This window comes from Rhodovulum tesquicola (genome assembly GCF_024128855.1).
In the GTDB taxonomy this organism is placed as follows: domain Bacteria; phylum Pseudomonadota; class Alphaproteobacteria; order Rhodobacterales; family Rhodobacteraceae; genus Rhodovulum; species Rhodovulum tesquicola.
The window spans coordinates 1-56,200 of sequence record NZ_JAMYDV010000016.1 but is presented as its reverse complement, the minus strand read 5'-3'; the positions used below and the strand labels follow the sequence as shown (position 1 = coordinate 56,200).

The 56,200-nt window shown below is 67.3% G+C and carries 51 protein-coding genes, 1 tRNA gene and 1 pseudogene (1 of these 53 cut by a window edge); 19 read left to right on the top strand and 34 right to left on the bottom strand.

The genetic code is table 11. The annotated features are described in order from the left end of the window. Both NHN26_RS13225 and NHN26_RS13220 read right to left on the bottom strand, forming a co-directional pair. Positions 1 to 387, bottom strand: partial view of a copper chaperone PCu(A)C gene (locus tag NHN26_RS13225; protein ID WP_253089874.1) — the 5' portion only. It extends 129 nt beyond the left edge of the window; 387 of the gene's 516 nt are visible here — the first part of the coding sequence; it begins with the start codon at positions 385 to 387; its stop codon lies off the left edge, out of view. 26 nt (positions 388 to 413) lie between these two features. Beyond that, positions 414 to 1,148, bottom strand: coding sequence for an SDR family oxidoreductase (locus NHN26_RS13220; RefSeq protein WP_253089873.1), 735 nt, complete (start codon positions 1,146 to 1,148; stop codon positions 414 to 416). 140 nt (positions 1,149 to 1,288) lie between these two features. On the opposite strand from NHN26_RS13220, the gene NHN26_RS13215 reads away from it, so the two are divergent. Next, complete coding sequence (locus tag NHN26_RS13215; RefSeq protein WP_253089872.1) at positions 1,289 to 3,112, top strand: M3 family oligoendopeptidase; 1,824 nt, start codon at positions 1,289 to 1,291, stop codon at positions 3,110 to 3,112. Between the two features lie 86 nt (positions 3,113 to 3,198). Here NHN26_RS13215 and NHN26_RS17530 read toward each other — a convergent pair whose 3' ends face one another. The 8 genes and pseudogenes from NHN26_RS17530 to NHN26_RS13175 form a co-directional block, all read right to left on the bottom strand. Further along, positions 3,199 to 3,654 (bottom strand): DUF4389 domain-containing protein, encoded by a 456-nt coding sequence (locus NHN26_RS17530; RefSeq protein ID WP_290442971.1) that lies wholly within the window; start codon positions 3,652 to 3,654, stop codon positions 3,199 to 3,201. Between the two features lie 41 nt (positions 3,655 to 3,695). After that, on the bottom strand, positions 3,696 to 4,130 hold the full coding sequence (locus NHN26_RS13205; RefSeq protein ID WP_253089870.1) for a baeRF12 domain-containing protein: 435 nt from the start codon (positions 4,128 to 4,130) through the stop codon (positions 3,696 to 3,698). Between the two features lie 79 nt (positions 4,131 to 4,209). After that, positions 4,210 to 5,064, bottom strand: a pseudogene (locus tag NHN26_RS13200) (ABC transporter permease); the annotation flags it as partial. Positions 5,065 to 5,074: 10 nt separating this feature from the next. Then, positions 5,075 to 6,745 (bottom strand): ABC transporter permease, encoded by a 1,671-nt coding sequence (locus tag NHN26_RS13195; RefSeq protein WP_253089868.1) that lies wholly within the window; start codon positions 6,743 to 6,745, stop codon positions 5,075 to 5,077. Between the two features lie 72 nt (positions 6,746 to 6,817). Further along, a complete protein-coding gene (locus NHN26_RS13190) occupies positions 6,818 to 7,942 on the bottom strand; it encodes an extracellular solute-binding protein (RefSeq protein WP_253089867.1) in 1,125 nt (374 codons plus the stop codon). A 74-nt stretch (positions 7,943 to 8,016) separates the two neighbouring features. Then, entirely contained in the window at positions 8,017 to 9,120 is a 1,104-nt protein-coding gene (locus NHN26_RS13185; RefSeq protein ID WP_253089866.1) for an ABC transporter ATP-binding protein, read from the bottom strand. Between the two features lie 457 nt (positions 9,121 to 9,577). Next, positions 9,578 to 9,664 (bottom strand) — tRNA-Leu (locus tag NHN26_RS13180). Between the two features lie 125 nt (positions 9,665 to 9,789). Next, a complete protein-coding gene (locus NHN26_RS13175; protein ID WP_253089865.1) occupies positions 9,790 to 11,151 on the bottom strand; it encodes a peptidoglycan-binding domain-containing protein in 1,362 nt (453 codons plus the stop codon). Between the two features lie 118 nt (positions 11,152 to 11,269). On the opposite strand from NHN26_RS13175, the gene lipB reads away from it, so the two are divergent. After that, complete coding sequence (gene lipB, locus NHN26_RS13170) at positions 11,270 to 11,953, top strand: lipoyl(octanoyl) transferase LipB (RefSeq protein ID WP_253089864.1); 684 nt, start codon at positions 11,270 to 11,272, stop codon at positions 11,951 to 11,953. Here lipB and NHN26_RS13165 read toward each other — a convergent pair. Then, a complete protein-coding gene (locus NHN26_RS13165) occupies positions 11,940 to 12,269 on the bottom strand; it encodes a hypothetical protein (RefSeq protein WP_253089863.1) in 330 nt (109 codons plus the stop codon). The two genes, lipB and NHN26_RS13165, sit on opposite strands and share 14 nt — an antisense overlap. Before the next feature lie 161 nt (positions 12,270 to 12,430). Then, entirely contained in the window at positions 12,431 to 12,889 is a 459-nt protein-coding gene (locus NHN26_RS13160) for a GatB/YqeY domain-containing protein (protein ID WP_253089862.1), read from the bottom strand. A gap of 181 nt (positions 12,890 to 13,070) precedes the next feature. Between NHN26_RS13160 and carA the strand changes: the two genes are divergently transcribed. Further along, entirely contained in the window at positions 13,071 to 14,225 is a 1,155-nt protein-coding gene (gene carA / locus NHN26_RS13155) for a glutamine-hydrolyzing carbamoyl-phosphate synthase small subunit (protein WP_253089861.1), read from the top strand. Positions 14,226 to 14,589: 364 nt separating this feature from the next. Here the strand turns inward: carA and NHN26_RS13150 are convergent, their stop codons facing one another. Both NHN26_RS13150 and NHN26_RS13145 read right to left on the bottom strand, forming a co-directional pair. Beyond that, positions 14,590 to 15,804 (bottom strand): META domain-containing protein, encoded by a 1,215-nt coding sequence (locus NHN26_RS13150; protein WP_253089860.1) that lies wholly within the window; start codon positions 15,802 to 15,804, stop codon positions 14,590 to 14,592. A gap of 66 nt (positions 15,805 to 15,870) precedes the next feature. Beyond that, on the bottom strand, positions 15,871 to 16,347 hold the full coding sequence (locus tag NHN26_RS13145) for an Lrp/AsnC family transcriptional regulator (RefSeq protein ID WP_253089859.1): 477 nt from the start codon (positions 16,345 to 16,347) through the stop codon (positions 15,871 to 15,873). A 104-nt stretch (positions 16,348 to 16,451) separates the two neighbouring features. On the opposite strand from NHN26_RS13145, the gene putA reads away from it, so the two are divergent. Both putA and NHN26_RS13135 read left to right on the top strand, forming a co-directional pair. Further along, positions 16,452 to 19,913: a bifunctional proline dehydrogenase/L-glutamate gamma-semialdehyde dehydrogenase PutA gene (gene putA / locus NHN26_RS13140; RefSeq protein ID WP_253089858.1), complete on the top strand. Its 3,462-nt coding sequence runs from the start codon at positions 16,452 to 16,454 to the stop codon at positions 19,911 to 19,913. Between the two features lie 31 nt (positions 19,914 to 19,944). Continuing rightward, positions 19,945 to 20,685 (top strand): rhomboid family intramembrane serine protease, encoded by a 741-nt coding sequence (locus NHN26_RS13135; protein ID WP_253089857.1) that lies wholly within the window; start codon positions 19,945 to 19,947, stop codon positions 20,683 to 20,685. Positions 20,686 to 20,688: 3 nt separating this feature from the next. Here NHN26_RS13135 and NHN26_RS13130 read toward each other — a convergent pair whose 3' ends face one another. The 3 genes from NHN26_RS13130 to NHN26_RS13120 form a co-directional block, all read right to left on the bottom strand. Beyond that, positions 20,689 to 20,925: a hypothetical protein gene (locus NHN26_RS13130; protein WP_435594209.1), complete on the bottom strand. Its 237-nt coding sequence runs from the start codon at positions 20,923 to 20,925 to the stop codon at positions 20,689 to 20,691. 76 nt (positions 20,926 to 21,001) lie between these two features. Then, on the bottom strand, positions 21,002 to 21,790 hold the full coding sequence (locus NHN26_RS13125; RefSeq protein ID WP_253089856.1) for an inositol monophosphatase family protein: 789 nt from the start codon (positions 21,788 to 21,790) through the stop codon (positions 21,002 to 21,004). Positions 21,791 to 21,858: 68 nt separating this feature from the next. Continuing rightward, positions 21,859 to 24,147, bottom strand: coding sequence for a xanthine dehydrogenase family protein molybdopterin-binding subunit (locus tag NHN26_RS13120; protein ID WP_253089855.1), 2,289 nt, complete (start codon positions 24,145 to 24,147; stop codon positions 21,859 to 21,861). A gap of 134 nt (positions 24,148 to 24,281) precedes the next feature. On the opposite strand from NHN26_RS13120, the gene NHN26_RS13115 reads away from it, so the two are divergent. Beyond that, positions 24,282 to 27,224, top strand: coding sequence for a valine--tRNA ligase (locus tag NHN26_RS13115; RefSeq protein WP_253089854.1), 2,943 nt, complete (start codon positions 24,282 to 24,284; stop codon positions 27,222 to 27,224). Between the two features lie 133 nt (positions 27,225 to 27,357). After that, positions 27,358 to 29,304, top strand: coding sequence for a threonine--tRNA ligase (thrS, locus tag NHN26_RS13110; protein ID WP_253089890.1), 1,947 nt, complete (start codon positions 27,358 to 27,360; stop codon positions 29,302 to 29,304). A gap of 2 nt (positions 29,305 to 29,306) precedes the next feature. Here the strand turns inward: thrS and NHN26_RS13105 are convergent, their stop codons facing one another. Beyond that, the gene (locus NHN26_RS13105) at positions 29,307 to 29,663 is read right to left on the bottom strand and encodes a hypothetical protein (protein ID WP_253089853.1); all 357 of its coding nucleotides are present in this window, start codon (positions 29,661 to 29,663) and stop codon (positions 29,307 to 29,309) included. A 30-nt stretch (positions 29,664 to 29,693) separates the two neighbouring features. Further along, positions 29,694 to 30,038, bottom strand: coding sequence for an arsenate reductase family protein (locus tag NHN26_RS13100; RefSeq protein ID WP_253089852.1), 345 nt, complete (start codon positions 30,036 to 30,038; stop codon positions 29,694 to 29,696). 214 nt (positions 30,039 to 30,252) lie between these two features. Here NHN26_RS13100 and NHN26_RS13095 point away from each other — a divergent pair, with 214 nt between their 5' ends. After that, complete coding sequence (locus tag NHN26_RS13095) at positions 30,253 to 30,459, top strand: cold-shock protein (protein ID WP_132694903.1); 207 nt, start codon at positions 30,253 to 30,255, stop codon at positions 30,457 to 30,459. A gap of 105 nt (positions 30,460 to 30,564) precedes the next feature. On the opposite strand, the gene NHN26_RS13090 is transcribed toward NHN26_RS13095, so the two are convergent. The 3 genes from NHN26_RS13090 to thyX all read right to left on the bottom strand — a co-directional run bounded on the left by NHN26_RS13090 (position 30,565) and on the right by thyX (position 33,649). Then, on the bottom strand, positions 30,565 to 30,972 hold the full coding sequence (locus NHN26_RS13090; protein WP_253089851.1) for a DUF2177 family protein: 408 nt from the start codon (positions 30,970 to 30,972) through the stop codon (positions 30,565 to 30,567). A gap of 113 nt (positions 30,973 to 31,085) precedes the next feature. Continuing rightward, positions 31,086 to 32,741 carry an AIPR family protein gene (locus NHN26_RS13085; RefSeq protein ID WP_253089850.1) on the bottom strand — a complete coding sequence of 552 codons (1,656 nt, stop codon included), beginning with the start codon at positions 32,739 to 32,741 and terminating at the stop codon, positions 31,086 to 31,088. Further along, the gene (gene thyX / locus NHN26_RS13080; protein ID WP_253089849.1) at positions 32,741 to 33,649 is read right to left on the bottom strand and encodes an FAD-dependent thymidylate synthase; all 909 of its coding nucleotides are present in this window, start codon (positions 33,647 to 33,649) and stop codon (positions 32,741 to 32,743) included. Before thyX ends, NHN26_RS13085 begins: the two co-directional genes overlap by 1 nt. A 135-nt stretch (positions 33,650 to 33,784) precedes the next feature. On the opposite strand from thyX, the gene NHN26_RS13075 reads away from it, so the two are divergent. Continuing rightward, complete coding sequence (locus tag NHN26_RS13075; RefSeq protein WP_253089848.1) at positions 33,785 to 34,213, top strand: VOC family protein; 429 nt, start codon at positions 33,785 to 33,787, stop codon at positions 34,211 to 34,213. A gap of 30 nt (positions 34,214 to 34,243) precedes the next feature. Here NHN26_RS13075 and NHN26_RS13070 read toward each other — a convergent pair whose 3' ends face one another. The 3 genes from NHN26_RS13070 to NHN26_RS13060 form a co-directional block, all read right to left on the bottom strand. Beyond that, complete coding sequence (locus NHN26_RS13070) at positions 34,244 to 34,741, bottom strand: MarR family winged helix-turn-helix transcriptional regulator (RefSeq protein ID WP_253089847.1); 498 nt, start codon at positions 34,739 to 34,741, stop codon at positions 34,244 to 34,246. An 81-nt stretch (positions 34,742 to 34,822) separates the two neighbouring features. Then, the gene (locus NHN26_RS13065; protein WP_253089889.1) at positions 34,823 to 35,080 is read right to left on the bottom strand and encodes an FAD assembly factor SdhE; all 258 of its coding nucleotides are present in this window, start codon (positions 35,078 to 35,080) and stop codon (positions 34,823 to 34,825) included. Positions 35,081 to 35,082: 2 nt separating this feature from the next. Continuing rightward, the gene (locus NHN26_RS13060; protein ID WP_253089846.1) at positions 35,083 to 35,478 is read right to left on the bottom strand and encodes a helix-turn-helix domain-containing protein; all 396 of its coding nucleotides are present in this window, start codon (positions 35,476 to 35,478) and stop codon (positions 35,083 to 35,085) included. Positions 35,479 to 35,566: 88 nt separating this feature from the next. Here NHN26_RS13060 and NHN26_RS13055 point away from each other — a divergent pair, with 88 nt between their 5' ends. Both NHN26_RS13055 and NHN26_RS13050 read left to right on the top strand, forming a co-directional pair. Beyond that, positions 35,567 to 36,769, top strand: a complete 1,203-nt coding sequence (locus tag NHN26_RS13055) for a pyridoxal phosphate-dependent aminotransferase (RefSeq protein ID WP_253089845.1) — start codon at positions 35,567 to 35,569, stop codon at positions 36,767 to 36,769. Positions 36,770 to 36,779: 10 nt separating this feature from the next. After that, positions 36,780 to 37,199, top strand: coding sequence for a hypothetical protein (locus NHN26_RS13050; protein WP_253089844.1), 420 nt, complete (start codon positions 36,780 to 36,782; stop codon positions 37,197 to 37,199). Positions 37,200 to 37,387: 188 nt separating this feature from the next. Here the strand turns inward: NHN26_RS13050 and panC are convergent, their stop codons facing one another. The 4 genes from panC to NHN26_RS13030 form a co-directional block, all read right to left on the bottom strand. After that, positions 37,388 to 38,251, bottom strand: a complete 864-nt coding sequence (panC, locus tag NHN26_RS13045; protein WP_253089843.1) for a pantoate--beta-alanine ligase — start codon at positions 38,249 to 38,251, stop codon at positions 37,388 to 37,390. After that, a complete protein-coding gene (panB, locus tag NHN26_RS13040) occupies positions 38,248 to 39,066 on the bottom strand; it encodes a 3-methyl-2-oxobutanoate hydroxymethyltransferase (protein WP_132695913.1) in 819 nt (272 codons plus the stop codon). Before panB ends, panC begins: the two co-directional genes overlap by 4 nt. Positions 39,067 to 39,345: 279 nt before the next feature. Beyond that, a complete protein-coding gene (locus NHN26_RS13035; protein ID WP_253089842.1) occupies positions 39,346 to 41,868 on the bottom strand; it encodes an ABC transporter permease in 2,523 nt (840 codons plus the stop codon). Beyond that, positions 41,865 to 42,560, bottom strand: coding sequence for an ABC transporter ATP-binding protein (locus tag NHN26_RS13030; RefSeq protein WP_253089841.1), 696 nt, complete (start codon positions 42,558 to 42,560; stop codon positions 41,865 to 41,867). The genes NHN26_RS13035 and NHN26_RS13030 overlap by 4 nt, the downstream gene beginning before the upstream one ends. Positions 42,561 to 42,573: 13 nt before the next feature. On the opposite strand from NHN26_RS13030, the gene NHN26_RS13025 reads away from it, so the two are divergent. After that, positions 42,574 to 43,260 carry an arylesterase gene (locus NHN26_RS13025; RefSeq protein WP_253089840.1) on the top strand — a complete coding sequence of 229 codons (687 nt, stop codon included), beginning with the start codon at positions 42,574 to 42,576 and terminating at the stop codon, positions 43,258 to 43,260. Positions 43,261 to 43,431: 171 nt separating this feature from the next. Here the strand turns inward: NHN26_RS13025 and hemC are convergent, their stop codons facing one another. Further along, complete coding sequence (gene hemC / locus NHN26_RS13020; RefSeq protein ID WP_253089839.1) at positions 43,432 to 44,376, bottom strand: hydroxymethylbilane synthase; 945 nt, start codon at positions 44,374 to 44,376, stop codon at positions 43,432 to 43,434. A gap of 104 nt (positions 44,377 to 44,480) precedes the next feature. On the opposite strand from hemC, the gene hemE reads away from it, so the two are divergent. The 3 genes from hemE (at position 44,481) to NHN26_RS13005 (ending at position 47,522) form a co-directional block, all read left to right on the top strand. Beyond that, positions 44,481 to 45,512: a uroporphyrinogen decarboxylase gene (gene hemE, locus NHN26_RS13015; protein WP_253089838.1), complete on the top strand. Its 1,032-nt coding sequence runs from the start codon at positions 44,481 to 44,483 to the stop codon at positions 45,510 to 45,512. 217 nt (positions 45,513 to 45,729) lie between these two features. After that, on the top strand, positions 45,730 to 46,467 hold the full coding sequence (locus NHN26_RS13010) for a hypothetical protein (protein ID WP_253089837.1): 738 nt from the start codon (positions 45,730 to 45,732) through the stop codon (positions 46,465 to 46,467). A gap of 413 nt (positions 46,468 to 46,880) precedes the next feature. Beyond that, entirely contained in the window at positions 46,881 to 47,522 is a 642-nt protein-coding gene (locus NHN26_RS13005; protein ID WP_253089836.1) for a transglutaminase-like cysteine peptidase, read from the top strand. Positions 47,523 to 47,573: 51 nt separating this feature from the next. Here the strand turns inward: NHN26_RS13005 and hemF are convergent, their stop codons facing one another. Beyond that, complete coding sequence (gene hemF / locus NHN26_RS13000) at positions 47,574 to 48,467, bottom strand: oxygen-dependent coproporphyrinogen oxidase (protein WP_253089835.1); 894 nt, start codon at positions 48,465 to 48,467, stop codon at positions 47,574 to 47,576. A gap of 133 nt (positions 48,468 to 48,600) precedes the next feature. Between hemF and NHN26_RS12995 the strand changes: the two genes are divergently transcribed. After that, a complete protein-coding gene (locus NHN26_RS12995; RefSeq protein ID WP_253089834.1) occupies positions 48,601 to 48,993 on the top strand; it encodes a hypothetical protein in 393 nt (130 codons plus the stop codon). A 109-nt stretch (positions 48,994 to 49,102) separates the two neighbouring features. On the opposite strand, the gene NHN26_RS12990 is transcribed toward NHN26_RS12995, so the two are convergent. Continuing rightward, positions 49,103 to 50,464, bottom strand: a complete 1,362-nt coding sequence (locus NHN26_RS12990; protein WP_253089888.1) for an MATE family efflux transporter — start codon at positions 50,462 to 50,464, stop codon at positions 49,103 to 49,105. A 199-nt stretch (positions 50,465 to 50,663) separates the two neighbouring features. Here NHN26_RS12990 and NHN26_RS12985 point away from each other — a divergent pair, with 199 nt between their 5' ends. Continuing rightward, a complete protein-coding gene (locus tag NHN26_RS12985) occupies positions 50,664 to 51,440 on the top strand; it encodes a redoxin domain-containing protein (RefSeq protein ID WP_253089833.1) in 777 nt (258 codons plus the stop codon). Positions 51,441 to 51,446: 6 nt separating this feature from the next. Here NHN26_RS12985 and NHN26_RS12980 read toward each other — a convergent pair whose 3' ends face one another. Together NHN26_RS12980 and ppk2 are read right to left on the bottom strand one after the other, a co-directional pair. After that, positions 51,447 to 52,043, bottom strand: a complete 597-nt coding sequence (locus tag NHN26_RS12980; protein ID WP_253089832.1) for an SAM-dependent methyltransferase — start codon at positions 52,041 to 52,043, stop codon at positions 51,447 to 51,449. A gap of 65 nt (positions 52,044 to 52,108) precedes the next feature. Beyond that, positions 52,109 to 53,083, bottom strand: coding sequence for a polyphosphate kinase 2 (gene ppk2 / locus NHN26_RS12975; RefSeq protein WP_253089831.1), 975 nt, complete (start codon positions 53,081 to 53,083; stop codon positions 52,109 to 52,111). A gap of 188 nt (positions 53,084 to 53,271) precedes the next feature. Between ppk2 and parE the strand changes: the two genes are divergently transcribed. Then, entirely contained in the window at positions 53,272 to 55,233 is a 1,962-nt protein-coding gene (gene parE, locus NHN26_RS12970) for a DNA topoisomerase IV subunit B (RefSeq protein ID WP_253089830.1), read from the top strand. A gap of 8 nt (positions 55,234 to 55,241) precedes the next feature. Beyond that, positions 55,242 to 56,102 carry a DUF5677 domain-containing protein gene (locus NHN26_RS12965; protein ID WP_253089829.1) on the top strand — a complete coding sequence of 287 codons (861 nt, stop codon included), beginning with the start codon at positions 55,242 to 55,244 and terminating at the stop codon, positions 56,100 to 56,102. Positions 56,103 to 56,200: the final 98 nt, after the last annotated feature.

Below are 56,200 nucleotides of genomic sequence, written 5' to 3'. Positions count from 1 at the left end.
GAAGGTCAGCGTCACGGTGACGCTGTCGCCCTGCGCCAGCGGCCGGGTCAGGCCAAGGAACATCACATGGTCGGCACCGCGTTTCAACGCGTGGCTGCCGCCTGCGGGAATCGCAAAGCCCTCCTCGACCTCGACCATGCGCATCACGCCATTGGCATCGGCCTCGTGGGTGTGCAGCTCGACCCGCTCGGCCACGTCCGAGGCGGCGGAGACCAGCCGGTCCTCCTCGGCGCCGGTATTGACCAGCACCATGAAGGCCGCCCCCGATTTCGACATCATGGTGGACGCCCGGGCATAGGGGTCCTGCACCTCGATATCCCCGGCCAACGCCGGCAGGGCGGGCGCAAGCGCCAGCGCGGTTGCAAGCAGCAAGGTCCTGGGTGACATGGTCTTCTCCTGTGATGCGGGGGCGCTCAGCCCCGGCCGATGAAGGGCATGGCGGTGGCCATCACCGTCATGAACTGGACATTCGCCGACAGGGGCAGTTCGGCCATATGCAGCACCGAGGCCGCGACATGGGCCACATCCATCACCGGCTCGACCGCGATCTCGCCATTGGCCTGGGGCACGCCCTGCGTCATCTGCTGGACCATCTCGGTCAGCGCATTGCCGATGTCGATCTGCCCGCAGGCGATGCTGAACCGCCGCCCGTCCAGGCTGAGCGCGCGGGTCAGCCCGGTGACGGCATGTTTCGACACCGTATAGGGCGCCGAGCCCCAGCGCGGCACATGCGCCGAGATCGAGCCATTGTTGATGATCCGCCCGCCCTGCGGTTCCTGCCGCCGCATCAGGCCGAAGGCCGCGCGGGCGCACAGGAACATCCCGTCGATATTGATCGCCGACAGACGCCGCCAGTCATCGACCGCGATCTCGTCGATGGGCGCCGAGGGCAGGCCGATGCCCGCATTGTTGAACAGCACGTCGAGCCGCCCCCAGTCGGACGCGATCCGGGCAAAGCCCGCCTCGACCGCCGCGGCATCGGTCACGTCCATCGGCAGGACCAGCGCATCGGCATTGCCCTGCGCGGTCTCGACCAGCGGCGCCTCTCGGCGGCCCGCCAGCGCGACGCGCCAGCCCGCATCCAGAAAGGCCCGGGCGGTGGCGCGGCCGATGCCGCTGCCCGCACCGGTGACGAGAATGGTCTGCATGGCGGTTCCCCTGTCCTGTCCCTGGGCAGATTCCCAGCCAAACCGACCGGATGCAAGGCCGATCCGCCCTGCCCGCGCTTGATACCCCCCGCCCCCGCGCCCTATGTCTTGGGTCAACGCGACATGAAAGAGGTTCCCAGATGCGCATGACCCCGCCCGCCCCCGTCTTCGACGCCAATGCCACGGGTCCGGGGGGGCTTGGCGCGCTGCCCGAATGGGATCTGGCCGATCTTTACGCCGCCCCCGACGCGCCCGAGATCGCCCGCGACATGAATTGGCTGGAAGGCGAATGCGCCCGCTTCGCCGCCGATTACGAGGGCAGGCTGGCGGGGCTGGATGCGGGCGGCTGGCTGGACTGCATCGCGCGCTACGAGGCGATCAACCGCGTCTCGGGGCGGATCATGTCCTATGCGGGGCTGCGCTATTACCAGAACACGGTGGATGCGGCGCGCGCCAAGTTCCTGTCGGATTGCCAGGACAGGATCACCGGCTACACCACGCCGCTGGTGTTCTTCTCGCTGGAGATCAACCGCATCGAGGACGGCGTGCTGGAGGCGCTGTTCGCGGCGGATGCCGGGTTCGCCCGCTACAAGGCCGTCTTCGACCGGCTGCGGGCGATGCGGCCCCATCAATTGTCCGACGAGCTGGAGCGGTTCCTGCACGACCAGTCGGTGGTCGGCGCCTCGGCCTGGAACAAGCTGTTCGACGAGACCATCGCCGCCCTGGAATTCGAGGTGGACGGCGAGACCTTCGGGATCGAGGGCACGCTGAACTTCATGACCGATCCCGACCGCGCGAAACGCGAGGCGGCGGCGCATGCGCTGGCCGAGGTGTTCGAGCAGAACGTCAAGCTCTTTGCCCGCGTCCACAACACGCTGGCCAAGGAAAAGGAGGTCGAGGATCGCTGGCGCAAGATGCCGACGCCGCAGACCGGACGGCACCTGTCGAACGATGTCGAACCCGAGGTGGTCGAGGCGCTGCGCAATGCCGTTGTCTCGGCCTATCCGCGCCTGTCGCATCGCTATTACGCGCTGAAGGCGAAATGGCTGGGGCTTGAGAAACTGCAGGTCTGGGACCGCAACGCGCCCCTGCCGATCGAGGAGCCGAAAACGGTGGATTGGGAAACCGCGAAGGCAACCGTGATGGGCGCCTATGCCGATTTCTCGCCGAAGATGGCCGAGCTTGCCGCGCCGTTCTTCGACAGGGGCTGGATCGACGCGGGCGTGAAGCCGGGCAAGGCGCCGGGGGCCTTCGCGCATCCGACGGTGACGGATGTCCACCCCTATGTGATGCTGAACTATCTGGGCAAGCCGCGGGACGTGATGACGCTGGCGCATGAACTGGGCCATGGCGTGCATCAGGTGCTGGCCGCGGAGCAGGGGGAATTGCTGTCCTCGACGCCGCTGACCCTGGCCGAGACGGCCAGCGTGTTCGGCGAGATGCTGACCTTCCGCAAGCTGCTGGCGGCGGCCGAGACCCCGGCGCAGCGCAAGACGCTGCTGGCGGGCAAGGTCGAGGACATGATCAACACGGTCGTGCGCCAGATCGCGTTCTACGATTTCGAGTGCAAGCTGCATGACGCCCGCCGCCAGGGCGAGTTGACGCCCGAGGACATCAACGAAATCTGGATGAGCGTGCAGGGCGAGAGCCTCGGCCCGGTCTTCGAGTTCATGCCGGGCTACGAGACCTTCTGGGCCTATATCCCGCATTTCGTCCACTCGCCCTTCTATGTCTATGCCTATGCCTTTGGCGACGGGTTGGTGAACGCGCTTTACGCGGTCTACGAGGAAAGCGGCGCGGGTTTCCAGGACAGGTATTTCGACATGCTGAAGGCGGGCGGGTCGAAGCACCACAGGGCGCTGCTGGCGCCCTTCGGGCTGGATGCAGCGGATCCGGCCTTCTGGGACAAGGGGCTCGCGATGATCGAGGGAATGATCGACGAGCTGGAAGCGATGGAAGCCTGAAGGGGGGGCCGGGCGCCCGCCCATCGAGGGCGGGCGCCCGGCAGCCTCCGGCGGGGATATTTCCGGCCAGAAGAAGCGGGAAGACGTTATTTCCAGGCCGTCCAGGGGAAGGGTTTCTCCTCGCTCGCCACGGCGAGATAGCGCGCGGTGATCGCCATCCAGTTGCCAAGCTTCACGCCAAAATCGGTGATCTGGGGGTTCTTCCGCTTGGTGAAGAGCATCCAGCCGAATTGCAGCACCGTGGTGGCCACCAGCAGGGTCTGGGCGACCGAGAACAGCACCAGAAGCACCAGCATCCAGGCGCCGCGAATCCAGACCGCGCGGGGTTCCAGCGGATCGTCGGCGCCAGGGCCGCTGCCCGTTCCGCCGCCCGAGGGGCCGGCGGCGGCGCTGCCGGACGGGCCAGCGGATGCATCACCGGGGCGCGGGCCGGGATCGGAAGCAGCGCCATTGGACGCGGTTCCGGATGCGGCGCCGGATACAGGACCGGGTCGCGGGACCGGGTCGGGCGCGGGTTGCCAGTTCGGGTTGGAATCGGACATCGGAGCCTCCGGGCGTTGCGCCGAGGCGCCGATGCCCCGGCTCAGAACAGGATCACGTCCCCGAAATGGCGCGGCAGGTCGGCCGCCGCAACCCCCACCAGGTCCTTGTTGAGGTCCACAACAAGGGCTTGCGCCAGTTCCGCGGCGATATGTCCGCGCAGCGCGCCCAGCATCGCGGGCGGCGCGCTCATCGCGAAGCGGTCATAGCCGCCCTTGGCCCATTCCGCTGCCGCAATTTCCAGCACGTCGCGGGCAAAGGACTCGCGGTTCTGCTCGCGCTCGGGGGTGGAGGGCTCGAATCCGTGGCGCGCCGCCCCCGGCGCAGCCTGGCTGCGGCCGGGCCGTTCGGAATAGCGGATCTCGGTCGCCTTGTCGAAGGCGGACAGTTCCTCCAGCCCCTTGCCCGGCCCCTCATTGACCAGCAGGCGCGCCTCTTTCTCATTGGCGATCAGGACGAGCGTGCGAACGGGTTTCATCTTCATTCTCCGCTGGTTGGCCACGCGCCAGTCTGCCACGCCCGCGCAGGGTCTGCATTGATGTGGCGCAAGGCGGCGATCAGCCCGGCGAAAGCCCCCGCAACCGCTCCGAACGGCGGCGCAGCAATTCCACCACGGTCAGCAGCAGGATCGAGACCGCCACAAGCACGGTCGCCACCGCCAGGATCGTCGGGCTGATCTGTTCGCGCAGCCCGATGAACATCTGCCAGGGCAGCGTCTTCTGATTGGCCGAGCCCACGAACAGCACCACCACCACCTCGTCGAAGGAGGTGATGAAGGCGAACAGCCCGCCCGAGATCACGCCCGGCAGGATCAGCGGCATCTGCACCTTGAAGAAGGTGCGCAAGAGCCCCGCGCCCAGGCTGGCCGAGGCCCGCGTCAGCGAGCGGTCAAAGCCAACCAGCGTCGCCGTCACGGTGATGATGACGAACGGGATGCCCAGCGCGGCATGGGCCAGCACCACGCCCAGATAGGTGCCCTGCAACCCGATCCTCGCATAGAAGAAATACATCCCCGCCGCCGAGATGATCAGCGGCACGATCATAGGCGAAATCAGGATCGCCATGATCGTGCGCCGGAACGGGACATGGTCCTGGCTGAGCCCCACCGCCGCCAGCGTGCCCAGCACCACCGACAGGATCGTGGCCGAGGGCGCGATGCGGATCGAGTTCGCCAGCGCCTGCTGCCAGTCGGGGCTGTTGAAGAAGTCGCGGTAATGCTTGAGCGAATAGGCCTCGGGGTCGAAGGCCAGCATGCCGGGCGTGAAGGTGAAGAAATCCAGCGCGTTGAAGCTGAGCGGGATGATGACCAGGATCGGCGCGATCAGGAAGAAGAAGATCAACCCGCAGATCACCTTGAACGTGTAGTGCCAGAGCCGTTGCCCGGGCGTGGCATAGGGGGGAAGGTCCATCTGTGACATGCGCTTACCCCAGGTTCACCTTGTCGATGCCGACAAGCCGGTCATAGGTCCAGTAAAGCGCCAGCACGACGCCCAGAAGGATCGTGCCCAGCGCCGCCGCCAGCCCCCAGTTCAGCGAGCTGGAGATGTGATAGGCGATCCGGTTCGAGATGAAGGTGCCCGAGGTGCCGCCCACCAGTTCCGGCGTGATGTAGTAGCCGATGGCCAGGATGAAGACGAGGATGCAGCCCGCCCCGATGCCGGGCACCGATTGCGGGAAATAGACCCGCCAGAACGCCGTCCAGTTGGTCGCGCCCAGCGATTTCGCCGCGCGGACATAAGAGGGCGGGATCGTCTTCATCACCGAATAGAGCGGCAGGATCATGAAGGGCAGCAGGATATGCGTCATCGCGATGATGGTGCCGGTCTGGTTGTTGATGAGGATCAGCCGCCCCGCATTGTCGACGATCCCGATCCACACCAGGATGTCGTTGATGACGCCCTGCTGCTGCAACAGCACCTTCCAGGCCGAGGTCCGCACCAGCAGCGAGGTCCAGAACGGCAACAGCACCAGGATCAGCAGCAGGTTCGAGCTGCGCATCGGCAGGTTCGCCAGCAGGAAGGCGATCGGATAGCCCAGCAGCACGCAGGCGCCCATGATGGTAAGGCTCATCACCAGCGTGCGCTCGAACAGCATGATGTAGATCTTCTGGTCGGCGGGCTGGCTGGTGATGCCGTCGGGCGTCTGTTTCAGGTCCACCGCGGTCAGGAAATAGCCCGGCGTGTAGCGCGCCGAAAAGGTCTGGATCGTGGCCCAGACGTCGGGCTGGGACCAGGCGCGGTCGATCCCGGCATAGAGCGCGGCCAGGTCGGCGCGCTCGAACCCGCGCACGGCGTAATGGGCCGGGTCCAGCAGCGCCTGCGCCGCCTCGTCCAGCGTGGCGATGCGCCCCACGCCCACGGCGGTCAGGTCGCGGTAGAGCGCCAGATAGACCGGCGGCCAGGGCGCGCGGGCGGCCGGATCGCCGTTGCGGCCCCCCTGCACGGCCCGGGCGAAATCCAGATAGGCGTCCGCCGTTTCGGGCAGCACCCCGGCCATGCCGTCCTTCAGGCGAAAGGGCGGAACCGGCTCGGCAAAGGAACGCCCGGCGCTGCGCGCCGCCGTCCGGGCGGCCTCCCAGGCATCGTGATCGGCCTGCCAGGACGGATCGGCGAACAGGGCGATCCAGGTCCCCGGATCGGTCCAGGCCGGATCGAGCGCGGCGAACTGATCGCGATAGGTCTCGCCGATATCGCCCACGCCCCGGCCGGTCTTGCGGAACAGCGAGGACAGCCCGTTCTGTTCATAGTTAAGCCGCGTGCCAAGCCGGGTATGCTGCTTGCGCTCCACCGCGGCGATCATGTCGATGGTAAAGGCGGCCAGCACGTCCTCGGAGGGCGGCTCGCCCGAATTGTGGTCCCAGTCGCGGATCGCCTGCGCGCTGCGCGGCAGGGTGTCGGACACGATCTGGTTCTCGACCGAGCGGAACAGCATGTCCGCGATCGGCGCGACGAAGGTGACCATGATGAACAGCAGAAGCGGCGCGATCAGCATCAGCGCCCGCAATTTCTGCGCCCTCAGCGCGCGTTGCAGGCTGCGCTTGAGCGGCGTTCCGTCGGCGGCCAGCATCTGGCCGGTCCGGGTGGCCTCGGTCATCCCCATTCCCCTTGTCAGATGGTGGGGGGCCGGTTGGCGGCCCCCTGCCCGGTCATGCGGTCGAACACGCCCTTACTGGGCCAGCCACGCCTGGAAGCGGGCCTCGACATCGTCCTGGTTGTCGGCCCACCATTCGATGTTGTTCACCAGATAGTTCTTCTGGTTCTCGGGATTGGTGGGCATGTGCGGCGCCATCTCGACACCCAGATCGGCATGGGTCGAGACCAGCGGCTGCGACGAGGCCCGCGCCGGGCCGTAGCTGATGAACTTGGCCTGATCGGCCAGCCGCTGGGTGTCGGTCGCGAAATGCAGGAAATGCAGCACCCGGTTCAGCCGGTCCTCGGGCAGGCCCTCGGGGATGATCCAGCCGTCGAAATCGAACACCTGCCAGTCCCACAGCATGTCCACGGGCTGGTTCTGCTCCACGATCACGCTGAACAGCCGCCCGTTATAGGTCGAGCCCATGACCACCTCGCCATCGGCAAGGCGCTGCGGCGTCTCGGCACCGGCCGACCACCAGATCACCTCCGACTTGATGGTGTCGAGCTTGGCCAGCGCCTGCTCGATGCCCTCCGGCGTGCTGAGAACGTCGTAAAGGTCGTCCTTCTCGACACCGTCGCACAGCAGCGCCCATTCGATGTTCTTCTTCGGCCGCCGTTCCAGGCTGCGCTTGCCGGGGAAGTTCTCCAGGTCGAACAGCGCGCACAGGTTGTCGGGCGTGCGACCGCCCCATTCCTCGACATTGGTGCGGTAGCCGAAGGTGGTCGAGAACACGATTTGCGGGATGTAGCAGTCGTTGAATGCCGAATCGCCGAAATCCTCGCGCGGCGTCGAGCCGTCGTCGCCCGCGGCGAGGACCTCGTCGATATCGACCTCCATCGCCAGACCCTCGTCGCACAGCCGCTGGCTGTCGGGGCCTTCGACATCGACCAGATCCCAGGTGATGTTGCCCGCCTCGTTCATGGCGCGCAGCTTGGCCACCGCCTCGTTCGAGCTTTCGTCCCAGGTGAAGGTGGTGCCGGTCATCGCGGCATAGGGCTCGGCATAGGCCTTGATCTGGCTGGTCTGATAGGCCCCGCCCCAGGACACAACGGTCATGCTGTCGGCGCAGTTCTCGCAGGGCGGCAGATCCTGCGCCATCGCCGCGACGGGCAGCGCCACCAGCGCGGTTGCGGAAAGAAGTCCTCTGATCGTCATGGTCGTCTCCCAGTTGTGTTTCCCGGGTTCTGGTCAAGGGATCCGCTGCCCCGGGCGCGGCGGACCCGAAGCGGTCACGCGGGCGCGTCCAGCGCGCGGCAATCCTCGGGCAGCCAGCCGATCTCGATATGCTCGCCCGGCTTCATGCGGCGCTGATCGGGGGCGTTGCGGGTCTTGATGACGAAATCCTCGTTGCCAGCCACCCGCAACCGGGTGCGGTAGATGTCGCCCATATAGATGAATTCCAGCACCTCGGCATGGATCAGATGGGCATTGGGCGACAGCCGGTCCTTGTTGATCTCGACCCGTTCGGGCCGGATCGAGACCAGCGTCCGGTCGCCCGGCTTCCTGACATTCACGGGCTTGGCGTCGATCACCTCGCCATCGTCCAGTTCGACCAGCGCGACGCCGTTCTCGATCTCCTTGACGGTGCCCATCAGCGTGTTGTTCTCGCCGATGAACTGCGCGACAAAGCTGTTGACGGGCTGTTCATACAGCACGTCCGGCGCATCCAGTTGCTGGATGCGGCCATCGTTGAACACCGCCACCCGGTCGGACATGGTCAGCGCCTCGGTCTGGTCATGGGTGACATAGACCGTGGTGATCCCCAGATTATGCGCCAGCCGCGTGATCTCGAACTGCATGTGCTCGCGCAACTGCTTGTCCAGCGCGCCCAGCGGTTCGTCCATCAGCACCAGGTCCGGCTCGAAGACCAGCGCGCGCGCCAGCGCGATGCGCTGCTGCTGGCCGCCCGAAAGCTGCGCGGGGCGGCGTCCGCCGAACGCCCCCATCTGCACCATTTCAAGGGCGCGCTGGACCTTCTCCTCGCGCTCGGACTTGCCGAACTTGCGCACCTCCAGCGGGAAGGCCAGGTTCTCGGCCACCGTCATGTGCGGGAACAGCGCGTAGTTCTGGAACACCATGCCGATCCCGCGCTTGTGCGGCGGGATGTTGTTGATCGGCTTGCCGTCGAGCAGGATCTCGCCATGCGTGGCCGTCTCGAAGCCCGCCAGCATCATCAGGCAGGTGGTCTTGCCCGAACCCGACGGCCCAAGCATCGTCAGGAACTCGCCCTTGCCGATCGACAGGTTGAGATCTTTGACGACGAGCGTCTCGCCGTCATAGCTTTTCTGGACGCGGTCAAAGACCACGAACCCGTTGTCCGTTGCAGCGGTCAACCGTAACCCCCTGTTGTGCCGCGCGCCCTTGGTGGGCGCGTTCTGCCGGATCGTCCGTCCGATTGGCGAAACGGTATCATGTGCCCGCCCAAGTGCAACGCCGAACTTGGAAACAGACGAAAGACCCGGTTTTCCCCTTCTTTTCAACATTCAATCCGCGCAAGCCCCGCCGGATGCGCGCGGGAACGCGACATTTCCGGCGGCGGTTGCGACCGATTTCCGGCCTGCGCCGACCCGCCGGACCGTCGGCCCAAGACCTGAATGAGGGCGACGGCACTTGCCAGCGGAACCGCAAGGCAAGCCCGGCCCCGGCCCGCCCGATGCCCGGACTTTCGGCAGCCGCGCGGCCGGTTGCACAGGGCGCAGGCAGACCGGGCGCAGGACACGCCACGAACCACGATCAAGCCGCCCCGATGCGCGGGGCCGGGCGGCGTCCGTCCTGAGAAGGGAGAGAGACTGGTGCGGTCGAGAAGACTCGAACTTCCACGGGAGTTACCCCACAGCGACCTCAACGCTGCGCGTCTACCAATTCCGCCACGACCGCACGTGATCAGGTAGTGCGGCGCTTCTTAGCGGCTTGGCCAGCCGATGTGAAGGGGGATTTTGCACCCGTTTTCCGGGGTGCAGCCAAGGCGGGGGCGGCAATCGCCGCCGCCCCCGCACGGGCCGTCAGTTGTCGATCGCGAAGGTCGGCAGCGCCGCGGGTTGCGGCCGCGTTTCCCCCGTGGACAGCGACGCGCCACCGTCGCGCCCGCCCAGCCGGTAGGCCGCCTTGCGGATCAGGTCGGCGCGTTCGGGCTGGGCCGGGGCAAAGACCGGAACCACGCCGCGATCCGCCGCGCCCAGCGCGGTGTCGTACCAGTCCAGCGCCAGATCGACCCGCCGTGCGGCGCCGAATCCCTGCGCAAGGTGATGGCCCATCAGTTCGGCATAGACATCCTCGCCCAGCGCGGCCAGCAGCAGCCCCGAACCGATCGCCACATCCATGTTATCGGTCCGGTAGCCGACCGACAGGCAGACCCGCGCGGTGCCCGCAAGCTGGGCGGGCGGCATGCCCGAGCCCATCACGAAGCCGCGCACATCCTCAAGCACCTGCTCCTTCGGCTTGAACGACAGCGCCGCGACCTGATCCTTCAGCGCCGGACCGAACCCCGCGCATTGCTCGGCGATCTGGTCGGGCGTGACCCCGGGAATTCGGGCCGCCAGTTCCTCGCCCTCGGCGATGGCATAGGTCCGTGCAAGGCAGAACTGTTCCTCCAGCACGAAACCCGCATCGGTCATGCTGGCCGCCGTGGTGAAGCCGCCATTGCTGTTGGTCACCAGGCTGACCTTGTTGCAATGCGACGCCAGCGACTGGCCATTGCCCTGGCTGAGGAAATTCGGCAAGGCCGGTGTCGCGGCCACGGCCCCCGCGGCGGCCCCCGCGGCGGCGCCCACGGCAGCGGCGGTGACTGCGGGTTGCTGCGGCAAGGCCGGTTGCGGGTTGATGACGACGGTGGTGCCGGGCTGCACCGGCGCCCCGGGGACGATCATGCCGCCACCGGCAAGCTGCTGCTGATAGGTCTTCAGCAGGCCCCGCGTCCCCAGCGGGCTCGCCGCCACCATCTGCGAGGTCACTGCCCCGCCCGAAATCGCCCGGTGATAGGAGGTCACGAGGAAATCGCGCTCATAGAGGTTGAGGGTGCCGGTGGGCGCGTAGCCCATGAACGCCTGGTATTGCGAGATCGCGTTGCGCGAATTGCGCCCCAGCACGCCGTCCGGCGTGCCCGCGGGGAAGCCGAAATAGTTCAGCGAGGTCTGCACCTCGCGGTTCTGCGCGCGCGTTGCCGCCGAGACGCCCGGATTGGGCGCGGTCCGGCGCACCTGCTGTTGCGGGCGCTGGCGGTTCTTGTTCGCCTCGTTGACGATCACGCCACCGATGATCCCGCCGATGATTCCGCCCGCGATATCGCTTCCGCCCGCCGCGACCTGTGTGGCCGGTGTGGCTGCGACGCTGGCCGCAAGGCAGGCCATTGCAAATTTCTTCCTCATCATGCCATCTCTCCCGAAAAGCACTTTCGGCGCTGTCACACACGCGCGCCCGGCTACACCCGGATCAGCAAAGTGTCGCGGCGACCGGTGAAAGCTGTCAAGGCAGGAAAGGACGACCATGCGGCCGGAATGGACCGTTTTCGAGGGTTTTTCGTCCTATCCCGGGATCTGCGCCGCGATGGAGGCCCGCGCCGAGGCGATCGCGGCAGGCCGGGCCCGCGAGGCGATCTGGCTGGTCGAACATCCCCCGCTTTACACCGCGGGCACCTCGGCAAACCCTTCCGACCTGACGGATCCGGGCCGGTTTCCGGTGTTTCCCACGCCGCGCGGCGGGCAATACACCTATCACGGGCCGGGCCAGCGGGTGGTCTATGTGATGCTGGATGTGGGCGCGCGCGGGCGCGACGTGCGCCGATTCGTCTGGCAACTGGAGGAATGGGTGATCGCCACGCTGGCCGAGTTCAACGTCGCGGGCGAGCGGCGGGCGGGCCGCGTCGGCGTCTGGGTGGCCCGCCCCGACCTGCCCCCGGGCCCCACCGGCGCCCCACGCGAGGACAAGATCGCCGCCATCGGGGTGCGCCTGCGCCGCTGGATCAGCTTTCACGGGCTCTCGATCAATGTCGAACCCGACCTCACGCATTATGACGGAATCGTGCCCTGCGGCATCCGCGAACACGGCGTCACCAGCCTTGTCGATCTGGGCCTGCCCGTGACGATGGCCGATCTGGACGTGGCGCTGGCGCGGAATTTCGACCGGGCGTTCGGCCCTGCACCGCCGACCGCGCGGGTCAGTTGCGCGTGACCCGGTCGGTGATGTCCTTCATCGAGGGCCGCCCCTCGATCAGCAGCGAGTCGCGCCCGGGCGGCTCGGTCTGGTCCTGCCGCTCCATCAGGTCCTTCTCATAGGCCTGCGCCTTGAGCCGGAAGAACCGCTGGGCCAGGTCCTCGTACATCTCGCGCGCGAGCAGCAGGCCCATCACCAATGCGGTGAGGATGAAGATGAAATGCGAGTAGATGAAGAAGAACGCGATCAGGTGGCTCACGATCAGCACCAGCGCCGCGCCGCGCAGGATGACCGCGGGCCAGTCCTCGGGTCGCACGCTCTTGAGGAGTTTCATCAACATCGTTTTCGTCCTGTCTCGGTTCCGGCCATCAGCATAGCGCCGCGCGTGCATGGGCGAAACCCGCCCCCGACCTTCTAGCCCGTCTTTCCTAACAATCTCCTGCGAGGACATGGCGCCGCGCCGCGCGGATGCAAGCCCGCCCCCCTGCCCCGCCGTCAGGCAAGGCGCTCGCGCACCCTGGGGCCGACCGCGCCGAAATCCATGCGCCCCGCATAATCGGCCTTGAGCACGCCCATCACCCGACCCATGTCGCGGATCGAGGCGGCGCCGGTCCGCGCAATCGCGTCATCGACCGCCTGCGCCACCTCGGCCTCGCTCAGCTGGCGCGGCAGGAATTCCTCGATCACGGCGATCTCGGCGCGCTCGGCCTCCGCCAGATCGAGCCGCCCGCCCTCGTCATAGGCGCGCGCGCTTTCCTGGCGCTGCTTGATCATGCGGCCGAGGATCGCCAGAACCTCGGCCTCGCCCACGCCTTCCTCGACACCCTCGCCGCGCAGCGCGATATCCTTGTCCTTGATCGCGGCATTGATCAGCCGCAGCGTGCCCAGCCGCTCCGCTTCGCGGGACTTCATCGCGGCCGTCAGCGCGGTCGAGATGCGGGTTCTCAGGTCCATCGGGCATCCCCTGGCTCGGTTGCGCGTCAGGGGCGACAACATAGTGTCCCCCTCCGGGCGAGGCAAGCCCGGCCAAAAGGGTCAACCCATTGAAATCACGAAACTTCACATTTTGCCGCAACCCTTGATTCTTTGCCCCCCGGGGCCTAGTGTCCGCCGGATTCTGCCCAAGGAGAGCCCGATGTTCGCCGCCCCCCAAACCCGCCCGACCGCCTGCCTGACGCTCGCCGACGGCACCGTGTTCTACGGGCAAGGCTTCGGCGCGACCGGCGAGACGGTGGCGGAACTGTGCTTCAACACCGCCATGACCGGCTACCAGGAGATCATGACCGACCCCTCCTATGCCGGGCAGGTGGTGACCTTCACCTTCCCCCATGTCGGCAATGTCGGCGTCAATCCCGAGGATGACGAGACCGCCGAGCCGGTCGCCGCGGGCATGGTCGTCAAATGGGATCCGACCGAACCCTCGAACTGGCGCGCGGCCGGCGCGTTGAAGGACTGGCTGGCCCGGCGTGGCCGCATCGGCATCGGCGGCATCGACACCCGGCGCCTGACCCGCGCGATCCGCCAGCAGGGTGCGCCGCATGTGGCGCTGGCCCATGACCCCGAAGGCCGCTTCGACATCGAGAAGATGGTGGCCCGGGCGCGCGCCTGGTCGGGCCTTGTCGGCCTCGATCTGGCCCGCGACGTGACCTGCGCGCAAAGCTATCGCTGGGACGAGATGCGCTGGGCCTGGCCCCAGGGCCATCAGCGGCGCGAGGGGCCGGGACATCGGGTCGTCGCGCTGGATTATGGCGCGAAACGCAACATCCTGCGCTGCCTCGCCTCGGCGGGCTGTGACGTGACCGTCCTGCCCGCCACCGCCACCGCCGAGGACGTTCTGGCGCTGAACCCCGATGGCGTGTTCCTGTCGAACGGGCCGGGCGATCCGGCGGCGACCGGCGATTATGCCGTGCCGATGATCCGCAAGGTGCTGAAACGCGACATTCCGCTCTTCGGCATCTGCCTTGGCCACCAGATGCTGGCGCTGGCGCTGGGCGCGAAGACGATCAAGATGAACCACGGCCATCACGGCGCGAACCATCCGGTCAAGGATCTGGAAACCGGCAAGGTCGAGATCACCTCGATGAATCACGGCTTCACCGTGGACAGCCAGACCCTGCCCGCAGGCGTGGTCGAAACCCATGTCTCGCTCTTCGACGGCTCGAATTGCGGGATCCGCATGGCCGACCGGCCCGTGTTCAGCGTGCAGTATCACCCCGAGGCCAGCCCCGGCCCGCAGGACAGCTATTACCTGTTCGAACGCTTCGCCGCGGCGATGGCGGCGCGGGCCTGACCCCCCCCTTGGGGGGTGGTGCGGACGACGGGACTCGAACCCGTACTCTCGTGCGAGAAGCAGATTTTCGTACCACTTCGACTTTCGCCGCCGCCATCAGGCGTTCGTGGTCTGGACTGTCCCTTCGCCATGGCCAGCCTGGGCTTTAGGCGCCGCCCGTCCAGTCTCTACACCTTCCCCCGTGGGGGCTTGGCTCGGGATTGGCTTGGGGCCTTGGCCCGTTAGCGTTCCCCGAATTTGAGCGGTTCTGCACCGCGCGTTTCCGCGCGGGCACTCCAATCAAAGTCTGCTGCGTCTACCGATTTCGCCACGTCCGCAAGTCGCTGGCGCGGACCATAGCCGCCCGCCGCGCCAAGGGAAAGCCTCAGCGGCGCGCAGTCGCCAGAACCGCGTCCCCGCCGATCAGCACCAGCGCCCCGTCCTCCGTCACATCGAAGCGGTCAACCCGGTCCAGCACCTCGAAGAAGCGCCGCTCCTGATCCATCAGCGCCTCGGGACAGGCCATCATCGTCGCCGCGACCGGCCCGATGCGCAGCCCCTCGCCGGTCAGGTCCGCCCCGCCCATGAAGCGGTTGCAGCCGCCGCTGCCCGACACGCGCCCGTCACGGCCAAAGGCAATGCTGACATTCGAGGACTCGACGATGCCACCGCCCCCGATATCCTCGACCCGCCAGGGATGGGCGGCCAGCACGTCCAGCGGATCGCCACCGCAGCCCGACAGGCTTTGACCGCCGGTTTTAACCAAGGCCGTCGCGGGATAGGGCATGCCGGTCATCGTGTCGCGGCACAGTGCCTGTTCCAGCACCAGCACCAGATCCGCCCCTTCGGCGGCATAGCGGCGCGCGCCCTCCACGATCCCGGGCTCGGGCAGCGGCGCGGCGATCTCGGTCGCGCCATAGTCGCCCGCATAGCGCATCTGCCCGCCTGCGATCTCCAGCGTCCAGCCCGGTTCATTGCCCCGCGCGCGATAGCTGTCGCCCGGCAGCGCCGCCCGGCATTCTGGGAACTCCGCCCCGTGCAGGCGCAGCGTGGCGGCATCGCCCCTGGTCCAGATCCAGGTTTCCGGATCGCCCTCGGCCACGAATTTCGCCCCGGACGCCGTCACCTCCTGCACCAGATCGAAATACTGTCCCCCGATCCGCAGCCGCGCCCCTTCGCCGACAAAGCCCAGCTCCGCCACCAGCTCGCCGCAGCTCATCGTCGTGGCAAAGCCCATCGGGCGGAACCCCTTCAGCAGCACCTCGCCCGCCTCCACCGGCCCCTCGCCCGCCTCGATCGCGACCGCATCGCTCAGCCAGCGGATCTCGCCCTCCAGCCGAAGCGCCGCGCGCAGGCTGAACGCCCCGACCCCCGGCGCCTCGACCGCGAATTGCAGCGGCACCTGCGCGCCCCCGGTCGGCTGGCCCTCGCTGACCACGACCGCGCCCGCCCCGTCGCGCAGTTCCAGCAGCATCTCGGCCTCGGGCGGCAGCGCGATCCGCTCGCGATAGATCAGGCTGCCGGTGATGGCGCGCATCTCCTCGGCCAGCGCCGCCACGGGCAGCGCGACGCAGGTCAGCAGGCTCAGGACGAATCGCATGTCTCTCTCCCCGGTGGTTGTCCTGTGCAGAACTCTAGCACGCGCCGGGCGCCCCCGCGCAAACCCTCAGCCCGGCCGGGCAAGCCCCGCATCCTTCACCGCCTCCATCGCCACATGGGTCGAGGTATTGGCCACATGGGGCAGGCCCGACAGCCGCACGGCCATCACCTCGCGATAGCGCGCCATGTCGGCGGTGCGCACCTTCAGCAGGTAGTCGAACCCGCCCGCGATCATGTGGCATTCCTCGATTTCCGGGATCGCCCGTACCGCGGCGTTGAACGCCCGCAGCGCCGCCTCGCGCGTGTCCGACAGCCGCACCTCGACAAAGGCGACATGCGCCAGCCCCAGCCGGATCGGATTCAGCATCGCCCGGTAGCCGGTGATGATCCCCGCCTCCTCCAACCGCCGCATCCGCGCCAACGTCGGCGTCTTGGACAGCCCGATCCGGCGGGCAAGTTCGGCCACCGGGATGCGTCCCTCCCCGGCCAGAATGTCCAGAATCGCGCGGTCGTGGCGGTCCAGCGGCACGGGATCATCCGGCATCATCTTGCCCCCATTTTCAGACGGATCACCTGTCGAAATGTCCAAACCCGGCCGAACGGACCATCCCGACCACGCTATACTGTCCCATCAACAGGGAAAACGCCATGACCGACCAGATCGCCGCCCTCCGCACCCGGATCGAGGCCGCCACCTACGCGCCCGAAGGCCCGGCCCTGAAACGCCTGCTGGCCGAAACCGGGCTGGATATCGCCGCCCGCGCCCGCATCTGCACCGCCGCCGCCGATCTGGTCCGCGACATCCGCGCCCAGGACCGCCCCGGATTGATGGAGGTGTTCCTGGCCGAATACGGCCTTTCGACCGAAGAGGGCGTGGCGCTCATGTGCCTCGCCGAGGCGCTGCTGCGCGTCCCCGACGCCGAAACCATGGACGCCCTGATCGAGGACAAGATCGCGCCGTCGGACTGGGGCCGCCACCTTGGCAAATCCGCCTCGCCGCTGGTCAATGCCTCGACCTGGGCCTTGATGCTGACCGGCCGGGTGCTGGACGACCCCCAGCCCGGCCTTGCCGCCACGCTGAAAGGCGCGGTCCGGCGGCTGGGCGAGCCGGTGATCCGCGCCGCCGTCGCGCGCGTCATGCGCGAGATGGGCCGCCAGTTCGTCCTGGGCGAAACCATCGGGGCCGCCATGGACCGCGCCGCCGGGATGGAGGCGCGGGGCTACACCTATTCCTACGACATGCTGGGCGAGGCCGCCCGCACCGAGGCCGACGCCACCCGCTATCTGGACGCATATGCGCAGGCCATCGCCCGGATCGCCACGGCCGCCACATCCGCCGATATCCGCGCCAATCCCGGCATCTCGGTCAAGCTCTCGGCGCTGCACCCCCGCTACGAAGTCGCCCAGCGCGACCGGGTAATGGCCGAGCTTGCCCCGCGCCTGCTGCATCTGGCGCTGATGGCGCGCGAGGCCGGGATCGGCCTGAATGTCGATGCCGAGGAGGCCGACCGGCTGGCCCTCTCGCTCGACGTGATCGCCGCCGTGCTGGCCGATCCGCGCCTTGCCGGATGGGACGGGTTCGGCGTGGTGGTGCAGGCTTACGGCCCGCGCGCGGGGCTGGTGCTGGACTGGCTCCATGCGCTGGCCTGTCGCCTTGACCGCCGCCTGATGGTGCGGCTGGTCAAGGGCGCCTATTGGGATACAGAGATCAAGCGCGCACAGGTGATGGGCGTGGACGGCTTCCCGGTCTTCACCCGCAAGGCCGCGACCGATGTGAGCTACCTCGCCAATGCCCGCAGGTTGCTGGGCATGACCGACCGGATCTATCCGCAATTCGCCACGCATAACGCCCACACCGTCGCCGCGATCCTCGACATGGGCGCGGACCGCGAGGCGTTCGAATTCCAGCGCCTGCATGGCATGGGCGAGACGCTGCACGATCTGGTGATGGCCCGGCAGGACGGCGCCCGCTGCCGCATCTATGCCCCCGTCGGCGCACATCGCGACCTGCTGGCCTATCTCGTGCGGCGCCTGCTGGAGAACGGCGCGAACAGTTCCTTCGTCAACCGGATCGTGGACGAGACCGTGCCCCCCGAAGCCGTCGCCGCCGACCCGCTGGCCGAAATCGAGGCGCATCTGGACGCCCCCGAACATCCCGCGATTGCCCGCGCGCCTGCGCTGTTCGGCCCCGAACGCCGCAACTCCCGCGGCTGGGATCTGGCCCATGCCCCCGATCTGGCGATGATCGAGGCCGCGCGCGCGCCCCACCGCGCCACCCGGTTCGAGGCCGCCCCCCTGATCGCCGGGTCAACCGCGCCCGACGCGGCCGCGCCTGTCCTGAACCCGGCCGATCCGGCCGATATCGTGGGCCATGTCCGCCCGGCCTCGGCGGCGGATGTCGAAGCCGCGCTGGCCGCCGCCCGGCCGTGGAACGCGCCGCCCGCCGAACGCGCCGCGATCCTGCGCCGCGCCGCCAATCTCTACGAGGATCATTTCGGCGCGTTCTTCGCCCTTCTCGCGCGCGAGGCGGGCAAATGCCTGCCCGACGCGGTCGGCGAACTGCGCGAGGCGGTGGATTTCCTGCGCTATTACGCCGCCCGGGCCGAAACGCTGGACGCGCCGCCCCGCGGCGTCTTTGCCTGCATCTCGCCCTGGAACTTCCCGCTCGCGATCTTCACCGGCCAGATTTCAGCGGCGCTCGCCACGGGCAATGCAGTGCTGGCCAAACCCGCCGAACAGACCCCGCTGATCGCCCATTGCGCGGTCCGCCTGCTGCACGCGGCGGGCGTGCCGCGCGACGCGCTGCAACTGGTGCCCGGCGACGGCGCGACGGTGGGCGCGCGGCTGACCGCCGATCCCCGCGTCAAAGGCGTGGCCTTTACCGGCGCGACCGAAACCGCCCGGATCATCGCCCGCGCCATGGCCGACCACATGGCGCCGGGCACGCCGCTGATCGCGGAAACCGGCGGGCTGAACGCGATGGTGGTGGATTCGACCGCGCTGCCGGAACAGGCGGTGCGCGACGTGATCGCCTCGGCCTTCCAGTCGGCGGGCCAGCGCTGTTCGGCGCTGCGCTGCCTTTATGTGCAGCAGGACATCGCCGACGCTTTCCTGACCATGCTGACCGGCGCCATGGCCGAGCTGCGACTGGGGGATCCCTGGCACCTCGACACCGATATCGGCCCGCTGATCGAGGCCGCCGCCCTTCGCGACTTCTCCGCCCATATCGCCCGGGCCCGGGCCGAAACCCGCGTGCTGTGGCAGGCCCCGGCGCCCGGAACCGGCCATTTCCTGTCGCCCACGCTGATCCGCGTGCCCGGCATCGCCGCCCTCGACCGCGAGATCTTCGGCCCCGTCCTGCATGTCGCCACCTTCCGCGCCGAGGAGCTGGATGCCGTGATCGACGCGGTCAACGCCAACGGCTACGGCCTGACCTTCGGGCTGCATTCGCGCATCGACGACCGCGTGCAGCACGCAGCCGAGCGGCTGGCGGTCGGCAACCTCTATGTCAACCGCAACCAGATCGGCGCCGTGGTGGGCAGCCAGCCCTTCGGCGGCGAGGGGCTCTCGGGCACCGGCCCCAAGGCGGGCGGGCCGACCTACCTGCCCCGCTTCACCGCCCGCCCCGCCCCCGCGCTGGCAACCACCCCCGAGGGCCGCGCGACCGCCGACACCCTGTCCCGCGCGCTGGCCGAAGCCCCCCCCGCAAAGGACAGCGAGACCTCTGCCCTGCCCGGCCCCACCGGCGAATCGAACCGCCTGTCCACCCATCCCCGACCGCCCCTGCTCTGCCTCGGCCCCGGCCGGGCGGCGGCCGAGGCGCAGGCCGCAGCGGTGCTCGCGCTGGGCGGGTCCGCCGTGCCCGTAACGGCGGCCCTGCCCCCCGATCTGCTGGAGCATCTCACCGGGTTCTCGGGCGTGCTCTGGTGGGGCGACACCGCCACCGGGCGCACCTATGCGCAGGCGCTGGCGCGGCGGGGCGGCCCGCTGATCCCGCTGATTACCGGCCTGCCCGATACCGCCCATGCCCGCCATGAACGGCATCTGTGCATCGACACCACTGCCTCGGGCGGGAATGCCGCGCTGCTGGCGCAGGTCGGTTCCGCTTGACCGGCGGCTGCCAGCGGCTAGCCTCGGCCCCATGTTCCCACTGCGCGATCACAACCCGTCGACCAGGACGCCCTTTGTCGTCTATGCCCTGATCGCGGCCAATGTGATCGTGTTCCTGTCCTACTGGGGCCTCTTCGCCAACCCCGTGGCGCTGGACCGGTTCTTCATGGACTGGGCGCTGATCCCCGCCGCGATCAGCGAAGGGATGCACCTGCACGGGCTGTTCACCTCGATGTTCCTGCATGGCGGGCTGCTGCATCTGGGCGGCAACATGCTGTTTTTGTGGATCTTCGGCGACAACCTGGAAGAGGAGTTCGGCCATCTGGGCTTTCTGGCCTTCTACCTTGCCGGGGGGCTGGCCGCGGGGCTGGCGCAATATGTGACGGCGCCCTATTCCACCGTGCCGATGGTCGGCGCCTCGGGCGCCATCGCGGCGGTGATGGGGGGGTATCTGCTGCTGTTTCCCAGGGCGCGGGTCGATATCCTGATCTTCCTGATCATCATCATCCGCATCCTGCCGGTGCCCGCCTGGCTGATGCTGGGGCTGTGGTTCGGCTTGCAGCTCTTCGCGGGGGTCTCGACGCCCAGCGACGCGGGCGGGGTCGCCTATTGGGCACATGCGGGCGGCTTCGTCGCGGGGCTGGCCCTGACCCTGCCGCTCTGGCTGCGGCGCGGCGGGCCGGGCTTCTGGGCGCGCACCCATGGCCACCCGCCGCACCCCGAGGCACGCTATCGTCCGACCACGATTCCGCCCGTCAGGCGGCGGCGCTAGGCGTCATTTCAGCACCGTGTCCAGCCGCGTCACCTTGGCCCCGCTCAGACCCTCGCCCACGGTTTCGCCCATCCTGTAAAGTCCGGTATTGACCGAGGTGAACACGCCGATGCAAAGGCCGACAAGGGCGGCGGTCAGCACCACCCAGTCGACCGTCACGGCACCGTCCTCGTCCGACAGGAAGGCCGCGCACCGCGCCCCAAATCCGGTTCCGGCCGCCGAAATCGTCCCCATGCCCATCTTGCGCGTCCCTCGCTGAGTCCCTTCGGTGAGTCTCGCCAGAGATAGGGGCAGAACGATGGCGGGCCGCGGGCCGTTAAGTGTTTCTTATCAGTTTCGCGAAGGGCTCGTAGAGCGCGGTATTGGCGACCATCACATCGCCATGCACCAGCGGGTCATGGCCCTCGCGCAGCGGGCCGACCATGCCGCCCGCCTCGCGCACCAGGATCAGCCCCGCGGCCAGGTCCCAGGCGTTCAGCTCGCGTTCCCAATAGCCGTCATAGCGCCCGGCCGCGACATAGGCGAGGTCCAGCGCCGCCGAGCCCCAGCGCCGCACGCCCGCGCAATGCGGCATCAGCCGGGCCAGGTCCTGCAAGGTGGCGGGCAGGGTCTTCTTGGCAGCGAACGGAACGCCCGTGGCAAAGATCGCCTCGATCATGCGCGCGCGCCCCGACACGCGCAGACGGCGTTCGTTCATCCAGGCCCCCGCGCCCTTCTCGGCGACGAACATCTCGTCCTTGGCCGCGTCAAAGATCACGCCCGCGACGATCTCGCCCTTGTGTTCCAGCGCGATGGAAATCGCCCAATGCGGCAGCCCGTGCAGGAAATTCGTGGTCCCGTCCAGCGGATCGACGATCCAGCGCCGCGTGGGATCCTCGCCCGCTTCCTCGCCGGTTTCCTCGCCCAGCCAGCCGTAATTCGGCCGCGCGCCGCGCAATTCCTCCTTCAGGATCTTCTCGGCCGCCATGTCGGCGCGGCTGACGAAATCCCCCGCCCCCTTCATCGAGACCTGAAGGTTCTCGACCTCGCGGAAATCCTTGACGAGGCTGCGCCCCGCCTTGCGCGCGGCCTTGATCATGATGTTGAGATTGGCGCTGCCTTGCATCGGTCTCTCCTTGGGCTTGCGCCGCCATACACGCGGGGGCAGGCGGTGCCAAGGGGCAGGGTCCGGGTTCAGCCCGCCGCGCGCAGCATCTGCCAGACCCGGTGCGGCGTGAACGGCATGTCGGCCTGCCGCACGCCGCGCTCCCACAGCGCATCCGCGACCGCGTTCGCGATGGCCGCCAGCGCCCCCACCGTGCCCGCCTCGCCGCAGCCCTTCATGCCCAGCGGGTTCGCGGTCGAGGGCACGGATTCGGTGGTGAAGGTGACAAAGGGCAGATCGTCGGCGCGCGGCATGGCGTAATCCATGAAGCTCGCGCTCAGCAACTGGCCGGTCTCGTCATGCACCGCGCGTTCGCACAGCACCTGCCCCAGCCCCTGCGCGATGCCGCCATGCACCTGCCCCTCGACCAGTTGCGGGGCGATCAGCGTGCCGAAATCGTCGGTGACGGTGTATTTCACCAGTTCGGTCCTGCCGGTCTCGGGGTCGATCTCGACCTCGGCGACATGCGCGCCATTGGGATAGGACCGCCCCGGCAGCCGGTATTCGGCGCGGTGGCGCAGCAGATCCGCCCGCCCCGCGGCCCGCGCCATCAGGGCTGCCTCGCACAGCGTCGGCGTCAGGTTCGAGCCCGGCGCGCGGAATGTCTCGCCATCAAAGGCCAGATCGGCCGGATCGACCCCCATCCGCTCGGCCAGAAACGGGGTGAACGCGGCCAGCATCGCCTGAACCGTGGCCAGCGTCGCGCTGCCCTGCGTCGTCACCGACCGCGACCCGCCCGTGCCGCCCCCCGTCGCGATCCGGTCGCTGTCGCCCTGGATCACGCGGATATCTTCCACCGGGATGCCGCTGCGTTCGGACAGGAAGCGGGCATAGACCGTCTCGTGCCCCTGCCCGTTCGACTGCGTGCCGACATAAAGGTTCACGCCGCCATCCTCGCAGAACTCGACCTCCGCCGCCTCGGACGGATCGCCCAGGATCGCTTCGATGTAATAGCACAGCCCCAGCCCGCGCAGCCGCCCGCGCGCCGCACTCTCGGCCTTGCGCCCCGCGAACCCCGCCACATCGGCAACGCCATGCACCCGATCCAGAACCCGGCCGAAATCGCCCACGTCATAGGTCTCGCCCGTCGGCGTGCGATAGGGAAAGGCATCCCGCCCGATGAAGTTCCGCCGCCGCAACTCCCACGGATCCACGCCCAGCACGCGGGCGGCATGGTCCATCGCGCGTTCGAGGGCATAGATCGCCTCGGGCCGGCCCGCACCGCGATAGGCGTCAACCGGGGTGGTGTTGGTAAAGACCCCCTGCACCCCGAGATATGCGGCGGGAATGTCATAGGCCCCGGTCAGCACCTTGGCGAACAGCCTGGACTGAATCGGCTGGGCGTTCTCGGAATTGTAGGCCCCCAGATTCGAGACATTGCCAACCCGGTAGCCGATGATCCGGTGCCCCGCATCGAAGGCCAGTTCCACAGTCGAGACCAGATCGCGCCCGGCATTGTCGCTCAGCATCGCCTCGGTGCGCTCCGACATCCAGCGCACCGGGCGCCCCAGCATCCGCGCGGCCTGGGCGATGACGTAATATTCGGGATAGCTCATCGCCTTCATCCCGAAGCCGCCGCCCACATCGGGGTTGGTCACCCGCACCGCGTCCCCGGGCAGGTTCAGCATCCGCGCCAGCCGCGCCTTCTGGTCCCACACGCCCTGCCCGTTCACGCACAGATGCAGCCGCCCGCCCTGCCATTCGGCCCAGCAGCCGCGCGGCTCCATCGCGTTCACGATCACCCGGTGATCCGCCACCTCCAGCTTGACCACATGCGCGGCCGCGGCAAACGCCGCCTCGACCGCCGCCGCATCCCCCATCGCCCAGTCATAGGCCAGGTTGCCCGGCGCGGCCGGATGGATCGCGTCCCCGCCCGGGGCCAGCGCCAGATGCGGCGGCAATTCCTCGATCTCCAGCCCGATCGCCTCAAGCGCATCGCGCGCCTGATCCGGCCTGTCGGCCACCACCACCGCCACCGCCTCGCCCACGAACCGCACCCGGTCCCGCGCCAGCAGCGGCCGCGCCGTCGCCGCCCCCGAACTGCCATCGCGGTTGCGCACGAGGGCGGCCTCCATCTCCAGCGTCACGCCCGCCGCCCGCAGGTCCCCGGCCGTCAGCACCAGATGCACCCCCTCCGCCGCCCGCGCCGCCGCCACGTCCAGCGCCGCGATCCGGCCATGCGCGACGGGGCTGCGCAGGAACAGCGCATGCAGCGCATCGGCAGGCGCGATATCGTCCACATAGCGCCCCTGCCCGGTCAGGAAGCGGCGATCCTCGATCCGCCCGCCCGGCTGGCTCTGGCCGAATTTGCTGTCCATCCCGTGTCCCCCTGCTGTCGGGCCGGACGATAGCGGCCATGCCGCCCCTGTCCAGCCCCGCCGGGGCTTGGCCTTGGCCCGGGCATTCGCTAAGTCACGCGCCAATGCCCATCCGATGCCGAGGACCGCGCCCCATGCCGATGGAAAAGACCTTCAACGCCGCCGAGGCCGAGGCCCGCCTGTATGACGCCTGGGAAAAGGCCGGGTGCTTCACGGCCGGGGCGAACGCGTCCCGCCCCGAAACCTTCTGCATCATGATCCCGCCGCCCAACGTCACCGGCAGCCTGCATATGGGCCACGCCTTCAACAACACGCTGCAGGACATCCTCGTGCGCTGGCACCGGATGCGCGGCTTCGACACGCTCTGGCAGCCGGGGCAGGACCATGCGGGCATCGCGACCCAGATGGTCGTGGAACGCGAACTGGCCAAGGCGGGCAAGCCCGGCCGCCGCGAAATGGGGCGTGAGGAGTTCCTGAAAACCGTCTGGGAATGGAAGCAGCAATCCGGCGGCACCATCATCAACCAGCTCAAACGGCTGGGGGCCTCCTGCGACTGGTCGCGCAACGCCTTCACCATGTCGGGTGCGCCCGGGGCACCGGAGGGCGAGGAGGGCAATTTCCACGATGCCGTCATCAAGGTCTTCGTCGATCTCTACGACAAGGGCTACATCTACCGCGGCAAGCGGCTGGTGAACTGGGATCCGCATTTCGAGACCGCGATTTCCGATCTCGAGGTCGAACAGGTCGAGGTCGATGGCGCGATGTGGCGCCTGCGCTACCCGCTGGAGGATGGCGCGACCTGGGACCGCCCCACCGAATGGGATGACGAGGGCAACGTCACCGCGACCGAACCCTGCCCCTATCTGGTCGTCGCCACGACCCGCCCCGAGACGATGCTGGGCGACACCGGCGTGGCCGTCCATCCCGAGGATGCGCGCTACAAGCACCTGATCGGCAAGACCGTCCGCCTGCCGCTGTGCGGCCGGTCCATCCCCATCGTGGCCGACGAATATGCCGACCCGGCCAAGGGCACGGGCGCGGTCAAGATCACGCCTGCGCATGACTTCAACGACTGGGAAGTGGGCCAACGCGCGGGGCTGCGCGCCATCAACGTGATGACCACCCGCGCGGCGATGTTCCTCAAGGACAACCGCGATTTCGCCGAGGGCTGCGACCCCGACCTCGTCGCCAAGGCCATCGAGCGTCTGGACGGCGCCGACCGCTACGCCGCGCGCGAGGCGATCATCAACGAGGCCAGTGACGATGGCTGGCTCGACGGCATCGACCCCGACCGCCACATGGTCCCCCATGGCGACCGCTCGAAGGTCGCCATCGAGCCCTACCTGACCGACCAGTGGTTCGTGGACACCGCCAAGATCGTGGAACCGGCGCTCGCCGCCGTCCGCGAGGGCCGCACCCGGATTCTGCCCGAGCAGCACGAAAAGGTCTATTTCCACTGGCTGGAAAACATCGAGCCCTGGTGCATCAGCCGCCAGCTCTGGTGGGGGCACCAGATCCCGGTTTGGTATGGGCCGAAGAAAACGAAAGGTGGTGGCCGCAGCTTCTCTGTTGTCTTTGGACGAACGGATACGGACAAGGAGTTTTGTGGAGCAAACGAAGAAGAAATCAGGCGCATTGCCGAGGAATACTACGGCGAGAGCGTTGAGCTTTGTGACTCCCAGCCAGAAGCTGTCAAGAGGAATGGGAGAAACCTGCTTCCCTCCGGCGCAGTACACCGGACACCAATAGCTCTCTATCGCGACCCCGACGTTCTCGACACCTGGTTCTCCTCCGGCCTTTGGCCCATCGGCACGCTGGGCTGGCCCGAGGACACGCCGGAACTGCAAAAATACTTCCCCACCGATGTCCTGATCACCGGCTTCGACATCATCTTCTTCTGGGTCGCCCGGATGATGATGATGCAACTGGCCGTGGTGGACCGGGTCCCCTTCCACACCGTCTATGTCCACGCCCTCGTCCGCGACGAGAAGGGCAAGAAGATGTCGAAATCCTTGGGCAACGTCCTCGACCCGCTGGACCTGATCGACGAATTCGGCGCCGACGCGGTGCGCTTCACCCTAACCGCCATGGCCGCGATGGGGCGCGACCTGAAGCTCTCGACCAGCCGCATCGCGGGCTATCGCAATTTCGGAACCAAGCTCTGGAACGCCGCCCGCTTCGCGGAAATGAACGGCGTGTTTTCCGACGAAAGTCCGATGGAAGTCCGACGCAAACCCGATGCAAGTCAGACAGTGAACCGCTGGATCATCGGCGAAACCGCAAAAGTCCGCCAAGCCGTTGACGACGCACTGGAAAACTACCGTTTCAACGACGCGGCCAACGCGCTTTACGGCTTCGTCTGGGGCAAGGTCTGCGACTGGTATGTCGAGTTCTCCAAACCTTTGCTTCTGGACGGAAGTCCCGAAGAACAAAGGGAAACCCGCGCCACCATGGCCTGGGTCCTGGACCAGTGCCTGATCCTGCTGCACCCGATCATGCCCTTCATCACCGAAGACCTCTGGACCACCACCGCCACCCGAAAAAAAATGCTGGTCCATGCCGACTGGCCGACCTATGGCGCCGAGCTGATCGACCCGGACGCCGACCGCGAGATGAATTGGGTCATTGATCTCATTGAAGAAATCCGCTCGGCCCGCGCCCAGATGGGCGTGCCCGCAGGCGCCCAGATCCCGATGCTCGCCACCCAGATCGACCCCGCCGCCCGCAAAGCCTGGGACCGCAACGAGGCCCTGATCCGCAAGCTGGCCCGCGTCGAAAGCCTGAGCGAAGTCAATGACCTGCCCAAGGGCTGCGTGACCATCGCGGTCGAGGGCGGCAGTTTCGCCCTGCCGCTGGCAGGCATCGTCGATGTCGCCGCCGAAAAGACCCGGCTGGAAAAAAGCCTGGCCAAGCTCGAAAAGGAACTGGCCGGGCTGACGGGGCGGCTGAACAACCCCAAATTCATCGACAGCGCACCCGAAGACGTGGTCGAGGAAACCCGCGACCTGGCCGCGGCCAAGCAGGACGAGGCCGCCAAGCTGCGCGCGGCGCTTGCCCGGCTGGCGGAACTGGGCTGAGGGCAGGCGGTGGGTTGACACCCACCCCACGCAGCCCCGCCGTCTTGACTTGCCCAACGGCCGGGTTCATCAGGGGCGCGACATCACCCGCAACCGGGCGTTCCGTGGGCGCCAAACCGACGAGGAGGCCGATATGGGCCAGATCACGCTGACCTTCCCCGATGGCAATCACCGCAGCTACCCGGCCGGCACGACCCCGGCCGAGGTCGCCGCCTCGATTTCCAACTCTCTGGCGAAAAAGGCGATCTCGGCCCAGGTGAACGGAAGCCATTTCGACCTGCAATGGCCCATTACCGAGGATGCGGCCATAGCCATCAACACGATGCAGGACGACGGCCCCGCGCTCGAACTGATCCGCCACGACCTGGCGCATATCATGGCCCGCGCGGTGCAGGAGCTTTGGCCCGACGTCAAGGTGACCATCGGCCCGGTGATCGAGAATGGCTGGTATTACGATTTCGACCGCCAAGACCCCTTTACGCCCGAGGATCTGGGCAAGATCGAAGCGAAGATGAAAGAGATCATCAACCGCCGCGATCCGGTGACCACGGAAATCTGGGACCGTGACCGCGCGGTGAAATATTACGAGGCCAATAACGAACCGTACAAGGTGGAACTGGTCGGCATGATCCCCGAGGGCCAGCCGATCCGCATGTATTGGCACGGCCATTGGCAGGATCTGTGCCGCGGCCCGCATCTGCAACACACGGGCCAATTGCCCGCCGATGCCTTCAGGCTGATGAAGGTCGCGGGCGCCTATTGGCGGGGCGACAGCAGTCGGCCGATGCTGCAACGGATCTATGGCGTGGCGTTCCGCAACCGGCAGGATCTGAAGGATTACCTGACCTTCCTCGAAGAGGCCGAGAAACGCGACCATCGGCGGCTGGGCCGGGAAATGGACCTGTTCCACATGCAGGAAGAAGCGCCGGGCCAGGTGTTCTGGCACCCCAATGGCTGGCGCATCTACACGGTCTTGCAGGATTACATGCGGCGGCGGCAGAACGCGAATGGCTATGTCGAGGTGAACACCCCGCAGGTGGTAGACCGCCGCCTCTGGGAAGCCTCCGGCCATTGGGAAAAGTATCAGGAGCACATGTTCATCGTCGAAGTGGACGAGGAGCATGCGCGCGAGAAATCGGTCAATGCGCTCAAGCCGATGAATTGCCCCTGCCATGTGCAGATCTTCAACCAGGGGCTCAAATCCTATCGCGACCTGCCCCTGCGCATGGCCGAATTCGGCTCGTGCAACCGCTATGAACCTTCGGGGGCGCTGCATGGCATCATGCGGGTGCGCGGCTTTACCCAGGACGATGCGCATATCTTCTGCCGCGAGGCCCAGATCGAGGAGGAAACCCGCCGCTTCATCGCGATGCTCAGCGCGATCTATGCCGATCTCGGCTTCGAGAAGTTCCGGGTGAAGTTCTCGGACCGCCCCGAGATGCGCGCGGGCAGCGACGAGGTCTGGGACAAGGCCGAAACGGCGCTGAAAGCGGCGACCGAGGCGGCGGGCTATGCCTACGAACTGAACCCGGGCGAAGGCGCCTTCTACGGGCCCAAGCTGGAATTCGTGCTGACCGACGCCATCGGGCGCGACTGGCAATGCGGCACCTTGCAGGTGGATTTCGTGCTGCCCGAACGGCTGGACGCCACCTATATCGGCGAGGATGGCGCGAAACACCGCCCCGTCATGCTGCACCGCGCGATCCTGGGCAGCTTCGAGCGGTTCATCGGCATCCTGATCGAGAACTTCGCCGGGAAACTGCCGTTCTGGCTGGCGCCGCGGCAGGTGGTGGTGGCCTCGATCGTGTCGGATGCGGACGATTTCGTGCGCGAGGTGGTGGCCCGGCTGGTGGCGGCGGGCGTGCGGGCCGAGGCCGATATCCGAAACGAAAAGATCAACTACAAGGTCCGCGAACACAGCCTTGGAAAGGTGCCCGTGATCCTCGCCATCGGCGGCCGCGAGGTCGAGGAGCGGACCGTGACCCTGCGCCGGCTGGGCGAACAGGGCACGCAAACCGTGGCGCTGGACGCTGTGGTGGCAGAGCTCGCCGCGGCCGCCCTGCCCCCCGATCTGGTCTGATCTCAGGCCGTGTCCGGGCGGCGGGCGGCCAGCGCCAGCACGCCGCCCAGACCGCACATCGCGATGGGGAACATGGTGAAGACGTTGAAGCCAAAGCCCCAATACATCCCCGCGCAGGAAACCAGCATCATCAGCCCGCCCACGACGTTCTGGGCCCGCGCCATCGCGCCCCCGGCAATCGCGAGGATCGGCGCCAGAAGCGAGATGATGCGCGTGCGCTCGGGGTTGTCGACCTGCCGGGCCAGATCGCCGATCTCGCCGAAACTTTCGATGAAGACGGTGTAGCCATAGCCGAAAAAGCCCACGATCAGGCCCAGCAGGCCCGCGATCACCCCAAGGGTCAGGGCGGCGTTGCGCATTGATCGACTCCTTGCCTGTCTCGGCTCGATCTAGGCGCCCGGCGCGGCCTTGCCAAGCAGTTCCTCCTGCACCTCGCGGCCCCAGCCCAGGTACAGCCGCCCGTCCACCTCGATCACCGGGCGCTTCATCAGGGCCGGATGGGCGGCCAGGAGGGCGGTCGGATCTTTCGCACGCTCGGCCTCTGGCAGGGCGCGCCAGGTGGTCGAGCGATGGTTGACGAGGGTATTGCCGAAGGCGGCGAGGAAGTGGGCGATTTCGGCCGGGGCGAGCGGGGTTTCGCGCAGGTCGCGCAGCTCTGCGGGGTGGCCCGCGGCCTTCAGCGCGGCGCGGGCCTTTCGGCAGGAATCGCATGTTTTCAAGCCATAAACGATCATTCGGGACTCCTTTTCGGTGCAGTATGGCGGGAAAAGGGGCCTTGTAAACTTCACTTGATTTTGGGTTGATTCGTCCCGCATGCTTTCGCCCCGTGACGGCAGACGACCTGGGCGACCGCTCCTCTTTCGGGGCAGCCGGAAGACTGGAAGACCTGGCTGTGACCCGCGCCCGGCAATTCCGCGGGGGCGGAAACCGAAGATGGAGAGGATGACGATGCCCACCGGCACCGTGAAATGGTTCAATACTACCAAGGGCTTCGGGTTCATTGCGCCCGATGACGGCGGCAAGGACGTGTTCGTGCATATCTCGGCGGTGGAGCGCGCCGGGCTGACCGGGCTGGCCGACAACCAGAAGGTCGCCTTCGAGATGATCGAGGGCCGCGACGGGCGGAAATCGGCGGGCGAGCTGCGGCTGCTCTGACTCCGCCAAATCGGAATTCCATATGATTTCCATATGAATTCCATCGGACCTTTTTCCGGCGGCGGCCCGGGTTAACGGGCCGCACGCTGTCGTTTTGCCTGTTTTTCAGGCAATCGCCCGCGCAACCGTCACGCCGACCCAGGCCGAGACGCCGGTCAGCGCCGCGCCCCAGGTCGTGTCGACGACGACCTGGACGACCGACCAGTTCCTGAGCGTGGCCCAGTTGGTGAATTCATAGGTGCCATAGGCCATCGCGCCGAGGATGGCGCCCTGCACCAGCGCCTGCATCGGATCGCCCGCCGCCAGCGCGGGGCGCGAGACCAGATAGACCAGCCCCGCGACATAGGCGAGGTAGAACAGCGCCGCCGCGCCCAGCCGCGGGCTGTCGAGCAGCCAGTCGCCGACATAACGCTCGAACAGCGGCCGCATGAATTTGGTCAGCATCACCGCATCGACGGCGAGAAAGAAGATCGCGGTGACGAGATAGAGAACGATCAGCGTGACGACCGACATGGAGCCCCCCTTTGCTTTCCTGGTGATCCTAGGGCGCGGGGCGGGGGTGGGCAATGCGGGAGCGTGGCGGGGTGGCCGGGGGTGGTGGGTTGGCAGCCGCGCTACGGTTGCCGCTAGATCAATAGGGGTTGGTTAGCTGCACTACGCAGCTTATCAGTTTGCCTCGGGTCTCGAAAAAACGAATAATACGCCGGTTCCCCGGCCTCTTGTAGATGCTGCGCAATCATGGCGATAGCATCATCAATAACGCCTTCACGCTTTCCCTCCTCAACCCCAGCCCCAAGCAAAGAACAAAGCATCAGAATATGGAAAACACCATATGTAACAAAGTTGTTTTCGGCTCGACGCACACCCCTGATCCTAATCTCGTCCTGGATATATCTTTTTCGCCCTTCAATAAGATCATACCATTGAATCGCCTCAAATAGAGTCTCAACAGAAACATTTCCAAAAACTGACTGATATAGTTCGGAGAAAATACTGTCGGAATCCCTTTTTGCTCTGGCAGGATCGTGGTGCACAAACGAGAGTAAAATTTGCCCCACCTTCAGTGCGTCTATTGATCGACGACCATCATCCGGATCATAATCGAATCCCCGCTTCCTCTGGTAACGAATCCCAAATTTCGCAAGCTCCCTCTCAAGCATAACCTGTTCATCGTCATTCGCCCGCAAATCACGCGGATTTATACGGTTTTGATTGTTACTCGAAACCGCAATTCGACCAATCAACTCTGGATCTTCGGTTTCAAAAATCCGGAAAAGGACGGAGAGTTTCTCAAATTTTCGAACATCAGGATAGTAATCCTTCATTGCATCAAAAATAGCAGAGCATGTCTGAGCGCCATTTACAATACTCATGTTCTTAATGCCAATCTTTGGCATGTCCGAGCCGGTACGCATAACCCGACACTTTGATCCAACAATGGTAAGGCCATTATTCAAGGCAGAGAAATAAATGTTATCACTTGACGCGGCAGTTCGAAATATTTCCTTGTTTATTGGGTTGTCGAGACCAAGAAAGCCACGAACATTCATATTAAAAACGGAGTAATCGATCCTCTTTTCGTCTCGCAAGTCATGCAAAAGGCGATAAAGCTGAAGAGCCGAGATGTAACCCACAAAACTTTGGAGCTCCGACGTTCCGTATTCTAACACGCCAACATCGCGTGCATGAAACGTATGGTTGGCTCGCGAGCTATGAGAATTCAAACAGAACTCGATCACCTCATCCAGATGAAATTCCTCTACAATTATTCCCTCTGCCTCCAAATGGCGGCGACTTGTTCGAACTTCATGCTCCAAAGCGCGGCATCCATTACTTAGAAGCCAAACTTTAAACGTTGGAAACTCTCGATCAACCGCATCACGAATCTCGAGGATCTTTTGTTCAAGCTGAACGTTTGCAACCTTCTGAAGTTCAACCTTTCGGTCCTTCAGAATACCAAAAAACCGCACCAGCTTTTCAAGACTTGCAGCGGGAAACGGATTCGATGCTTTCCGAAGACTATCAAAAACCTTAGATTGGAAAATGTGGACTACAGGCTCATCCGCGCGGCGGTCAATGAAAACTGCATCAACACCGCAATCGTTGGGTCCGTCAGTGAAGCACTCATCGATTTCCTGCTTCTCCCGATAAAAGCGATGCGTCAAAAACATATAGATAAGCGCCCGGTTTTTCTCGGGAACCAAATTCCGCTCGACCAGGGCATCAATTCTCTCGTTAAGACGAGCAAACCCCTCCGTATCAAATCTTTTACTTACAGCCATCAAAGACTCAACACCCCCTCGAACTCCCGCCATTCCCCCTTGGACATGCCGGAATTCTCCTGCGTCACCGTCTCGCCCTTCAGCATCCGCCTGACACAGTCCATGGCGGTAGCTGACAGATTGACGCCGCCCATACGGTAATCGGCAAAGGCTTTATACGCCAGCGGCACCCAGTCGGCGACGATCTCGCACATCACCTGGGCATAGACGCGGATCTCGTATTGCGCGTGGATGTCGGCGCGCAGGCGCAGGAAGTGGAAGAGGTTGTGCAGATCCGTCTTCCAGTACCATTGGGTGTAGATATTGGCGGGCAGGTTCATGCGGGCAAGCTCGCGGGCGAGGCCCTTTTGTCCTTCGGTGGACAGCATCGCCTCGTAATTGTCATAGGCTCGCGCGGCGTCGGTCTTGAGGATGTCGAGGACGCGGGCGGCCTCGTCGCCCTCCAGCAATTCGCCGCGGCCCTGGTTGTTGACGGTGGATTGGGCGGCCAGCGCGTCGGGCGCGGGGATGTAGAATTCGCGGTCGAGGATCGAATAGCGGGCGGAGTATTCGTTGACGTTGGCGGTGCGGTGGCGGATCCATTGCCGGGCGACGAAGACCGGCAGCTTGACGTGGAACTTGACCTCGCACATCTCGAAGGGGGTCGAGTGCCAGTGGCGCATCAGGTAGCGGATCAGCCCCTCGTCATTGGAGACGGATTTGGTGCCGGTGCCATAGGAGACCCGCGCCGCCTGGCAGATCGCGGCATCGTCGCCCATGTAGTCGATCACCCGGATCAGCCCGTGGTCGAGCACCGGGTGGGCGGTGTAGAGGCGCTTTTCCATGCCGGGCGCGGTGGCGCGCAGCGTGGGCGCGGTCTCGGCGCGCTGGGCCTCGATCTCGGCAAGCTGATCCTGGGTGAGCGGCATGGCGCGGTCCTTTCGCGGAAGACGAGTCGGGTAACACTATATCTATGCGGGGTGGATCGCGAAACACCCAGATGCAGGGGGTGTGGCCGGGCGGCCGGGGCGTGCTAGGGTTCGGGCGGGAAAAGGAGGCTGCGCATGCAAATCCGCTATCTGCACACGATGGTCCGGGTAAAGGATCTGGAGGCCTCGACGGCGTTCTACGAATTGCTGGGGCTGAAGGAGGTCCGGCGGGTCGAGAGCGAACAGGGCCGGTTCACGCTGGTCTTCATGGCGCCGCCGGGACAGGAGGAGTGCCCGGTGGAGCTGACATGGAACTGGGACGGGGATGAGGGGCTGCCGTCGGACAGCCGCCATTTCGGCCATCTGGCCTATGCGGTCGAGGATATCCATGCGATCTGCGCGCATCTGCAGGCGAATGGCGTGACGATCAACCGCCCGCCGCGGGACGGGCGGATGGCCTTCGTGCGCAGCCCCGACAACGTGTCGGTGGAACTGTTGCAGATGGGCGGGGCGCTGGAACCGCAGGAGCCTTGGGCGAGCATGCCCAATACCGGGCACTGGTAGGCGGACGGCCCCGCGCGGGGGGCCGGGCCGTCAGTAGATATAGCGGATCTGGTCGGTCCAGTAGCGTTCCATCCGCTTGAGCGCGTCGGCGATCTCGGCCAGCCCGTCGGCGGTGACCACGCCGCGCACCACCAGCCCCTCGGCATGGCGGGCGAAGAGACCGGCGACAATGTCGCGGATCTCGCGCCCCCTTGGGGTCAGGCGGACGCGGACCGAGCGGCGGTCGATCTCGCAGCGCTGGTGGTGCATGAAGCCCTTTTCCACCAGTTTCTTGAGATTGTAGGACACGTTCGAGCCCTGGTAATAGCCGCGCGTCTTCAACTCGCCCGCCGTCACCTCGTTCTCGCCGATATTGAACAGCAACAGCGCCTGGACCGCGTTCAGATCCAGCACGCCAAGCCGCTCGAACTCGTCCTTGATGACGTCCAGAAGCAGCCGGTGCAGCCGTTCGACCAGCGACAGCGCGTCGAGATAATCGTTCATCACGCCGGTCCGGCCGCCTGTCTCGATGGGGGAATGGATACTCATGTCATACTCCGCCGTTCCTTGTTCTCAGGCAGAGATACGGAATCAGTCGCGAATATTCCGTTAAAGCGTGAAAAAAGCGATCTAACCGGCGGTACGCACGGCCAATTTTCCGATCAGCGGGGCAAGGCGGGCGGGCGGCGCGGCCTGGCCCGTCACCCATTGGTAGAGGTCGTGATCGTCCTCGGCCAGCAGCGCCTCGAAGGCGTCCAGCGCAGCGGCATCCATGCCCGCCAGATGCGCATCGGCATAGCCCCCCAGGATCAGGTCCATCTCCTTGGTGCCGCGCCGCCAGGCGCGGATATGCATGCGCTTGCGCCTTGCCTCGGGGGATTCGGTCACGCTCATGCGGTCTCCTTCAGGGCGTTGCGCAGCCTCTTTTCCAGCACCGCCAGCCGATCCGCAAGCCGCCCAATCTCGGAGCGGACCTGGCGGATGTCGGACAGGATCGCGCGCACATCGCCCGGAATCGTCCCCTCGTCGGGCGGGCCGTCCAGACCGTCGCCCTGCCCGTTCAGCAGCCACATCATCGAGACGTTCAGCACGCCCGCCAGCATCTGGAGCCGGTTGGCGCGCGGCTCGGCGCGGTCCTCTTCCCAGGCCGTGAGGGTGGCAAGCCGCACCCCCAGCCGCTTGGCCAGTTCGGTCTGGGTCATCCCCAGCGCCTCGCGCGCGCCGGAAAGGCGGTCGCCGAAGGTCGCGGTCTCGTCGGAATACCAGTCGGTGCGGCTGTCGGTCATCGCTGAACCCCCTTGCGGCAAAGGCGCTTGAACGGCCTTGGGGGGCACCCTATGAGAAAGGGACATTCTTTTCAAACCGGAGGCGACCATGTCCTTTCTGTCTGCGACACTCTCGCGGGTCAAACCCTCGCCGACCATCGCGGTGACGACCAAGGCGCGCGAGTTGAAGGCGGCGGGCAAGGACGTGATCGGGCTGGGCGCGGGGGAACCCGATTTCGACACGCCCGACAACATCAAGGAAGCCGCCAAGGCCGCCATCGACCGGGGCGAGACGAAATATACCGCCGTGGACGGGCTGCCCGAACTCAAGGCCGCGATCTGCGCCAAGTTCAAGGCCGATAACGGGCTGGACTACACGCCGGCCCAGGTCACGGTGGGCACCGGCGGCAAGCAGGTGCTTTACAATGCGCTGATGGCCACCCTGAACCCCGGCGACGAGGTCATCATCCCCGCGCCCTACTGGGTCAGCTATCCCGACATGGTGCTGCTGGCGGGCGGGACGCCGGTGATCGTCGAAGGCGGGCCCGAGACCGGCTATCGCATCACGCCCGAGGCGCTGGAGGCCGCGATCACGCCGAAGACCAAGTGGTTCATCTTCAACTCGCCCTCGAACCCGACGGGTGCGGCCTATACGCGCGCGCAGTTGAAGGCGCTGACCGATGTGCTGATGCGCCATCCGCATGTCTGGGTGATGTCGGACGACATGTATGAAAAGCTGGTCTATGGCGATTACGTCTTCTGCACGCCCGCCGAGGTGGAGCCCGGCCTTTACGACCGCACGCTGACCTGCAACGGCGTGTCCAAGGCCTATTGCATGACCGGCTGGCGGATCGGCTATGCGGCGGGGCCCGCGCCGCTGATCAAGGCGATCGGCACCTTGCAGTCGCAATCGACCTCGAACCCCTGTTCGATCGCGCAATGGGCAGCACTTGAGGCGCTGACCGGCCCGCAGGATTTCATCGCGTCGAACAACGCGGTGTTCCAGCGCCGCCGCGACATGGTGGTGGAGATGCTGAACGCGGCCGAAGGCGTGGACTGCCCGGTGCCCGAGGGGGCGTTCTATGTCTATCCGTCCATCGCGGGCTGCATCGGCAAGACCTCGGCCGGGGGCGCGAAGATCGCCGACGACGAAGCCTTCGCCACCGCGCTGCTGGAGGAAAAGGGCGTGGCGGTGGTGTTCGGCGCGGCCTTCGGCCTCTCGCCCGCCTTCCGCGTCAGCTATGCCACCTCGGACGCGGCACTCAAGGAAGCCTGCGCGCGGATCCAGGAGTTCTGCGCCGGGCTGCGCTGAAAGGGTGCCGATGTCCGGCGATCTGCCCGCGCTCTATTACCGCATCCGCGAGAACGGGGCGCTGGTCTTCCGCGTTCGGGCCGAGCGGGGCGCGCAACGGATCGGGATGGACCAGATCGCCATGGTCAATGTCCGCACCGGCGAGATCAGCCCCCGGGGCGCGGGCGTGCTGACAGAGGCCGAGACGCTGGCCATCGCGGAATGGCTGGCCGACCGCCGGGCGGTGCTGGCCGAGCGCGAGGTGGACGACATCCTGCGCACGGTCGATCACCTGAACCTGACGGCGCATTGGGCGCAATCCAGGGCAAGCGCGGAGGATCTCGACCGGGTGACGGACGCGCTGCTGCTGGCGATGCACGATCTGCGCGCGGTGCTGGTGCGCAAGCGGGCCGAACGGCCGGCGGACGGGACAGCGGAGTCGGACGGCTGAGGGCCGCGATGCGGCGTGCCGCGGCAGAGGGGGGCGCTGCCCCCCGTCCTTGCGGACTCCCCCCGGGATATTTCCGGCCAGAAGAAGGTCCATGCGTCCTTCTTCTTGGCGAAAATACCCTGGGGGTCCGGGGGCGAAGCCCCCGGCGGGTCGCCCCGGCGCAAGCCGGGGCGAAATCGAAGCACGGTTCAGGACGCCCCGCGCGCCGGGGCGACGGGGACGTTGTCGATCAACCGCACGCCCTCGATATGCGCGGCGGCCAGCAGGCGCGCGGGTTCGGTGAGCGCGGCCAGCGGAGCGAGATCGGCGGCGGAACGCAACTCCAGATACTCGACCGACGCATAGCCGCCCGCGAGGATCGCGCGGTGCGCCTGTTGCAGCGTGGCGCCGACCGGCGCACCGCGGGCGATCTCCCGGGCGGCCGCGTCAAGCGCCGCGAACAGCGCGGACGCCCGGGCGCGGGCCGCGGGCGAGAGGCGCTGGTTGCGGGACGAGAGCGCCAACCCGTCCCCCTCGCGCACGGTGGGATGGCCGACGATCTCGACCGGCAGGTCGAGGTCGCGCACGAGGCGGCGGACGACCATCAGTTGCTGGTAATCCTTTTCGCCGAAGAACGCGCGCCGGGCCTGCGTCTGCAGCAGCAACTTGCTGACCACGGTGGCCACCCCGTCGAAATGGCCCGGCCGGTGCGCGCCGCAGAGCCCCTCGCTGACGCCCGCGACCGAGACGGTGGTGGAAAAGCCCTCGGGATAGATCTGGTCGGGATCGGGGACATAGAGCGCGTCGATGCCGAGCGGGGCCAGTTTCTCGGCGTCGCTGCCCTCGGTGCGGGGGTATTTCGCCAGGTCGTCCGGGTTGTCGAACTGCCTGGGGTTGACGAAGATCGTCACGATCACCCGGTCGGCCCCGGCCCTGGCCGCCGCAACGAGGCTCAGATGGCCCGCATGCAGCGCCCCCATCGTCGGCACGACGGCGATGCGTGTGCCCTCTGCCTGCCAGCGGTCGGTCAGGGTGCGAAGCCCGCCAAGGCGGCGCAGGATCGGGGCGGTCATTCGCCGTCTCCGAAGACATGTTCGGGGGCGGGGAAGCGGCGGGCGCGCACGTCTTCGGCATAGGCGGCAATCGCGGCGGCCGCGCCGTCGCCAAGCGCGGCGTAGCGGCGGACGAATTTCGGGCGGAACTCCGAGAACAGCCCCAGCATGTCATCCACCACCAGCACCTGCCCGTCGCAGCCCGAAGACGCGCCGATCCCGATGGTGGGGATCGCCAGATCGGCCGTGATCCGGTCGGCCAGGGTCGCGGGCACCTTTTCAAGCACCACCGAGAACGCGCCCGCCGCGGCCACGGCGCGGGCATCGGCCAGAACCCGGTCGGCATCGGCCCCGCGGCCCTGCACCTTGTAGCCGCCCAGGACGTTGATCGCCTGCGGCGTCAGCCCGACATGGGCCATGACGGGGATCGAGCGCGCGGTCAGGAAGCGGATGGTTTCGGCCATGCTCTCGCCGCCCTCCAGCTTGACCGCCCCGGCGCCGGTCCCGGCCATCAGGCGGGCGGCGTTGCGAAAGGCCTGGTCGGGGCCCTCCTCGTAGCTGCCGAAGGGCATGTCGATCACCATCAGCGCGCGTTCCAGCCCGCGCGCCACCGCCTGGCCGTGCAGGATCATCATCTCCATCGTCACGCCCAGCGTCGAGGGCAGACCGTGCAGCACCATGCCGACGCTGTCGCCCACCAGCACGACATCGCATTCTGCATCGACCAGCCGGGCGATGGGCGTGGTATAGGCGGTCAGGCAGACCAGCGGCGTGCCGCCCTTGCGGGCGCGGATATCGCCGGGCGTGATGCGGCGCTGCGGGGCGCTGGCGCTCATGCTCTCCTCCCTCGGGACGTCGCGGGTGGCGCTTCTTATACGATGCCGCGGCGCGGAATCCAGCCCCGTGCGCGGCTTGACGCACCGACCGACGCCGATCCGGAGGAGCGCCTTGCGGCGCACCCCTCCTGAGCCCGCCCCCGGTGGGGCGGGCGGTCGGCGCCCCGCGGATACGGTGCTGCCCGCGCCCGGAACGGGCGCGGGCCACGCCCAACGCCGGACAAGCAGGGCGCATGCGCGCCCTGCGCGGGCCGGGGGCGGGAGCGCCCCCTGCCGCGGCTATTCGCGGCCGCGCAGCACGCGCGCGGGGCGGGCGGCCAGCGGGCGCCAGGCGAAGGCAAGCCCGGCCAGAAGCGTCGCCATGGCCCCGCCGATGACAATGGCCAGCGCCGAGACCGGCTCGAACGCATAGCTGCCCTCCATCACGAACCGCATCACCGCCCAGCCCGCCAGCCCGCCGGCCAGGATCGCCACCGCCCCCGCCGCGGCCCCCAGCATGGCCGAGCGCAGCGCGAAATAGGCCAGCACCTGGCCGCGCACCGCGCCCACGGTCTTGAGCACGGCCGATTCGAAGATCCGCGCCCGTTCGCCCGCCGCCGCCGCGCCGATCAGCACGATCACGCCCGTCACCAGCGTTGCCGACGCCCCGTAGGCGACAGCGGCGGCCAGTGCGGACAGCACCTCGGCCACCCGGTCCAGCGCGTCGCGCACCCGGATCGCGGTGATGTTGGGATAGGCCGAGGCCAGGTCGCGCAGGATCGCGGCCTCGGCCTCGGGCTCGGCATGGATCGTGGCGATATGGGTATGCGGCGCGCCGCTGAGCGCGGCATCGTTCAGCGTGACCACGAAGCCGATCCCGGCGGTCGAGAAATCGACATCGCGAAAGCTGGTGATCGTCGCCGTGATGTCGCGGCCGAGGATGTTCACCGTCACCGAGTCGCCGAGTTTCAGGCCGATCTCGGCCGCCTCCTCCTGGGCGAAGCTCATCACCGGGGGGCCGTCATAGGCTTCGGGCCACCACTCGCCGGCGGTGACCACGGTGCCCTCGGGCGGGCGGTCGGCATAGGTCACGCCGCGATCGCCCCGGATCACCCAGTGATCGCCCGCCACCTCTGTCGCCGGGCGGCCATTGATCCCGGTGATGACCCCGCGCAGCATCGGCGCGGTTTCCACCTTGCTGACGCCCGGATCGCGGTTCAGCCGGTCGAGAAAGCCCGACAACTGATCGGGCTGGATGTCGACCACGAAATAGGCCGGTGCGCGTTCGGGCAGTTCCTGCTGGATCGCGCCGCGCAGATTGGCGTCGATCTGCCCGATGGCGGCCAGGATCGACAGCCCCAGCCCCAGCGACAGCACGACCGACACGGTCTCGCTGCCCGGACCGCCCACCGCGCCCAGCGCCAGCCGCAGCGCGGTGCGCCCGCGCACGAGGCGCGCCCGCGCCAGCCTGCGCGCCAGTCGCCTCAGCCCCCAGGCCGCCAGCACCAGCAGGCCCAGCGCCGCGACGATGCCGAAGGCCGCCCAGAGCGCCAGTTTCGGCACGCCCGAGAACGCCGCCGCCGCCCCGATCAGCGCGGCGGCCAGCGCGACGGTCGCGGCAATATAGACCGGCCGCGGCCAGGCCCGGACCCGGCCCGAGGCATCGCGGAACAGCGCCGCTGCGCGCACCTCCTCGGTGCGGGCCAGCGGCCAGAGCGTGAACAGGAGCGCGGTCAGCACGCCGTAAAGCGCGGCCTCGGCCAGCGGCGCGGGATGGACATTGACCGCCACCGGCACCGGCAGTTGCGCCTGCATCAGCGGCGCCGCGGCCAGCGGCAGCAAGGCGCCCAGCGCCAGCCCGATGGCGATGCCCAGGCCCGCCAGCGCGCCGATCTGGATCAGATAGGCCAGCAGGATCGTCCGCCCCTCGGCCCCCAGCGTCTTGAGCGTCGCGATCACCTCGGTCTTGCCGTCGAGATAGGCGCGCACCGCCGCCGAGACGCCGACCCCGCCCACCGCCAGCCCCGCCAGCCCCACCAGCACCAGGAAGGACGCCATCCGGTCGACGAAGCGGGTCATCCCCGGCGCGCCGTTGCGCGCGTCGCGCCAGCGCATCCCCTTGCCCGCGAAGCGTTCGACCGCGCGCGCCTCCAGCGCGGCCATGTCGGCCCCGGGCGGCAGGGCGAGGCGGTATTTCGTCTCGTAAAGCGTGCCGGGCGCGAGCAGGCCCGAACCCTCCAGCGCCGCTTCGCGCAGGATGAGCCGCGGGCCAAGGCCGAAGCCGTCCCCCGCCCCGTCGGGTTCGCGCAGCAGGATCGCACGCAGGGTGTAGTCGGCGCTGCCCAGCCGGAACCGGTCGCCGGGGACAAGCCCCATCCGGTCGGCCAGCACGCGTTCCATCACCGCGCCATCGCCCGCAAGCGCCTGATCCAGCGGCATCGGCGGGTCAAGCTCGACCTCTCCGTAAAGCGGATAGGCGGCATCGACGCCCTTGACCTGGGTCAGGCCGCGCTCGGTCTCGCCGTTCCGCTCGACCACCACCATCGAGCGGAAATCGACCACAACGGAAACCTGCGCAGCGATCAGTTCCATCCAGGCGCGTTCGGCCGGTTCGGCATGGCGATAGGTCAGCGACATCTCGGCATCGCCGCCCAGCAGCAGCGCGCCCTCGCGCTTCAGCCCGGCGGTGATGCTTTCGCGGATCGAGCCGACCGTGGCGATGGCCGCCACCCCCAGCGCCAGACAGGCGATCAGGACATAGAATCCCCTCAGCCCGCCGCGCAATTCTCGCCGGGCGATGCGGGCCGCGACCGCAAGGCTCATTCCGCCGCCCTCCGCACATCCTGCCCGGCGATCCGGCCATCGGCCAGCCGCACCACCCGGTCGCAGCGCGCGGCCAGGTCGGGCGCATGCGTCACCAGCACCAGCGTCGCGCCATGCCGGTCGCGCAGGCCGAACAGAAGCTCCATGATCGCCTCGCCATTCGCCCCGTCCAGATTGCCCGTGGGCTCGTCGGCCAACAGCACATGCGGGCGCGGCGCGGCGGCGCGGGCCAGCGCCACGCGCTGCTGTTCGCCGCCCGACATCTGGCTGGGATAATGGTCGATCCGCGCGCCGAGCCCGACCGTGCGCAATTCCTCGGCAGCCCGGTCAAAGGCGTCGCGATGCCCGGCAAGTTCCAGCGGGGTCGCGACATTTTCAAGCGCCGTCATGGTCGGGATCAGGTGGAAAGACTGGAACACGACGCCCATATGCTCACGGCGGAACCGGGCAAGCGCGTCCTCGTTCATCGCGGTCAGGTCATGGCCCAGCGCCATCACCCGGCCCGAACTGGCGCGTTCGAGCCCGCCCATCAGCATGAGGAGCGACGACTTGCCCGACCCCGACGGCCCCACCAGCCCCAGCGTCTCGCCCCGCGCGACATCGAGCGAGATGCCATGCAGGATCTCGACCGGCCCGGCATTTCCGGCAAGGGTCAGCGTGACATCGGCAAGCGAAAGGATCGGATCGGTCATGGGGCGCCTTCGAATGGGTCTGGTTGAGCTTGGATATGGGGCGCGGGCGCGCGCGCTCAAGCAGGCGCTGGCGGCGGTGCTGGCGCTGGGCCTGGGAACGGCGGCCGCGGCCGAGGTGACCATCGCCGCGCTGGGCGACAGCCTGACGCAGGGCTACGGGCTGGCGCAGGGCGAGGGCTTCGTGCCGCAACTGGAGGGCTGGCTGCGCGCGCAGGGCGCCGAGGTGCGGGTGCTGAACGCGGGCGTGTCGGGCGATACCACGGCGGGCGGGCTGTCGCGGGTGGGCTGGACGCTGACACCCGAGGTCGACGCGATGATCGTGGCGCTGGGCGGCAACGACCTGTTGCGCGGCATCGACCCGGCTGCGTCCCGCGCGAACCTGCGCGCGATCCTCGAGGCCGCGCGGGACGCGGGCGTCGCGGTGCTGCTGGTCGGCCTGAATGCGCCGGGCAATTACGGCCCCGATTACAAGGCGGCGTTCGACGCGATGTATCCCGAACTGGCCGCCGAATTCGGCGCGCTGCATGTCGAAAGCTTCCTCAAGGGCCTGACCGACCTGCCCGACCGCGAAGGCGCGATGCGCGACTACATGCAGCCCGACGGCATCCACCCCTCCGCCGCAGGCGTGGCGCGGATCGTCGAGGCGATGGGACCCGCCGTGCTGGAGCTGGTCGCGCGGGCGCAGGCGCAGGGCGAGTAAGGGGGCGCTGCCCCCGCCGCCCGTTCCGGGCGGCCCCCCCGGGATATTTCGGGCCAGAAGAAGACGGGGGACAGCCCGAGGGACCGGCCGCAAGGCCGGTGCCGAGATGAAAGGCTTGCGCCGAAGGCGCGCAACCGGATCACGCCGACGCTTCGGGCCGGGCGGGCCGGGTCACTTCCAGTCGAAGAAGCCCTCGCCCGCCTGGGCCAGCAGGTCCTTGCCCAGTTTCCAGCCCATTTCGGACGCGTCCTCGATCGGCGCGCGGGCCTCGCCCTTGATGCTTTCGCTGCCATCGGGGCGCAGGATCTCGCCGCGCAGCCAGATCGTGCCGCCCTCATGCTGGGCCAGCCCGGCAATCGGCGTCTCGCAGGAGCCGTCCAGCGCAGCCAGGAAGAAGCGTTCGGCCGCCATCTGCTCGCCCGTCGGCCCGTGATGCAGCGCTTCCAGCATGTGGGCGGCGAGCGCGTCGTCCTTGCGCCGCTCGATCCCGATGGCGCCCTGGGCGACGGCGGGCAGCATGTCCTCGGGCGCGATGGCCGATTGCGCCACATGGCTCATGCCCAGCCGGTTCAGGCCGGCCATGGCCAGGAAGCTCGCCACCGCCACGCCATCCTCGAGCTTTTTCAGCCGCGTCTGGACGTTGCCGCGGAACTCGACCACCTGAAGATCGGGCCGCCGGTTCAGAAGCTGGGCCTTGCGCCTCAGCGACGAGGTGCCGACCACCGCGCCCTGGTCCAGATCGGCGATCCCCTTGACCGCATGCGAGATGAAGGCGTCGCGGAAATCCTCGCGCGGCAGGAAGCAGTCCAGCACCAGCCCCTCGGGCTGTTCCACGGCCATGTCCTTGGTCGAATGCACCGCGATGTCGATGCGGCCCTCGATCATGGCCTCCTCGATCTCCTTGGTGAAGAGCCCCTTGCCCCCGATCTCCTTGAGGGCGCGGTCCAGCACCCGGTCGGCGATGGTCTGGATCACCACGATCTCGAACGCCTCCTCGGGCAGATCGAAGGCGGCCATCAGCAGGGCGCGGGTTTCATGGGCCTGAGCCAGCGCCAGCGGAGAGCCGCGGGTGCCGATCTTGAGGGGTGAAGCGGGGGAGGGAAGTGTGATAGCCATGCGCCAAACCTCTATTCGCGTCACGTCGTCCTGACAACTCGGCCCGACTTGACATGCTGACGCAAGCAGGGGACGACAGGCCGCACCAATAAACGGGGAAGACGATGGCGGAAACCAAAAAACTACTTCGGTCGCTTGCGGGTGAAACGCAGGACGTGCCGCCGGTCTGGCTGATGCGCCAGGCGGGCCGCTACCTGCCCGAATACCGGGCCACCCGGGCCGAGGCGGGCGACTTCCTGTCGCTGTGCTACAATTCCGACCTCGCCGCCGAGGTGACGCTGCAACCGATCCGCCGCTATGGTTTCGATGCCGCGATCCTGTTCGCCGACATCCTGCTGCTGCCCCAGGCGCTGGGGGCGGATCTGTGGTTCGAAACCGGCGAAGGCCCGCGGCTGTCGACCATCACCGGTGCCGAGGGGCTGAACGCGCTCAAGGGCAAGGACGACATCCACGACCACATGGCCCCGGTCTATGAAACCGTGCGGATCCTCGCGCGCGAGCTGCCCCGGGAAACCACGCTGATCGGATTCGCGGGCGCGCCCTGGACCGTGGCGACCTACATGATCGCGGGCCGCGGCACGCCCGACCAGGCCCCGGCCCATGCGCTGAAGGCCGAGGACCGCGCCACCTTCGAGGCGCTGATCGACCTGCTGACCGAGTCGACCATCGAATACCTGTCGCAGCAGGTCGAGGCCGGTGCCGAAGTGGTCAAGATCTTCGACAGCTGGGCCGGTTCGCTGAAGGGCGAGGATTTCACCCGCTACGCGCTGGAGCCCGCCAAGCGGATCATCGCCGAGTTGAAATCGCGCCATCCCGGCCTGCCCTGCATCGCCTTCCCGCGCGAGGCGGGCGAGGCTTATATCGGCTTCGCCAAGGCGACCGGCGCGGATTGCGTGGCGCTGGACAATTCGGTGGATGCCGACTGGGCCGCGGCGCATGTGCAGGTCGATGGCTGCGTGCAGGGCAACATGGCCCCCAACCTGATGGTGACCGGCGGCCAGGCCCTGATCGACGAGACCAAGCGGATCAAGGCCGCCTTCGCGAAGGGGCCGCATATCTTCAACCTCGGCCATGGCATCACGCCCGAGGCCGATCCCGAAAACGTGCATGTCATGCTGGAGGCGCTGCGGGGCTAGGCCACGCCCCCCGCGAAGCCAGGCGCCCCGGGTTCCGGCCCGGGGCGTTTTCATGTCCGCCATGCGGCGCAATCTGCGGTGTTTTCGGCCCCCATTCCACAACCCGGGGAATGATCTTTCATTGCTTTCAAGCTTTCGACACAATTGTTTCCGGAAAAAGCCGCATTGTTGAAATAAAGTTATGACGCCGGTCAATGCGTCCTGCCCGATTTTTGCCATGATCCTGCCTGTTTTCGATTTCGAGAACGGTGGAGGGAAGGTCATGAAACTCAAGGCGATTCTTCGGGCGACCACGGTGACGGCATCGGCGGCCGTCGTTCTTGTGGCAGGCGCAATTGCGGCGTCGGCTCCGGCCAGGGCGCAGCAGGGCGTCACGGTGCCGTCGGGGTTGTGCGGCTGGAACTGGGCAGGCCCGGCGACGGACGGGTTGCTGGGCACGCTGGCGGCGCGCAACGATTTCAATCGCAACATGCGCCATGTAACCGCCCAATGCCCCGAAGTTCTGTGCAGCAGCGACTGGTCCGGTCCGGGCGCGCAGGCGGCGATTCAGCGGATGGGCGGCGCGACCTATTTCGACCAGATGCTGGTCACGCTCAGCGCGGCCTGCCCGCAGGTCGCCCTGGTGCTGACCGAAGGCGCCACGGCGACCATCGCAGCGCCGGTCGAGCCCCAGCGGATGGGCAGCGACGGCGACCGGCCCAGACCCGCCCGGCAGGAAGTCGACAATGGCGACGATGACGAGGGCGAGAACGGGTGCTGCAACGGCAGGCCCGGCGGCAAGAAGGGCAAGGGCAAGCCGGGCGGCGGTTACGGCAAGCCGGGTGGTTACGGCAAGCCGGGCGGCGATTACGGCAAGCCGGGCGGTTATGGCAGGCCGGGCCGCGGCGACGGTCGGCCGGGTGGCGGCGGGCCGGGCTATGGCGGGCCGGGCTATGGCGGGCCCATCCCGAACTAGCGCGCAACGCATCCCGGGACACCGGCGCAAACCCGGTCCCAGGACGGAAAGACCCCGAAAGGGCCGCTTCGGCGGCCCTTTCCCTTTCCCGCCGACCGCCCCCGCGGGATCGGCGGGAACCTGCCCGTCCGATCGTCCCGCGCGATCCGGACTGGATTTCGTCACGATTCCTCCCGAAAGAAACCTTGGTTTTACGGTTGAACGGTAGGTGGTTCTGAAAGGATCGGTCGCCGGTCAACCCGTGGGCGTCCCAGTCAGCGCCGTGAACAGGCATCCGCCCCGATGATGCGGATGCGGGGCAGGTCTGTGCCGCAGACGCCCCGCGCTGCCCTCCGTCCGCCCGATGCGGTCGGCCGATCTTCGGACAGGATCCGCGGCCCCGCGCCGTGACGAAAGGGAAAAGGGACAGGCGCATGATCCAGGGGATTTCCGTGGGGCAGCAGGACCATTCGGCGGCCGGACCGGCCGCATGGCTCGCGGCGCTCGGCGCGGCGATGGCGGTTGCAATGGCGCTGCTGATGCCCGGCGCCGCCGCCGCAGAGGGGCGGCTGGTCGCCCATCTCAGCAGCAAGGCCCAGGCCGACCCGCCCAAGGGGGCCGAGGGGCTGTGCCGACGCTATGACTGGGCCTGCGCCCGGGGCAGTTCGGCCCGCCTCACGGCCGAGCAGATCCGGATGGCGGACAAGCTCAACCGCAGGATCAACGCCTCCGTCCGGCCCGTCACGGACCTGGCGCAATACGGGCGCGAGGAACACTGGGCCCTGCCCACCGCGCGCGGCGGCGATTGCGAGGATATCGCGCTGCTGAAAAAGGCCGAGCTGATCCGCATGGGCATCGCCCCCGACCGGCTCCTGCTGGCCGAGGTGCTGGACCGCCAGCGCAACAACCACGCCGTCCTGATCCTGCGCAAGGATGACGGCGATTATGTGCTCGACAACCTGACCAACCGGATGCTGCCCTGGTCGCAGACCCCCTACACCTTTCTCAGGATGCAGGATTCCAGCGCCCCCCATCGCTGGAAGGCCGTGTTCGCGGGGGGGCTCTTCCGCGGCTGATCGCGCCCGCGCCCCCGCCGCTCAGGGCCCCGTAGCTCAGGGCCCCGTAGCTCAGGGCCAGGTCGCCAGCGGCGGCATGGTCATCAGAACGGCCTCGGGATCGTGCCCGGTCTCCAGCCCGAATTTCGTGCCGCGGTCGTAAAGCAGGTTGTATTCGGCATAAAGCCCGCGATGGGCCAGTTGCGCCGCCCGGTCGGCCTCTGACCACGGCATGTCGCGGCGCCGTTCCACCAGCGGCAGGAAGGCCGGCAGGAAGGCGCGGCCCACCTCCCGGGTAAAGGCGAAATCCGCCTCCCAGTCGCCCGAGTTCAGGTCGTCGTAGAAGATACCGCCCACCCCGCGCGCCCGGCCCCGATGCGGGACGAAGAAATACTCGTCCGCCCAGGCTTTGAAGCGCGGGTAATAGGCCGGATCGTGGCGCCCGCAGGCCGCCCGCAGCACGGCATGGAAATCGGCCGTGTCCTCGTCATGCGGCAGGCAGGGGTTCAGGTCCGTGCCGCCGCCGAACCACCAGCCATGCGGGGTCCAGAACATCCGGGTGTTCAGATGCACCGCGGGCGTGTGCGGGTTCTGCATATGCGCCACGAGGCTGATGCCGCTGGCCCAGAAGCGCGGATCGTCCGCCATCCCCGGCAGGTCCTTGCGCGCCATCATCGCCGCCTGCGCCCGCCTGTTCAGCCGGCCATGCACGGTCGAGACGGCAACGCCCACCTTCTCGAACACCCGCCCGCCGCGCATGACGCTCATCAGCCCGCCGCCCGCATCCGACCCGTCCTCGGACTGGCGCCGGGTCTCGCTCACCTCGAACCGTCCCGGGGGCGCATCGCGCAACGGCCCCGTCGCCTGGGCGTCTTCCAGCGCCTCGAACGCGGCCACGATCTCGTCGCGCACCGCCCGGAACCAGGCCGCGGCCCGCATCTTGTGCTCGTCGAATTGTTCGCTCATCGTCCCGTCTCCCTGTTCGGCCCTGCCTAGCAGTTTTGCACCCCCCGCGCCACCATGCCACGGCGCCGGACGGGCGGACTTGGGGCCGCGCCGGGGGCGGCGTATCATGGCCGCAGCCGAAAGGAATCGCCCGATGCGCGCGCTCGCCCTGATCTGCCTCGTGACACTGACCGCCTGCACCAGCCCGCGCCAGGCCTGCGAGCGCAACGCGCTCTACGATCTCGGGATGCTCGACCTGCTGATCCGCGAGACCGAACAGACCATCGCACGCGGCTATGCGCTGGAACGCGAACCCTATCGCAGCTCCAGCCTCCAGCTCTGCTATGGCAGCCGCTTCGGCGATCGCGACCGGATCGGCATGGCCTGGTGCAGCCGCCCCGAGATCGCCTTCCGCGACCGCCCCGTCGCGGTCGACCTGCGCGCCGAACGCGCGAAACTGGCCGAGCTGCGCGCGAAACGGACCGACACCGCCCGCAGCGCCGCCCGCGCGCTCGAGGATTGCCGCACCCGCTTCCCCGCCCCCTAGGGCCTCCCCGCCCCTGTCCTTCTTCTGGCCACAAATATCCCGGGGGGAGTCCGAAGGACGGGGGGCAGCGCCCCCCGCGGGTCGCCTTGCGCAGCAAGGCGAAACCCGCTCATCCCGCCGGGCGCGGGGCGCGCAGCCAGAACCGCGCCATCATCGCCACGCCCGCCACCGCCAGCCCCGCGGCCAGCCCCAGCCACACCCCGACGCCGCCCCAGCCCAGCCCGAATCCCAGCCCCCAGGCCACGGGCATGCCCACCAGCCAGTAGCCCACCGCGGCAATGACCATCGGCACCCGGGTGTCCTGCACCCCGCGCAACAGCCCCAGCGCCATCACCTGCGCCGCATCGACCAGCTGGAACAGCGCCGCCGCCGCCAGCAGCCCGGTGCCCAGCGCGATCACCGCCGCGCGCCCCGGATCGGCGGGGTCGAGGAACAGCCCGATCAGCGGCCCCGGCAGCGCCAGGAACAGCCCCATCGAGGCCGCCGCCACCGCGCCCGCCAGCCCCAGCGCCGCCAGCGCGCCGCGGCGCAGCGCCAGCGCGTCGCCCTGCCCCATCGCGCGCCCCGCCCGGATCGTCGCCGCATTCGACAGCCCCAGATGCACCATGAACACCGCCGAGGTGATCTGCAGCGCGATCCCGTGCGCCGCCAGCGGCACCGCGCCCAGCCAGCCCATCATCACGGATGACGCCGCGAACAGCCCGACCTCGGCCAGGTTGGTCAGCCCGATCGGCCAGCCCAGCCGGAAGACGCGCGCCAGCGCCTCGGCATCGGGCCGCCAGAAGCGGCGGAACAGCGTGTGCTCGGGCGTGGCGCGGATGACGTAAAGCACCATCACCGCCATCGCGGCCGTTTGCACGATCAGCGAGGCCAGCCCCGCGCCGCGGATGCCCAACTCGGGAAAGCCCCAATTGCCGAAGATCAGCAGGTAATTGGCCAGCGCGTTCAGCCCCACCGCCGCCAGCGTGACCCACAGCACCACCCGCGCACGCTCCAGCGCGGCGAGGTAGCTCTTGAGCACCATCACCACCAGCGCCGGCACCATGCCCAGCCCGTGCGGCAGCAGGTAGTCCTGCGCCAGCGCCGCGATCCCCGGCGCCTGCCCGGCGGCCAGGAACAGCCGCCCCGACGCCAGGAACAGGGGCAGCGTCAGCGCCCCGAACCCGATCGAGATCCACAGCCCCATCCGCGTGACCCGGCGGATCTGCGCTGTCTCGCCCGCCGCCGCGGCGGTCGCCACCAGCGGCATCACCGCCCAGGCAAAGCCCGAGCCCAGCAGGAACAGCACGAAGAACAGCGCCCCGCCCAGCACCTCGGCGGCCAGCGCGTCGATGGAATAGCGCCCCAGCATGATCGCGTCGGTCAGCCCGATGGCGAATTGTGCCAGATGGCTGCCGATCAGCGGCAGGCCCAGCGTCAGAACGGCGCGCAGATGGGCGGCATGGCCCAGGGGGGTGGCAGGGGCGGTCATCGCCCGCTGGTAGACCCGGCCCGCCCGCCCGGCAAGAGCCAAGCCATGCGTGCGGCGCATGGCGGGACGACCGGATTGGCGGCGCTGCGAGGGAAAGACGCCGCAGTTCTGCCCGATTGTCCTTGGAGAGTGCGACTTGGTCCCGGCCGGGCGCCCGGTCCGGACCCGGCGCCAGCCATGTCCAGCGGAAAGTCCAGCCATGAACCCCTTCCCCTTCCTGTCGCATACCCTGCATCCCCAGGCGGCCGGGCCCGTCCGGCTGCCGCCCGGCTATCGCGGCGGCACCGGCTGGATGCCGCGGATCGGCGACATCTTTCCCGATTTCGAGGCCCAGACCACGCAGGGCCTGATCCGGTTCCACGCTTGGGCCGAGGGACGCTGGACCGTGCTGTTCAGCCAACCCGGCGCGTTCACGCCGGTCTGCACCACCGAACTGGGCAGTCTGGCCGAGGCCATCCCCGAACTCGACCGGCGCGGCGCGCAGGCGATCGGGCTGACGCCCGACCCGGTGGCCGATCTCGCCGCCTGGTGCGCGGATGTTGCCGCGCTGTTCGGCAGCGCGGTCGGCTTTCCGATGATCTCGGATCCGGGCGGCGCGATTGCCGGGGCCTGCGGCATGACCCATCTCAAGGAAAGCCCCGACGTGCCGATCCGCATGACGCTGATCCTGGACCCGGCGCTGCATGTGCGGATGATCTTCGAATACCCGCTGCGGATCGGGCGCGGCACCGAAGAGATCCTGCGCGTCCTGGACGCGCTGCAGGAGGGTGACAGGCTGGACGTGGCGACCCCGGCCGACTGGCAGCCCGGCGACCTGCTGCTGGTGCCCTCGGCATTCAGCGACGAGGAGGCGGACGCGCGGTTCGGCGCGGGGGGCTGGCGTCCGCTGCGCCGCTACCTGCGGGTGCTGGCGCCCCCCGCGACCGCGCATCGCGCCGCCGGGGCGGCCGCGACGCGCCTGCCCCGCGCGCGCTGAGCGGCGTCAGGCGGGCCTGCGCGCCACCAGATCGACCAGCGCGGCGCGGCCGGAATGGCCCGGCCCCTCGGCGATCTCGGCATCGTAGTCGCGAAGTTCGAGGATCTCGAAATCGGCGAAGCGGTCGCGCAGAAGCGCCTCGGTATACATCTGGTCGGGATCGGGCGGCCCGCCGGTGCCATAGCCCACCTGGCGCGGCGCGAATCCATGCAGCAGCAGCAGCCCGCCGGGGCGCAGCGCGCGTTTCATGCCGGCCATGATCCGATCCTGCACGGCGCGGGGCGCGAACTGGATGAAGATGCCGATCACCGCGTCGAAGGGCGCGGCCTCCCAGTCCCAGAGGGCGATATCGGCCAGGTGGAAATCGACCGTGACGCCGCGCGCCGCCGCCAGCCGCCGGGCCTTGGCCAGCGCATTGGGCGCGCCGTCCATCGCCGTCACCTCGAACCCCTGCGCCGCCAGCCAGACCGCGTTGCGCCCCTCGCCCTCGGCCACCGACAGAACCCGCCCGCCCGGCGCGATCCGCCCGGCCTCGCGCCGCAGGAAGGCGGCCGGTTCGGTGCCGTAAAGGTAGTCCTCGCCCGCAAAGCGCCGGTTCCACATGGCTGATCCTCCTGCCCCCGACCTAGGCCGGGCGCAGGAGGCCGGCAAGCCGCACGGCAGGAGGCTCAATCCACGTTCGGCTTGCGCAGGTCGGGATGAAGCGAGGGGCCGAGGATGTGATCGGCCTTGTGCACGACATGTTCGGCCCGTCCGACGATCAGCGGATCGGGCGCGCGCACGACCCGCGTATCCTTGCCCGGATAGTCCAGCGAGCTCAGGAAATGGCGCATGCAGTTCAGCCGCGCCCGCTTCTTGTCGTTGGACTTGACGATGGTCCAGGGCGCGTCGGCGGTGTCGGTATAGAAGAACATCGCCTCCTTGGCCTCGGTATAGTCGTCCCACTTGTCCAGGCTCGCCTTGTCGATCGGCGACAGCTTCCAGCGTTTCAGCGGATCGGTCTCGCGCGCCTTGAAGCGGCGGCGCTGTTCCTCGCGGCTGACCGAGAACCAGTATTTGTAAAGCCGGATGCCCGAGCGCACGAGCATCCGTTCCAGTTCCGGGGTCTGGCGCATGAATTCCAGGTAATCGACGGGCGAGCAGAACCCCATCACCCGTTCCACGCCCGCGCGGTTGTACCAGGAGCGGTCATAGAACACCATCTCGCCCACGGTCGGCAACTCGCTGATATAGCGTTGAAAGAACCATTGCCCGGTCTCTTCCCAGGTCGGCTTGTTCAGTGCGACGACCCGGGCCGAGCGTGGGTTCAGATGTTCCATGAAGCGCTTGATCGTGCCGCCCTTTCCGGCGGCGTCGCGCCCCTCGAACAGGATCACGAATTTCTGCCCCGTCTCCTGCGCCCAGAGCTGCACCTTCAGCAATTCGGCCTGAAGCCTGGCCTTCTGCGCCTCGTAGGTCCGGCGCGGCATCTTCTGGCGATAGGGATACTCGCCCGACTCGAAGGCCTGCGCGATGGTCTCGGGCGCGGCGCCGCGAACCGCCTTGGGGCCGGGCCTGACATGCAGGGGCGTTTCGGGGACGGCTCTGGCGGGCGGGTCGGCGGGGGCGGGCGTCCCGGCGGCGGGGGGCAGGGTTGCGTCCATTCCATCCTCCTGCCGACAGCGGGTCGGCGCTTTCGAACGATTCTAACCCGCTTTCCCGACCCCGCCTTGAGCGATGTCAAAAACACGTTACAAAATCGTTACAATCCCCACCCCGCCCGAGGCCCATTGCCCATCCGGGGCCAAAGCTGTTCTAATGCACCTCCAAACCACCAGAGGACGAGCAGCCCATGTCCGCCGACGACCTGCTTTCCGGCGCCAGCCGGGATACTTATGACGCCTCCTCGATCGAGGTGCTGGAGGGGCTGGAGCCCGTCCGCAAGCGCCCCGGCATGTATATCGGCGGCACCGACGACCGGGCGCTGCACCATCTGGTGGCCGAGGTGCTGGACAATTCGATGGACGAGGCGGTGGCGGGCCATGCCACGCGGATCGAGGTCGAGCTGCATGCCGATCATTCGGTCACGATCCGCGACAATGGCCGCGGCATCCCGGTCGATCCGCACCCGAAATTCCCCGACAAATCCGCGCTCGAGGTGATCCTGTGCACGCTGCATGCGGGCGGCAAGTTCTCGGGCAAGGCCTATGAAACCTCGGGCGGTCTGCATGGCGTGGGGGTGTCGGTGGTCAACGCGCTGTCCGACCGGCTGCGGGTCGAGGTGGCGCGGGGCCGCGAACTGTTCGCGCAGGAATTTTCCCGCGGCATCCCGCAGGGCGGCCTGCAAAAGCTGGGCGCGGCGCCGAACCGGCGCGGCACAACCGTCACCTTCCATGCCGACGAGGAGATCTTCGGCCATCACCGGTTCAGGCCCGCGCGCATGTTCCGGATGGCGCGCTCCAAGGCCTATCTGTTCTCGGGCGTGGAAATCCGCTGGAAATCCGCGATCGAGGATGGCGAGACGCCCCTCGAGGCCGTCTTCCATTTCCCCGGCGGGCTGGCCGACTACCTGACCGAGACGCTGGGCAAGGCCGCCACCTATGCCGACCGCCCCTTTGCCGGAAAGGTCGATTTCCAGTCGAAATTCGGCGTGCCCGGCTCGGTCGAATGGGCGATCAACTGGACGCCCTCGCGCGACGGCTTCATCCATTCCTATTGCAACACGATCCCCACGCCTGAGGGCGGCACGCATGAGGCCGGATTCTGGGCCGCCATCCTCAAGGGCATCCGCGCCTATGGCGAGCTGGCCAACAACCGCAAGGCCGCCCAGATCACCCGCGAGGATCTGCTGACCGGCGGCTGCGCCATGGTCTCGACCTTCATCCGCGAGCCCGAATTCGTCGGCCAGACCAAGGATCGCCTGGCCACGACCGAGGCCGCCCGGCTGGTCGAGGGCGCGGTGCGCGATCATTTCGACAACTGGCTGGCGGCGGATACGAAATCGGCGGGCGCGATCCTCGATTTCCTGGTGCTGCGGGCCGAGGAACGGCTGCGGCGCCGGGCCGAAAAGGAAACCGCGCGCAAATCGGCGACGAAACGGCTGCGGCTGCCGGGGAAACTGGTCGATTGCTCGGCCACCTCGCGCGAGGGGACGGAACTGTTCATCGTCGAGGGCGACTCGGCGGGCGGATCGGCGAAAATGGCCCGCGACCGGCGCATTCAGGCGCTGTTGCCGCTCAGGGGGAAAATCCTGAACGTGCTGGGCGCGGCCTCTGCAAAACTGGGCAGCAATGCCGAGATCAGCGACCTGACCCAGGCGCTGGGCACCGGGATCGGCACGAAATTCAACATCGACGATCTGCGCTATGAAAAGATCATCATCATGACCGACGCCGATGTGGACGGCGCGCATATCGCCAGCCTGCTGATGACCTTCTTCTTCACCCAGATGCGCCCGCTGATCGACCACGGGCACCTGTATCTGGCCTGCCCGCCGCTGTTCCGCCTGACCCAAGGCGCGAAACGGATCTATGCGCTGGACGAGGCGGAAAAGGAGATGTGGCTGGAAAAGGGCCTCGGCGGCAAGGGCAGGATCGACGTTTCCCGCTTCAAGGGCCTGGGCGAGATGGACGCCAAGGACCTGAAGGAAACCACGATGGACCCCGCATCCCGCAAGCTGATCCGCGTGTCGATCGACGAGGACGAACCGGGCGAAACCGCCGACCTGGTGGAACGCCTGATGGGCAAGAAGCCGGAAATGCGGTTCCAGTATATCCAGGAGAATGCGAGGTTCGTGGAGGAGGTGGATGTTTGAGGTGATACTTGACCAAACCCAGTAGCGCACTTGCGACGGTCAAATTTCTAATCGCTTCGACGATAGAATTCACGCGCGAAGCCGAATTGCATTGTATTCCCTTCAGTCGTCACCCTGATCCAAGCCTGTTACAGGAAATATCGTTCCTCTTCTTGAGGTTTTCGCACAATCGAACAGAGCAAATACTGCGGCTTCTTAACGAAGGGACTGCAGTCAGCGAATGCCTTATTCTTATGCGCTCGGTTGTCGAAGCATCCGCCAAACTCTGGGATATTCAGCTTGCAGACACTGATGATCAGAAAGGCCTAAGCCAGAAATACGCCTCGCTCCTAGCAGCCGAAACGAGAAGGAAAAGACAAAAATACAAAGAGGTTATAGATGGCTGCGCCGAAAAAAGCGGCATAGAGAAACATATCGAGAAACTTATTTCAGACCCCACTTCTATTGGACTCGAAAATTTATCAAGAAAAGTATCTGCGGAAATAATCAAGTCGTTCTCTTTTGGGGTCCTTATAGAGCAAGTTGAGAAGCGTGCGAAAAGCAAGTCAATGGAAGTCAACTTCTCGCTTCTGCGTCTTCTATACAGCTATACAAGTGATATCTCGCACGCCGGAGCCACCGGGTTGCTCATCGAAGAAACCTTGTATCCGGCAAGCCAAGATAATTGGTCAATCTCACACATTGGAAATGCAGCGTCCATCTGTGGAACGCTCACTCTGATTTGGTATTACAATGCGCTATTCGAAGATCCACATAATAAGAGCAAAGCAGAACTATATGAGAGCGCAAGAAGGTTACTCGAAGTTTCGACATCACTTTCAAACCTCCATTTAGATGAGTTAGGTGTCCCATCCCGGACGATCACATAGACCCTCGCCGCTCTGCGCTCTTCATGGCAAGATCGTTGCTGGGTGAGGTTCGGGACGCGGGGCGAGGATGCTGATTTCTCTTCACAAGCAGGCGACGA

Bases quoted from the DNA above. Each gene is read 5' to 3' on its own strand.
- NHN26_RS13055 (WP_253089845.1), top strand. From the start codon at position 35,567: ATGTCCTTTCTGTCTGCGACACTCTCGCGGGTCAAACCCTCGCCGACC.
- NHN26_RS12980 (WP_253089832.1), bottom strand. From the start codon at position 52,043: ATGTGGAACCGGCGCTTTGCGGGCGAGGACTACCTTTACGGCACCGAA.
- NHN26_RS13060 (WP_253089846.1), bottom strand. From the start codon at position 35,478: ATGACCGACAGCCGCACCGACTGGTATTCCGACGAGACCGCGACCTTC.
- NHN26_RS13025 (WP_253089840.1), top strand. From the start codon at position 42,574: ATGGGTCTGGTTGAGCTTGGATATGGGGCGCGGGCGCGCGCGCTCAAG.
- hemC (WP_253089839.1), bottom strand. From the start codon at position 44,376: ATGGCTATCACACTTCCCTCCCCCGCTTCACCCCTCAAGATCGGCACC.
- NHN26_RS13215 (WP_253089872.1), top strand. From the start codon at position 1,289: ATGCGCATGACCCCGCCCGCCCCCGTCTTCGACGCCAATGCCACGGGT.
- NHN26_RS13120 (WP_253089855.1), bottom strand. From the start codon at position 24,147: ATGGACAGCAAATTCGGCCAGAGCCAGCCGGGCGGGCGGATCGAGGAT.
- NHN26_RS17530 (WP_290442971.1), bottom strand. From the start codon at position 3,654: ATGTCCGATTCCAACCCGAACTGGCAACCCGCGCCCGACCCGGTCCCG.
- NHN26_RS13145 (WP_253089859.1), bottom strand. From the start codon at position 16,347: ATGCCGGATGATCCCGTGCCGCTGGACCGCCACGACCGCGCGATTCTG.
- NHN26_RS13160 (WP_253089862.1), bottom strand. From the start codon at position 12,889: ATGGACCTGAGAACCCGCATCTCGACCGCGCTGACGGCCGCGATGAAG.
- NHN26_RS13150 (WP_253089860.1), bottom strand. From the start codon at position 15,804: ATGCGATTCGTCCTGAGCCTGCTGACCTGCGTCGCGCTGCCCGTGGCG.
- NHN26_RS13175 (WP_253089865.1), bottom strand. From the start codon at position 11,151: ATGAGGAAGAAATTTGCAATGGCCTGCCTTGCGGCCAGCGTCGCAGCC.
- thrS (WP_253089890.1), top strand. From the start codon at position 27,358: ATGGGCCAGATCACGCTGACCTTCCCCGATGGCAATCACCGCAGCTAC.
- NHN26_RS13195 (WP_253089868.1), bottom strand. From the start codon at position 6,745: ATGACCGAGGCCACCCGGACCGGCCAGATGCTGGCCGCCGACGGAACG.
- putA (WP_253089858.1), top strand. From the start codon at position 16,452: ATGACCGACCAGATCGCCGCCCTCCGCACCCGGATCGAGGCCGCCACC.
- lipB (WP_253089864.1), top strand. From the start codon at position 11,270: ATGCGGCCGGAATGGACCGTTTTCGAGGGTTTTTCGTCCTATCCCGGG.
- NHN26_RS13115 (WP_253089854.1), top strand. From the start codon at position 24,282: ATGCCGATGGAAAAGACCTTCAACGCCGCCGAGGCCGAGGCCCGCCTG.
- NHN26_RS13095 (WP_132694903.1), top strand. From the start codon at position 30,253: ATGCCCACCGGCACCGTGAAATGGTTCAATACTACCAAGGGCTTCGGG.
- NHN26_RS13070 (WP_253089847.1), bottom strand. From the start codon at position 34,741: ATGAGTATCCATTCCCCCATCGAGACAGGCGGCCGGACCGGCGTGATG.
- carA (WP_253089861.1), top strand. From the start codon at position 13,071: ATGTTCGCCGCCCCCCAAACCCGCCCGACCGCCTGCCTGACGCTCGCC.
- parE (WP_253089830.1), top strand. From the start codon at position 53,272: ATGTCCGCCGACGACCTGCTTTCCGGCGCCAGCCGGGATACTTATGAC.
- NHN26_RS12985 (WP_253089833.1), top strand. From the start codon at position 50,664: ATGAACCCCTTCCCCTTCCTGTCGCATACCCTGCATCCCCAGGCGGCC.
- NHN26_RS13190 (WP_253089867.1), bottom strand. From the start codon at position 7,942: ATGACGATCAGAGGACTTCTTTCCGCAACCGCGCTGGTGGCGCTGCCC.
- NHN26_RS13135 (WP_253089857.1), top strand. From the start codon at position 19,945: ATGTTCCCACTGCGCGATCACAACCCGTCGACCAGGACGCCCTTTGTC.
- thyX (WP_253089849.1), bottom strand. From the start codon at position 33,649: ATGCCGCTCACCCAGGATCAGCTTGCCGAGATCGAGGCCCAGCGCGCC.
- NHN26_RS13165 (WP_253089863.1), bottom strand. From the start codon at position 12,269: ATGAAACTCCTCAAGAGCGTGCGACCCGAGGACTGGCCCGCGGTCATC.
- NHN26_RS13085 (WP_253089850.1), bottom strand. From the start codon at position 32,741: ATGGCTGTAAGTAAAAGATTTGATACGGAGGGGTTTGCTCGTCTTAAC.
- NHN26_RS13035 (WP_253089842.1), bottom strand. From the start codon at position 41,868: ATGAGCCTTGCGGTCGCGGCCCGCATCGCCCGGCGAGAATTGCGCGGC.
- NHN26_RS13220 (WP_253089873.1), bottom strand. From the start codon at position 1,148: ATGCAGACCATTCTCGTCACCGGTGCGGGCAGCGGCATCGGCCGCGCC.
- NHN26_RS13090 (WP_253089851.1), bottom strand. From the start codon at position 30,972: ATGTCGGTCGTCACGCTGATCGTTCTCTATCTCGTCACCGCGATCTTC.
- NHN26_RS13005 (WP_253089836.1), top strand. From the start codon at position 46,881: ATGATCCAGGGGATTTCCGTGGGGCAGCAGGACCATTCGGCGGCCGGA.
- hemE (WP_253089838.1), top strand. From the start codon at position 44,481: ATGGCGGAAACCAAAAAACTACTTCGGTCGCTTGCGGGTGAAACGCAG.
- NHN26_RS13050 (WP_253089844.1), top strand. From the start codon at position 36,780: ATGTCCGGCGATCTGCCCGCGCTCTATTACCGCATCCGCGAGAACGGG.
- NHN26_RS13075 (WP_253089848.1), top strand. From the start codon at position 33,785: ATGCAAATCCGCTATCTGCACACGATGGTCCGGGTAAAGGATCTGGAG.
- ppk2 (WP_253089831.1), bottom strand. From the start codon at position 53,083: ATGGACGCAACCCTGCCCCCCGCCGCCGGGACGCCCGCCCCCGCCGAC.
- NHN26_RS13010 (WP_253089837.1), top strand. From the start codon at position 45,730: ATGATCCTGCCTGTTTTCGATTTCGAGAACGGTGGAGGGAAGGTCATG.
- NHN26_RS12995 (WP_253089834.1), top strand. From the start codon at position 48,601: ATGCGCGCGCTCGCCCTGATCTGCCTCGTGACACTGACCGCCTGCACC.
- NHN26_RS13100 (WP_253089852.1), bottom strand. From the start codon at position 30,038: ATGATCGTTTATGGCTTGAAAACATGCGATTCCTGCCGAAAGGCCCGC.
- NHN26_RS13030 (WP_253089841.1), bottom strand. From the start codon at position 42,560: ATGACCGATCCGATCCTTTCGCTTGCCGATGTCACGCTGACCCTTGCC.
- NHN26_RS13130 (WP_435594209.1), bottom strand. From the start codon at position 20,925: ATGGGCATGGGGACGATTTCGGCGGCCGGAACCGGATTTGGGGCGCGG.
- NHN26_RS12990 (WP_253089888.1), bottom strand. From the start codon at position 50,464: ATGACCGCCCCTGCCACCCCCCTGGGCCATGCCGCCCATCTGCGCGCC.
- hemF (WP_253089835.1), bottom strand. From the start codon at position 48,467: ATGAGCGAACAATTCGACGAGCACAAGATGCGGGCCGCGGCCTGGTTC.
- NHN26_RS13205 (WP_253089870.1), bottom strand. From the start codon at position 4,130: ATGAAACCCGTTCGCACGCTCGTCCTGATCGCCAATGAGAAAGAGGCG.
- panB (WP_132695913.1), bottom strand. From the start codon at position 39,066: ATGAGCGCCAGCGCCCCGCAGCGCCGCATCACGCCCGGCGATATCCGC.
- panC (WP_253089843.1), bottom strand. From the start codon at position 38,251: ATGACCGCCCCGATCCTGCGCCGCCTTGGCGGGCTTCGCACCCTGACC.
- NHN26_RS13125 (WP_253089856.1), bottom strand. From the start codon at position 21,790: ATGCAAGGCAGCGCCAATCTCAACATCATGATCAAGGCCGCGCGCAAG.
- NHN26_RS13105 (WP_253089853.1), bottom strand. From the start codon at position 29,663: ATGCGCAACGCCGCCCTGACCCTTGGGGTGATCGCGGGCCTGCTGGGC.